The 57671-nt window shown below is 62.6% G+C and carries 39 protein-coding genes and 1 pseudogene (1 of these 40 running past the window's edge); 16 read left to right on the top strand and 24 right to left on the bottom strand.

The window, feature by feature from the left end:
• The first annotated feature begins 568 nt into the window (after nucleotides 1–568).
• The 7 genes from IVA95_RS27425 (at nucleotide 569) to IVA95_RS27395 (ending at nucleotide 9574) form a co-directional block, all read left to right on the top strand.
• Nucleotides 569–658 (top strand): K(+)-transporting ATPase subunit F, encoded by a 90-nt coding sequence (locus IVA95_RS27425; protein ID WP_247513340.1) that lies wholly within the window; start codon nucleotides 569–571, stop codon nucleotides 656–658.
• A gap of 115 nt (nucleotides 659–773) precedes the next feature.
• On the top strand, nucleotides 774–2477 hold the full coding sequence (gene kdpA, locus IVA95_RS27420) for a potassium-transporting ATPase subunit KdpA (RefSeq protein ID WP_247513339.1): 1704 nt from the start codon (nucleotides 774–776) through the stop codon (nucleotides 2475–2477).
• A 23-nt stretch (nucleotides 2478–2500) separates the two neighbouring features.
• Nucleotides 2501–4618 (top strand): potassium-transporting ATPase subunit KdpB, encoded by a 2118-nt coding sequence (gene kdpB, locus IVA95_RS27415; protein ID WP_247513338.1) that lies wholly within the window; start codon nucleotides 2501–2503, stop codon nucleotides 4616–4618.
• A gap of 147 nt (nucleotides 4619–4765) precedes the next feature.
• Nucleotides 4766–5368, top strand: coding sequence for a K(+)-transporting ATPase subunit C (locus IVA95_RS27410; protein WP_247513337.1), 603 nt, complete (start codon nucleotides 4766–4768; stop codon nucleotides 5366–5368).
• A gap of 41 nt (nucleotides 5369–5409) precedes the next feature.
• The gene (locus IVA95_RS27405) at nucleotides 5410–8127 is read left to right on the top strand and encodes a sensor histidine kinase KdpD (RefSeq protein ID WP_247513336.1); all 2718 of its coding nucleotides are present in this window, start codon (nucleotides 5410–5412) and stop codon (nucleotides 8125–8127) included.
• Complete coding sequence (locus IVA95_RS27400; protein WP_247513335.1) at nucleotides 8124–8813, top strand: response regulator transcription factor; 690 nt, start codon at nucleotides 8124–8126, stop codon at nucleotides 8811–8813. The genes IVA95_RS27405 and IVA95_RS27400 overlap by 4 nt, the downstream gene beginning before the upstream one ends.
• Before the next feature lie 155 nt (nucleotides 8814–8968).
• The gene (locus IVA95_RS27395; protein WP_247513334.1) at nucleotides 8969–9574 is read left to right on the top strand and encodes a pyridoxamine 5'-phosphate oxidase family protein; all 606 of its coding nucleotides are present in this window, start codon (nucleotides 8969–8971) and stop codon (nucleotides 9572–9574) included.
• A 45-nt stretch (nucleotides 9575–9619) separates the two neighbouring features.
• Here IVA95_RS27395 and IVA95_RS27390 read toward each other — a convergent pair whose 3' ends face one another.
• Nucleotides 9620–10759 carry a PLP-dependent aminotransferase family protein gene (locus tag IVA95_RS27390; protein WP_346658069.1) on the bottom strand — a complete coding sequence of 380 codons (1140 nt, stop codon included), beginning with the start codon at nucleotides 10757–10759 and terminating at the stop codon, nucleotides 9620–9622.
• Between the two features lie 111 nt (nucleotides 10760–10870).
• A pseudogene (locus IVA95_RS39100) lies at nucleotides 10871–11149 on the bottom strand (winged helix-turn-helix domain-containing protein); the annotation flags it as partial.
• A 55-nt stretch (nucleotides 11150–11204) separates the two neighbouring features.
• Here IVA95_RS39100 and IVA95_RS27385 point away from each other — a divergent pair.
• Together IVA95_RS27385 and IVA95_RS27380 are read left to right on the top strand one after the other, a co-directional pair.
• Entirely contained in the window at nucleotides 11205–11831 is a 627-nt protein-coding gene (locus IVA95_RS27385) for an FMN-binding negative transcriptional regulator (RefSeq protein WP_247513332.1), read from the top strand.
• Between the two features lie 22 nt (nucleotides 11832–11853).
• Nucleotides 11854–12480, top strand: coding sequence for a LysE family translocator (locus tag IVA95_RS27380; RefSeq protein ID WP_247513331.1), 627 nt, complete (start codon nucleotides 11854–11856; stop codon nucleotides 12478–12480).
• 137 nt (nucleotides 12481–12617) lie between these two features.
• Here the strand turns inward: IVA95_RS27380 and IVA95_RS27375 are convergent, their stop codons facing one another.
• Together IVA95_RS27375 and IVA95_RS27370 are read right to left on the bottom strand one after the other, a co-directional pair.
• The gene (locus IVA95_RS27375; protein ID WP_247513330.1) at nucleotides 12618–14225 is read right to left on the bottom strand and encodes an AMP-binding protein; all 1608 of its coding nucleotides are present in this window, start codon (nucleotides 14223–14225) and stop codon (nucleotides 12618–12620) included.
• A gap of 125 nt (nucleotides 14226–14350) precedes the next feature.
• Nucleotides 14351–15232: a Ku protein gene (locus IVA95_RS27370; RefSeq protein WP_247513329.1), complete on the bottom strand. Its 882-nt coding sequence runs from the start codon at nucleotides 15230–15232 to the stop codon at nucleotides 14351–14353.
• 98 nt (nucleotides 15233–15330) lie between these two features.
• Here IVA95_RS27370 and ligD point away from each other — a divergent pair, with 98 nt between their 5' ends.
• Nucleotides 15331–17997, top strand: coding sequence for a DNA ligase D (gene ligD / locus IVA95_RS27365; protein WP_247513328.1), 2667 nt, complete (start codon nucleotides 15331–15333; stop codon nucleotides 17995–17997).
• Nucleotides 17998–18228: 231 nt separating this feature from the next.
• Here ligD and IVA95_RS27360 read toward each other — a convergent pair whose 3' ends face one another.
• A complete protein-coding gene (locus IVA95_RS27360; protein WP_065727178.1) occupies nucleotides 18229–18393 on the bottom strand; it encodes a DUF3309 family protein in 165 nt (54 codons plus the stop codon).
• A gap of 165 nt (nucleotides 18394–18558) precedes the next feature.
• Here IVA95_RS27360 and IVA95_RS27355 point away from each other — a divergent pair, with 165 nt between their 5' ends.
• Complete coding sequence (locus IVA95_RS27355; RefSeq protein ID WP_057856700.1) at nucleotides 18559–18870, top strand: polyhydroxyalkanoic acid system family protein; 312 nt, start codon at nucleotides 18559–18561, stop codon at nucleotides 18868–18870.
• A 4-nt stretch (nucleotides 18871–18874) separates the two neighbouring features.
• Here the strand turns inward: IVA95_RS27355 and treY are convergent, their stop codons facing one another.
• Genes treY through treS form a run of 5 tightly spaced genes read right to left on the bottom strand, consistent with a single transcriptional unit; the run spans nucleotide 18875 to nucleotide 30954 of the window.
• On the bottom strand, nucleotides 18875–21664 hold the full coding sequence (treY, locus tag IVA95_RS27350; RefSeq protein ID WP_247513327.1) for a malto-oligosyltrehalose synthase: 2790 nt from the start codon (nucleotides 21662–21664) through the stop codon (nucleotides 18875–18877).
• A 4-nt stretch (nucleotides 21665–21668) separates the two neighbouring features.
• Entirely contained in the window at nucleotides 21669–23420 is a 1752-nt protein-coding gene (gene treZ / locus IVA95_RS27345) for a malto-oligosyltrehalose trehalohydrolase (protein WP_247513326.1), read from the bottom strand.
• Entirely contained in the window at nucleotides 23417–25492 is a 2076-nt protein-coding gene (gene glgX / locus IVA95_RS27340; RefSeq protein WP_247513325.1) for a glycogen debranching protein GlgX, read from the bottom strand. The genes treZ and glgX overlap by 4 nt, the downstream gene beginning before the upstream one ends.
• A gap of 3 nt (nucleotides 25493–25495) precedes the next feature.
• Nucleotides 25496–27643, bottom strand: coding sequence for a 1,4-alpha-glucan branching protein GlgB (glgB, locus tag IVA95_RS27335; RefSeq protein WP_247513324.1), 2148 nt, complete (start codon nucleotides 27641–27643; stop codon nucleotides 25496–25498).
• Complete coding sequence (treS, locus tag IVA95_RS27330; protein WP_247513661.1) at nucleotides 27640–30954, bottom strand: maltose alpha-D-glucosyltransferase; 3315 nt, start codon at nucleotides 30952–30954, stop codon at nucleotides 27640–27642. The genes glgB and treS overlap by 4 nt, the downstream gene beginning before the upstream one ends.
• 275 nt (nucleotides 30955–31229) lie before the next feature.
• Between treS and malQ the strand changes: the two genes are divergently transcribed.
• Together malQ and IVA95_RS27320 are read left to right on the top strand one after the other, a co-directional pair.
• Complete coding sequence (malQ, locus tag IVA95_RS27325; protein WP_247513323.1) at nucleotides 31230–33176, top strand: 4-alpha-glucanotransferase; 1947 nt, start codon at nucleotides 31230–31232, stop codon at nucleotides 33174–33176.
• 72 nt (nucleotides 33177–33248) lie between these two features.
• Complete coding sequence (locus IVA95_RS27320; RefSeq protein ID WP_247513322.1) at nucleotides 33249–35048, top strand: glycoside hydrolase family 15 protein; 1800 nt, start codon at nucleotides 33249–33251, stop codon at nucleotides 35046–35048.
• A 120-nt stretch (nucleotides 35049–35168) separates the two neighbouring features.
• Here IVA95_RS27320 and IVA95_RS27315 read toward each other — a convergent pair whose 3' ends face one another.
• The 7 genes from IVA95_RS27315 to IVA95_RS27285 all read right to left on the bottom strand — a co-directional run bounded on the left by IVA95_RS27315 (nucleotide 35169) and on the right by IVA95_RS27285 (nucleotide 43472).
• Entirely contained in the window at nucleotides 35169–35972 is an 804-nt protein-coding gene (locus IVA95_RS27315; protein ID WP_247513321.1) for an HAD family hydrolase, read from the bottom strand.
• Nucleotides 35969–36457 (bottom strand): gluconokinase, encoded by a 489-nt coding sequence (locus IVA95_RS27310; RefSeq protein ID WP_247513660.1) that lies wholly within the window; start codon nucleotides 36455–36457, stop codon nucleotides 35969–35971. Before IVA95_RS27310 ends, IVA95_RS27315 begins: the two co-directional genes overlap by 4 nt.
• 22 nt (nucleotides 36458–36479) lie before the next feature.
• A complete protein-coding gene (pgl, locus tag IVA95_RS27305) occupies nucleotides 36480–37235 on the bottom strand; it encodes a 6-phosphogluconolactonase (RefSeq protein WP_247513320.1) in 756 nt (251 codons plus the stop codon).
• A gap of 3 nt (nucleotides 37236–37238) precedes the next feature.
• Entirely contained in the window at nucleotides 37239–38750 is a 1512-nt protein-coding gene (gene zwf, locus IVA95_RS27300) for a glucose-6-phosphate dehydrogenase (RefSeq protein ID WP_247513319.1), read from the bottom strand.
• A 6-nt stretch (nucleotides 38751–38756) separates the two neighbouring features.
• A complete protein-coding gene (gnd, locus tag IVA95_RS27295) occupies nucleotides 38757–39752 on the bottom strand; it encodes a phosphogluconate dehydrogenase (NAD(+)-dependent, decarboxylating) (protein WP_247513318.1) in 996 nt (331 codons plus the stop codon).
• A gap of 12 nt (nucleotides 39753–39764) precedes the next feature.
• Nucleotides 39765–42611 carry a bifunctional transaldolase/phosoglucose isomerase gene (locus tag IVA95_RS27290; RefSeq protein ID WP_247513317.1) on the bottom strand — a complete coding sequence of 949 codons (2847 nt, stop codon included), beginning with the start codon at nucleotides 42609–42611 and terminating at the stop codon, nucleotides 39765–39767.
• A gap of 405 nt (nucleotides 42612–43016) precedes the next feature.
• Nucleotides 43017–43472: a hypothetical protein gene (locus IVA95_RS27285; RefSeq protein WP_247513316.1), complete on the bottom strand. Its 456-nt coding sequence runs from the start codon at nucleotides 43470–43472 to the stop codon at nucleotides 43017–43019.
• 520 nt (nucleotides 43473–43992) lie between these two features.
• Between IVA95_RS27285 and IVA95_RS27280 the strand changes: the two genes are divergently transcribed.
• The 3 genes from IVA95_RS27280 to IVA95_RS27270 are packed head-to-tail and all read left to right on the top strand — an operon-like array spanning nucleotide 43993 to nucleotide 48771.
• Nucleotides 43993–45936: a PrkA family serine protein kinase gene (locus tag IVA95_RS27280; protein WP_247513315.1), complete on the top strand. Its 1944-nt coding sequence runs from the start codon at nucleotides 43993–43995 to the stop codon at nucleotides 45934–45936.
• Nucleotides 45937–45949: 13 nt separating this feature from the next.
• Nucleotides 45950–47227: a YeaH/YhbH family protein gene (locus tag IVA95_RS27275; protein ID WP_247513314.1), complete on the top strand. Its 1278-nt coding sequence runs from the start codon at nucleotides 45950–45952 to the stop codon at nucleotides 47225–47227.
• Nucleotides 47224–48771: a SpoVR family protein gene (locus IVA95_RS27270; protein WP_247513313.1), complete on the top strand. Its 1548-nt coding sequence runs from the start codon at nucleotides 47224–47226 to the stop codon at nucleotides 48769–48771. The genes IVA95_RS27275 and IVA95_RS27270 overlap by 4 nt, the downstream gene beginning before the upstream one ends.
• A gap of 148 nt (nucleotides 48772–48919) precedes the next feature.
• Here IVA95_RS27270 and IVA95_RS27265 read toward each other — a convergent pair whose 3' ends face one another.
• From IVA95_RS27265 to pqqE, 7 genes are all read right to left on the bottom strand, one after another.
• Nucleotides 48920–49975, bottom strand: coding sequence for a 2-oxoacid:ferredoxin oxidoreductase subunit beta (locus IVA95_RS27265; protein ID WP_247513312.1), 1056 nt, complete (start codon nucleotides 49973–49975; stop codon nucleotides 48920–48922).
• Nucleotides 49972–51822, bottom strand: a complete 1851-nt coding sequence (locus IVA95_RS27260) for a 2-oxoacid:acceptor oxidoreductase subunit alpha (protein WP_247513311.1) — start codon at nucleotides 51820–51822, stop codon at nucleotides 49972–49974. Before IVA95_RS27260 ends, IVA95_RS27265 begins: the two co-directional genes overlap by 4 nt.
• The gene (locus IVA95_RS27255) at nucleotides 51792–53591 is read right to left on the bottom strand and encodes an FAD-dependent oxidoreductase (protein WP_247513310.1); all 1800 of its coding nucleotides are present in this window, start codon (nucleotides 53589–53591) and stop codon (nucleotides 51792–51794) included. The genes IVA95_RS27260 and IVA95_RS27255 overlap by 31 nt, the downstream gene beginning before the upstream one ends.
• A gap of 251 nt (nucleotides 53592–53842) precedes the next feature.
• Nucleotides 53843–55042, bottom strand: a complete 1200-nt coding sequence (chrA, locus tag IVA95_RS27250) for a chromate efflux transporter (protein ID WP_247513309.1) — start codon at nucleotides 55040–55042, stop codon at nucleotides 53843–53845.
• A gap of 472 nt (nucleotides 55043–55514) precedes the next feature.
• Nucleotides 55515–56180, bottom strand: coding sequence for a DUF4286 family protein (locus IVA95_RS27245; protein ID WP_247513308.1), 666 nt, complete (start codon nucleotides 56178–56180; stop codon nucleotides 55515–55517).
• A 1-nt stretch (nucleotide 56181) separates the two neighbouring features.
• A complete protein-coding gene (gene pip, locus IVA95_RS27240) occupies nucleotides 56182–57177 on the bottom strand; it encodes a prolyl aminopeptidase (protein ID WP_247513307.1) in 996 nt (331 codons plus the stop codon).
• Nucleotides 57167–57671: the 3' portion of a pyrroloquinoline quinone biosynthesis protein PqqE gene (pqqE, locus tag IVA95_RS27235; protein ID WP_247513306.1), read on the bottom strand. Its footprint extends 704 nt past the window's final position; only the last 505 of its 1209 coding nucleotides appear in the window; the start codon falls outside the window, past its right edge; its stop codon occupies nucleotides 57167–57169. The genes pip and pqqE overlap by 11 nt, the downstream gene beginning before the upstream one ends.

Here is a 57671-nt window from a genome sequence, read left to right as displayed (position 1 = left end):
GGCGTCATCTCGTTCATTCGCACGGCCGCGACTGCAACCGGACTCCCAAAGTGGCGAAAACGCCATTCGAAACGAGTGGGGGCGAGGGGTGGAAATATAGGGATTTCATAAGAGTGCGGGCTCTTCCCCTCTCCCCTTGTGGGAGAGGGTGGATCGGATGAGCGGAAGCTCATTCGATACGGGTGAGGGGTTTCTATCCGCGGAGATAGACCCCTCATCCGGCGTGGACTTCGTCCACGCCACCTTCTCCCACAAGGGAAGAAGGGAGGCCGCGAGTGCGACGGATCTTTATGAGATTCCTATAACGTCGCTATCCTTCCCGTCTCGAAAACCTATGCGGCCGATGGCACCTCAGGCCCGGAAGAACGCATAGCCGAATCTTCGGCTGCGCGGTTCACGTCGCAGAGGAACATCCATGCTGGACATCGTGATGCTGGCGCTCGCTCTCGGCCTCTTCGTGGCGGGCATTGGCTATGCCTATGTCTGCGAGCGGCTCTAAAATGTTGACGCGCTTTCTTCACGCGAACCGGAATCCACTTCGCTCGAAAACGCTATGGAGGAGAGCGCCATGATCTTCGATTACTCGCTCGCCGGGCTCATCTCGCTTGGCCTGCTGTTCTACCTGACCTACGCGCTGCTGCGTCCCGAGCGGTTCTGAGCCCGCCATGACTATGCTCGCCGCCATCGTGCTGGCGTTCCTTGCGACCGCGGCGCTGCTCGTCGTGCTGCTGCGCGTGCTGCTGCCTGCAAGGTAATACGAAGGACACTCACCCATGACACTTATCGGCTGGTTTCAGATTTTGCTGTACTGCGCGATCGTGGTCGCGCTTGTAAAGCCGCTCGGCTGGTACATGACGCGCGTCTTCAACGGCGAGCGCACGTTCATGTCGCCGGTTCTGCGCCCGGTCGAAACCGGGCTGTACTGGATCGGCGGCGTCGATGAAAAGCGCGAGCAGCATTGGCTGACCTACACGGTCGCGATGCTGCTGTTCCATATCGGCGGCTTCCTCGTCATCTACGGCCTGATGCGGCTGCAGGCGCTGCTGCCGTTCAACCCGGCGGGGCAATCGGCCGTCGCCCAGGATTTATCCTTCAATACCGCGATCTCCTTCATCACCAACACCAACTGGCAGAACTACGGCGGCGAAAGCACGCTGTCGTACCTGACGCAGATGCTGGGCCTGACGCATCAGAACTTCCTGTCCGCCGCGACCGGTATCGCGCTTGCAGTTGCTCTGATCCGCGGCTTCTCCCGTTCCTCGATGCGCACGATCGGCAATTTCTGGGTCGACGTCACGCGTTGCACGCTTTACGTGCTGCTGCCGATCTGCATCCTCTATACGCTGTTCCTGGTGTGGCAGGGTATACCGCAGACGCTCGGCGCCTATGTCGAGGCGACCACGTTGGAAGGTGGCAGGCAGACCATCGCGGTCGGCCCTGTCGCTTCGCAGGTCGCCATCAAAATGCTCGGCACCAATGGCGGCGGCTTCTTCAATGCCAATGCCTCCGATCCCTTTGAAAATCCCACCGCGCTGTCGAACTTCGTGCAGATGATCTCTATCTTTGCGCTCGGTGCGGCGCTGACCAACGTGTTCGGCCGCATGGTCGGCAACCAGCGGCAAGGCTGGGCGATTTTGGCCGTTATGGGCGTGCTGTTTCTCTCGGGCGTCGCCGTCACCTATTGGGCTGAAGCCAACGGCACCTCGACGCTCCATGCGCTCGGGCTTTCCGGCGGCAACATGGAAGGCAAGGAAGTCCGCTTCGGCATCGTTGCCTCCTCACTCTTTGCGGTCATCACCACGGCGGCTTCGTGCGGCGCGGTCAACGCCATGCATGACTCGTTCACCGCGCTGGGCGGCATGATTCCGCTGATCAACATGCAGCTTGGCGAAATCATCGTCGGCGGCGTTGGCGCCGGGCTTTACGGCATGCTGCTGTTCGTCGTGCTGGCGATCTTTGTCGCCGGGCTGATGGTCGGCCGCACGCCGGAATATGTCGGCAAGAAGATCGAGGCCCGCGAGGTCAAGATGGCGATGCTCGCGATCCTGGTGCTGCCCTTGATGTATCTCGGCTGGACCGCGGTCGCCGTGGTGCTACCGTCGGCGGTGGCGTCGATGGCCAATGCCGGTCCGCACGGCTTTACCGAAGTGCTCTATGCCTTCACCTCGGCGACCGGCAACAACGGCTCGGCCTTCGGCGGCCTCACCGGCAATACCTTCTTCTACAATCTGACGCTCGCCAGTTCGATGTTCGTCGGCCGCTTCTTCATGATCGTGCCGGCAATGGCGCTGGCGGGATCGCTTGCGGCCAAGAAATCGATCCCGCCCTCGGCCGGCACGCTGCCGACCACCGGCGGCCTGTTCGTCGGCCTCGTCGTTGGCGTCATCCTGATCATCGGCGGCCTGACGTTCTTCCCGGCGCTGGCGCTCGGGCCGATCGTCGAGCACCTCGCGGGCAACGCCAACACCTTGTTCTGATCGAAGCATCTGGAGTTACGTTGATGGAAGCCATGAAACTGCAGAAAAGGACGACGGCTTCGGCGATGCTCGACCCGAAGATCGTTTGGCCCGCGATCCAGGCCGCCTTCGCAAAGCTGGATCCGCGGTTGATGATCAAGAACCCCGTGATGTTCGTGGTGGAGGTCGTGGCCGCGCTCACCACCGCTATCTTCCTGCGCCATCTGATGGCGGGTAGCGAGGGCCTCGCCTTTACCTTCCAGATCATTCTGTGGCTGTGGTTCACGGTGCTATTCGCCAATTTTGCCGAAGCGGTCGCGGAAGGCCGTGGCAAGGCGCAGGCCGAGTCGCTGAAGAAAACCCGCACCGAGAGCCAGGCAAAACTGCTGGAGGGATCCGACAGGTCCTATCGCCTGGTGCCCGGTACCAGCCTCAAGGTCGGCGATATCGTCCTGGTCGAGGCCGGTGACAACATTCCCAGCGATGGCGAGGTGATCGAAGGCGTCGCATCCGTGAACGAGGCGGCGATCACGGGTGAGTCCGCGCCAGTAATCCGCGAATCCGGCGGTGACCGCTCGGCGGTAACCGGCGGCACGCAAGTGCTGTCGGACTGGATCCGCGTTCGGATCACGGCGGCGCAAGGCTCGACCTTCATCGACCGCATGATCAAGCTGGTGGAAGGAGCGGAGCGGCAGAAGACACCGAACGAGATCGCGCTCAATATTCTGCTCGCAGGCCTGACCACCATCTTCGTGTTCGCCACCGTGACGATCCCGAGCTATGCGGCCTATGCCGGCGGCTCGATTTCGGTGGTGGTGCTGGTGGCGCTGTTCGTCACGCTGATTCCGACCACCATCGGCGCGCTGCTGTCGGCGATCGGTATCGCCGGCATGGACCGGCTGGTGCGCTTCAACGTGCTCGCGATGTCCGGCCGAGCGGTGGAGGCCGCTGGCGACGTCGACACGCTGCTGCTGGACAAGACCGGCACCATCACGCTCGGCAACCGGCAGGCGACGGCGTTTCGCCCCTTGCGCGGTGTCACCGAACATGAGTTGGCCGATGCGGCGCAGCTCGCGTCGCTCGCTGACGAGACGCCGGAAGGCCGCTCGATCGTCGTGCTGGCGAAAGAGAAATACGGCATCCGCGGCCGCGACATGAAGGAGCTCAATGCGACCTTCATTGCCTTCACCGCGCAGACACGCATGAGCGGCATCGATGCCGGCTCTTCCTCGGTGCGCAAGGGCGCCGTGGACGCGATCCTGAACTACGTCGATGGCGGCGGCGCGGTCCGCGCGGTCGCCTCTGGCAATGCGACGCGCGCGCTGCAATCGGGCGCCACATCGGACGCGGCCCGTGAAATTCAGGCAATTTCGGATGAGATCGCCAAGGCCGGCGGCACGCCGCTGGCGGTCGCCAAAGACGGCAAACTGCTCGGCGTCGTGCACCTGAAGGATATCGTCAAGGGTGGCATCCGCGAGCGCTTTGCGGAACTGCGCCGCATGGGCATTCGCACCGTGATGATCACCGGCGACAATCCGATGACCGCAGCCGCCATCGCGGCCGAGGCCGGCGTCGACGACTTTCTGGCGCAGGCGACGCCCGAGGACAAGCTGAAGCTGATCCGCGACGAGCAGGCCAAGGGCAAGCTGGTCGCGATGTGCGGCGACGGCACCAACGACGCGCCGGCGCTGGCGCAGGCCGACGTCGGCGTCGCCATGAATACCGGCACGCAGGCCGCCCGGGAGGCCGGCAACATGGTCGATCTCGATTCCAACCCGACCAAACTGATCGAAGTGGTCGAGATCGGCAAGCAGTTGCTGATGACGCGCGGTGCGCTGACCACGTTCTCGATCGCCAACGACGTCGCGAAATACTTCGCCATCATCCCCGCGATGTTCCTGGCGTTCTACCCGCAGCTCGAAGTCCTCAACGTCATGCACCTCGCAAGCCCGCAGAGCGCCATCCTGTCGGCGATTATCTTCAATGCGCTCATCATCGTCGCGCTGATTCCGCTGGCGCTGAAAGGCGTCGCCTATCGCGCGGTCGGGGCGGGTGCGCTTCTGCGCCGTAACCTGCTGATCTACGGCTTGGGCGGCATCATCGTTCCCTTTATCGGCATCAAGGCCATCGACCTGGCGGTTGTGGCCTTGGGACTGGCTTGAACCCAACAGTCATTGCGAGCCAACGGGTCGCGCGAATGCGCGCCCGATGACAGGCTCCGCGAAGCAATCCATCTCACCACACGAAGAAAAGCTGGATTGCTTCGTCGCTTCACTCCTCGCAATGACGGAGAACCAAGGAGACACACCATGCTCAGAGAACTCCGCCCCGCCATCCTCATCCTGCTCCTGCTCACCGCGATCACCGGCCTTGCCTATCCGCTGGCGATGACCGCAATCGCCGGCGTGATCTTCCCGAAACAGGCGCAAGGCAGCCTGATCGAGAAGGACGGTAAGATCATCGGGTCCGCTTTGATCGGGCAAGAGTTCAAAGACGATAAATATTTCCACGGCCGCCCGTCCGCGACCTCGGCGCCGGACCCTGCGGATTCCACCAAGACTGTGTCTTCGCCCTATAACGCCGCCAATTCCGGCGGCTCCAATCTCGGGCCGACCAGCAAGGCGCTGGCCGACCGGAGCAAGGAAGACGTCGAAAAGCTGAGGAAGGAAAATCCTTCCGCGCCCGTGCCGGTCGATCTCGTCACCACCTCCGGCAGCGGTCTCGATCCGAATATCTCGCCTGAGGGCGCGCTATTTCAGGTCCCGCGGATCGCAAAAGCCCGCAACCTGCCGGAGGCGCGCGTCCGTCAACTGGTCACGGAGCACATCCAAGGCCGCATGGCTGGATTGCTCGGCGAGCCCCGCGTTAACGTATTGGCGCTGAATCTGGCACTGGACGAGGCCTCCAAATGAGAGCCGCTAGGCTCGTCGAAGGGTGAGGATTATATTGCCGCATGGTCCAAGCCCGCCGCGATCCCGAACAACGTCCCTCGCCGGAAGCCCTGCTGGAGGCAGCGCGGCGCGAGGAGAGCCGCGCTGGCAAGCTCAAGATCTTTGTCGGCGCCGCGCCCGGCGTCGGCAAGACCTATGAGATGCTGCAGAGCGCCCACGCCAAGAAGAAGGCGGGCGCCGACGTCGTGATTGGCATCGTCGAAACCCACGGCCGGGCTGAAACCGAAGTGCTTCTGAACGGCCTCGAGGTGCTGCCGCGCCGACGGCTTGCCTACAAGGAGCAGACGCTCGAGGAGATGGACCTGGATGCGCTGATCGCGCGACGGCCGCAGATCGCGCTCGTCGATGAGCTCGCTCACACCAACGCGCCAGGCAGCCGGCATCCCAAACGCTATCTCGATGTCGAGGAGCTGCTGTCGCACGGCATCGACGTTTATACCGCCGTCAATATCCAGCACATCGAAAGCCTCAACGACGTGGTCGCGCAGATCACGCATGTGCGGGTCCGCGAGACCGTGCCGGACAGGATGTTCGACCGCGCCGACGCCATCGAGTTGATCGACCTGACGCCCGACGACCTGATCCAGCGGCTCAAGGAAGGCAAGGTCTACGTCCCCAAGCAGGCCGAGCGCGCGCTGGAGCATTATTTCTCGCCGGGCAATCTCACGGCGCTGCGCGAACTAGCGCTGCGGCGTACCGCGGAGCGCGTCGACGAGCAGTTGCTCACTCACATGCAGGCCAATGCGATCGCCGGGCCCTGGGCGGCGGGCGAGCGCATCCTGGTTTGCGTCAGTGAAGATCCGCGGGCGGCAGGGCTGGTGCGATATACCAAGCGGCTGGCGGACCGGCTGCACGCGCAATGGACCGCTGTTAGCATCGAGACGCGCCGTAGCCTGCAACTGACCGATGAGCAGCGCGACCGACTGGCCGACACTATGCGGCTGGCGGAAGCGCTGGGCGGCGAGGCGCTCACCATTCCCGGCGTCGGCCGCCGCATCGCCGACGATCTGATCCATTTCGCGCATGCCAACAACGTCACCCAGATCATCATCGGCAAGTCGACCCGCTCGTGGTGGTTCGAACTGACGCGCGGTTCTGTCGTGCACGATCTGGTGCGCCGCGCCGGCCATATCAGCGTCCATGTCATCGCAGGCGACGAACAGGGCGTGGCGAAGGCGGCGGTGCAGACCGCGGCGCGGCAGGAGCCATTCAATCCGCGGCCCTATCTGATGGCGCTGCTGTTCGTCGCGCTCGGTCTCGGCGCCGCTGTACTGATCCGACCCATGTTCGGCGGCATCGAGAATGTCGATCTGGTGTTCCTCACCGCCGTCGTGAGTGTGGCCGTTCGCTACGGGCTGTTTCCCTCGCTTCTGGCGAGCGTCGCGGCGTCGCTGTGCTACAATTTCTTTTTCCTGCCGCCGGTCCACACCTTCACCATCACCGATCCGACCAATGTCGCGGCGTTCTTCTTCTTCATGCTGATTGCGCTCCTGGTCTCCAATGTCGCAGCGCGGGTGCGCGTACAGGCCGATACGGCGATCGGCCGGGTTCGCACCACCGAATCACTCTACGCTTTCAGCCGCAAGCTGGCGGGTACGGCGACGCTCGACGACGTGCTGTGGGCGACCGCGTACCAGACCGCGTTGTTGCTCAAAGTGCGGGTGGTGCTGCTGTTGCCGGAAAAGGGCGTGTTGACGGTCAAGTCGGGCTATCCGCCGGAAGATCAACTCGACCAGGCCGATCTCGCCGCCGCCAACTGGGCCTGGAGCAACGATCGCCCGGCCGGACGCGGCTCGGATACCCTGCCGGGCGCCAAACGACTGTTCCTGCCGATGCGAACCGGGCGCGGCGCGATCGGCGTCATCGGCATCGACGACGACCGCACCGGTCCCTTGCTGACGCCGGATCAGCGCCGCCTGCTGGATGCGCTGGTCGATCAGGGCGCGCTGGCGATCGAGCGTGTGCTGCTGGTGGAGGACATGGACCGGGTCAAGCGCACGGTGGAATCCGACCGGCTGCGCGGCGCGCTCTTGACCTCGATCTCGCATGATCTCAAGACGCCGCTGGCTTCCGTGCTCGGCGCCGCCTCTACCATGCGCGACCTCGACTCCAGCCTGACGGACGCGCAAAAGCGCGACCTGCTGGCCACCGTAATCGACGAATCCGAGCGCCTCAATCGCTTCATCGCCAACCTACTCGACATGACCAAGCTCGAATCCGGCGCCATCGTGCCGAATGCGGCGCGGCACGATGTCGGCGAGATCGTCGGCAGCGCGCTGCGGCGGGCCGGCAAAATCCTGGAGCGGCACAAGGTGTCGCTAGAACTGGCCGCCGACTTGCCGATGCTGGAGCTTGACGCCGTGCTTTTCGAACAGGTGCTGTTCAATCTGCTCGACAATGCCGCCAAATACTCGCCTGCGGGTACCACGATATCGGTCAGGAGCATGCGGGATCGGAATTCCGTCTCGCTGCAGATCCTGGACGAGGGCAACGGCATCCCGCCGGCGGAGCTGGAAAGCGTGTTCGACAAATTCTATCGCGCCCAAAAGGGCGACCACGTTCGTCCCGGCACCGGGCTGGGGCTCGCCATCTCGCGCGGTTTCGTCGAGGCGATGCATGGCACGATATCGGCCGCCAATCGCAGCGATCGCTCTGGAGCCATCATCACTATTCGTCTGCCCGTCCCGGCCTCCGATAGCGCGCTGGATACCGCCGCATGAACGCCGCCCAGATCAAGGTTTTGGTGATCGACGACGAGCCGCCGATACGCAAATTGTTGCGGATGGGGTTGAGCACGCAGGGTTACGACATCCTCGAAGCGTCCAGCGGCAAGATCGCGCTGGAGAAGCTCGCGGAAGGCCCGGCGCTGATCATCCTCGATCTTGGCCTGCCCGATATCCAGGGCCATGATCTCCTGCGCATGATCCGCGGCCGCAACGAGAGCGTGCCGATCGTGGTGCTGTCGAGCCGCGGCGACGAGGCCGGCAAGGTGCAGGCGCTCGACCTCGGCGCCGACGATTATCTGACCAAGCCGTTCGGCATGGACGAGTTGCTGGCGCGGATGCGCGCAGCGCTCCGGCACCAATTGCAGGTGCAGGGCGAGCGGCCGGTATTCCGCGCGGGCGATCTCTCGGTCGATCTGGTGCGCCGCATCGTCAAGGTCGGTGAGCGCGAAGTAAAACTCTCGCCGAAGGAGTATGAATTGCTGCGCGTTCTGGTGCAGCATGCCGGCAAGGTGCTGACCCATCGCTTTCTGTTGAAGGAACTGTGGGACGAGCTGACCGATGCGCAATACCTGCGTGTCTATGTCCGCCAGCTCCGCCAGAAGATCGAAGCCGATCCCGAGCGTCCGCAGTTCGTGCTGACCGAGACCGGGATTGGGTATCGGTTGCGCGCACCGGATTGATCAAACCTCCGATGGCGGAGATCCCCGCACTCGATCGGTCGCGCGGGTCGGCTTGCCGCACGCGGCATCACCAAGAAGTGGTATGCTTCCCTGCAGAAACCTGCCCCGGGTTGGTCCTTCCACCCAGGTGGTTCAGAGCAGGAGGGCGTACGGTCATGGTCGAGAGCGTCATGTATCACGAAGGTAACAGGCAATTGCAGGACCGGTTCGACAGCCGCCGGATTTCGGACCGGCTGGAAGAGAAGCTGATGCGCAAGGAATTCACGGCCGACGACAAGCAGTTCATCGAAGGTCTGCCCTATTTCTTTCTGGCGACGGCCGATGCCGAAGGCCGGCCCGACTGCTCGTTCAAGGGCGGCGCGCCGGGTTTTGTGCGCATCACCGGGCCGTCTGAGCTCGCATTTCCCGACTATGACGGCAACGGCATGTTCAAGAGTCTCGGCAACATCATCGTCAATGCCGATGTGGGCCTGCTGTTCATCGCCATGCACGGCAAGCCGCGCCGTCTACGTGTCAACGGCGGCGCCAGCGTGAGCGACAGCGACCCGCTGCTGTCGGACACCGTTGGCGCGCAGCTCATCGTTCGCGTGACCGCGCGCGCGATCTTCCCGAACTGTCCACGTTATATTCCGACGATGAGTTCGATCGAACCGTCGATCTATGTGCCTCAAGCCGGACAGGACGCGCCGGAGCCGGCGTGGAAAGGCTTTGCAGACTTCAAGGACTGCATCCATCCGCGGCAACCGACATTCAAGGGTTAAGCGGGCAACCGTCCGGTCGCGCGAACAGGCCTGGGCCGTGTACTCTTATACCGTCCTCAGGGCATTGGCCAAGCGGGCAACGCCCTGCCAGATCTCCCGTTCCTCAAGTGCAGCGTACCCGAAAACGAAGCCGGCTCGCCGTTTCGCGGCAACTCCTCGCCCACTTTCGTATAGATCGGAAACAGGATAGATACCGACGCCTATCTGCCTAGCGTTTCGCGCCATTTGGTCTTCCTGCGCTGCATCGAAGTTGTTGAACCACGCGACCACATGGAGCCCGGCCTCCGATCCCTGCACCTCGACCGCGTCGCCAAAATGATCAGCGAGTGCGTCGAGTAATGCCGCCCGGCGCTCCGCGTTCTTTCGCCGGAGTTTTCTTACGTGCCGCTCGTAGGCGCCCGATCGTATAAAGTCGGCCAGCGCGCCTTGCTCCAGCGTCGGCGAGTGCCGGTCGGTAAGGCGCTTGGCGGTGCGGAAGGCGTCCACGAGCTCTGGTGGTACCACGAGGTATCCCAGACGCAGCAAGGGTGAGAGCGTCTTTGAGATCGTTCCGAGATAGATGACGTGAGCCGCGTCATCGAAAGCGTGCAACGGTTGGATGGGCCGAATGTCGTATCGGTACTCGCCATCGTAGTCGTCCTCGATGATGTAAGCGCCCGCTTTGTCGGTCCAACGCAACAACTGAGCACGGCGCGATGCTGAGAGAACGTGACCCAACGGAAATTGATGCGACGGCGTCACGTAGCAGAGCCGGGCCTTTTTGATGTCCTTGAGGGCTTCCGTCTGCAAACCTTCTTCGTCGACCGGGACGAATTGAGGCGTCGCGCCGACACTCTCAAAAACGTGCCGGGCGGCCCAATAGAATGGGGTCTCGATCACGAACCGGTCGCCGGTATCGAGCAATATCCGCGAGCACAGATCGAGACCCTGCTGTGACCCATTGACGATGACGATCTGGTCAACGCTGCAGCGCAGGCTCCGGGCACGCCATAAGTACGCTTGCAGCGCGGTTCGCAGCTCCATTGACCCCTGCGGCTCCTGATAACGTAGACGGCGCGAACCAGACGTCGTCAGGGCCTTCGTCAAAGCACGCCGCCATGCCAGGCTCGGGAAGTCGGCAGTTGCAATATCGCCGTAACGAAAGTCGACCTGCAGGGGCTCGGCCGCGACCGGCGGTCCGGACAATTCGAAGAGCCGTCGTCCGAAAGCCGATAGTCGAGCAGTTCTTGGCGCCTGCTTGCTGCTTGCCCGTGAAGAGCGGCCCGATCGTAGCGCAGGCGCGACGGATGCCCGGCGTCCCTGCCGCGTCTCGATGAAGCCTTCGGCTAGAAGCTGCTCATAGGCTGCCGTGATCGTCGTTCGGGAGGCGCCAAATTCGCCGGCGAGCGTCCGCGTCGAAGGTAGCCGGTCGCTCGGCCTGTAAACGCCATCCTCGATCTGCGCCTTCAATGCCTCGTAGATTTGCCAGGCCCCACGTGGCTTGGGGCGCCTCTTTACCGATTTAGACTGGCCCACCAAAGTTGCTCCAAACTGGCTCTTCAGGTGAACCAGTGTGCCGTGTAGACCATCAGGCATCAAGGGCCGACCGACGTCATTTGGTGTCGCATCGAGATGCCGAGGAGCTTCGCCAATGTATATTCCGCCAGCCTTCCGCATTGACGATATGGCGGATATTCACCGGACCATGCGTGAGGCACGCTCGGCGACGCTTGTCACCGCGACCGAAGAGGGGCTTATCGGAACGCTGCTTCCCATACTTCTCGACGAGAGCGAGGGCCGGAACGGCACGCTTTACGCGCATGTCGCGCGGGCCAATCCACAGTGGAAACTGGTGCCGTTCAGCGAGGCGATGGCCATCTTTGCTGCGCCTGAGGCCTATGTCACCCCGTCCTGGTACGCGACCAAGCAGGAGACGCACAGGGTCGTGCCGACGTGGAACTACGTTGCCGTACATGCCTATGGACCTGTTGAGTTTTTCGACGATGCGGACCGACTGCTCGACGTGATAACGCGGCTGACGGATCTGCACGAGGAATCACGCCGGGATCGCTGGGCAGTGGCAGACGCCCCAGCTGAGTTCATCAAAGCGCAACTCAAGGGGATTGTGGGACTGCGCATGCCGATCACGAGGCTCGATGGCAAGCGGAAGATGAGCCAGAACCGAAATCCAGCAGATCGCGCTGGCGTCATCGACGGTTTGTCCAAGAGCGATAGCCCTGAGGACCGTGTCGTGGCGTCTTTGATACCCAAAGGCTGACAAGCTTGGACGCTGGCGCTCGATGACCGACTTCCAGACTTTTCTGCTGTTCTTGGTAGCGGCGCTCCTGGTCGCGATCACCCCAGGACCCGGGATGCTCTACGTTGCTGCACGAACGCTTGCAGGCGGTCGTTCGGAAGGCCTGGCATCGAGCTTTGGCACGGGTGTCGGCGGCTTTGTGCATGTTATCGCTGGGGCCGTCGGCATCTCGGCGCTCGTCATGGCAAGCGCCGAGGCGTTCAATGTGCTCAAGATCGCCGGTGCGTTCTACCTGATCTGGCTCGGCTTCAAGACATGGCGGGAAGCGGGCATTGTCGACCCGATCGGGGTGGAGACGACTGGGATCGGGCGGGCATTTCGGGAGGGCATCCTTGTCGAGGCGCTGAACCCGAAGACGGCTGCATTTTTTCTCGCCTTCATCCCGCAATTCGTTGACCCAAGCGCCAATGTTGCGCGGCAGTTCACCATCCTTGGGATCATTTCGGTTGTGCTCAACACTGGGGTCGATGTGGTCGTGACCTATTGGGCCGCGAGTGCGAGAGCCGGCCTGGCGAAGCGACCGTCTCTCATAGTCAAGATGCGACAGACCTCGGGTGCAGTCATGTGCGGGCTAGGGGCTTCACTGCTCCTTGCGCGGCGCGCTGGCTGATTACCGGAGACGGCTACTTCAGCGGTACCATGGCGCGATCTGCCACGCGGCTTCGGACCCCATACCGCCTGCTCAACCGCTTCGTTCGCTGGTGTCGGGCGGGCGTCGGGACCCAGATGCGTTAGTGAATCCACGGCCTAGATCGCCGTCATCTCGCCTTTGGTCCAAGCTTCCCGCAGCTTAAACTTCTGAATCTTGCCCGATCCGGTCAGCGGGAAGGCGTCGACGACGTACCAGTGCTTTGGCGTTTTGTGCGGGGCGAGCGAGGCGCGCATGTAGCCGATCAGTTCTTCCTTGTCGATGATGGCGCCGGGCGCTGGCCGGATAAAGGCCGCGACCTCTTCGCCCCATTTTTCGTGCGGCAGGCCGATCACGGCGACCTCGCCGACCTTGGGATGCCTAAACAGCAGTTCTTCCAGCTCGCGCGGATAGATGTTTTCGCCGCCGCGGATGATCATGTCCTTGAGGCGGCCTTCGACTGTACAGTAGCCGCGGGAGTCCATCGCGCAGAGATCGCCGGTGTGCAGCCAGCCGTCGGCGTCGATCGCGGCGGCGGTTGCATCGGGCATTTCGAAATAGCCGATCATCACGTGATAACCGCGGGTGCAGAACTCGCCAATCGTGCCGATCGGCACCGTCTCGCCGGTGTTGGGGTCGATAATCTTGGTTTCCATATTGGGTAGCGGCAGGCCGATTGTATTGGCCTTGTCCTCGACGCTGTCGGTGGTGCGGGTCTGCGCCGCGACCGGCGAGCATTCGGTCTGACCGAATACAATCGTAAAGGGCGCGCCGAGCTTTTCCTCCAGCAGCCGCACCAGCGAGGCCGGCACTGTCGAGCCGCCGGAGCAGATCGCCTTGACGGAGGAGAGATCGGTCGCCGCGAATGTCGGATGCTCCAGCAGCGCAACCAGCATGGTAGGCACGCCGAGCATCGCGTTGCCGCGATAGGTCCCGAGCATTTCCAGCACGAGCCCAGGTTCGAAGGCCTCGACCAGCACCTGGGTTGCGGCTTTCGATACCGCGCCGATCACGCAGCAGACGCAGCCGCCGGTATGAAACAGCGGCATCGTGGTGACAAAGACGTCGCCGTCGTCAACGCCCATCCGGTCTGCGGTATCGGCACCATTGTTCAGCAGCCCGCGATGACGGAGCAGGGCGCCTTTCGGAAAGCCCGTCGTGCCCGACGTATACTGGATCATGACGGGATCGTCGGGGCTGACGGCCGGCAGCTTGATGCCTTCATCGTCGCCCGCGGCGATAAAGGAATCCCAGTCGTCGAAGCAGATGATCTCGCGCAGTTCGGGGCAGTTCGGCGCCACCGCCTGCACGGTGTCGAGCATCGGATTGCCGCGGAAACCGCTGACCACGAACACCCCGGCTGAGCGCGACTGTTTCAGCACATATTCGAGCTCCCGGGCGCGAAAGGCCGGGTTCACGGTGACGAGGATCATGCCCGCCATGCCGGCGCCAAATTCGAGCATCATCCATTCCGGGATATTTTGTGCCCAGGCCGCAATGCGCTCGCCGGGCTTGAAGCGGGACAGCAGCGCGCGGGCGGTGCGCTGGGTTTCGCGATAGAACTGCGCGTAGGTCCATTGCCGCCGCTGCGCCGGGTCAGGCACGCCCGCGATCAGGGCGAGGCGATCGGGCGCGGTTTCAGCCGCCTTGCGCAAGAGATCGCCGAATGTCATCTCCCGTACCGCAGGCGTGGTCGGTCCTGCGACGTGCGACTTCGTCAATGCCATCAAATCCTCCCGGTCCGGCGCCGCTATTGTCGTGGCGTCAGTTCCCAAGGGGAAAATGCCTTCCGGCTTCGGGTAATGCAAGCGGGAGGGTAGGGCCCGGTGGGCCATGGACGGATATAGTTGCGCTAGCTCGCCTTGCGGTGTCTCGCCGCCGAGCGGTGCGCTTTCTTTGCCGTCCGCGCCGGCGCCCGCCGCGAGGCCGGGGCATGCGCGCGCCGTTTCGTCGCCGCCTTGCCCTTCAGGCTCGCCTTCAGCGCGTCCATCAGATTGATGACGTTGTCCGGCTTCTCCTCGGGCTCGACGACCTTGACCGGCTTGCCGGAAGCCTTGCGCCGCACCAGCGCCTTCAGCGCGTCCTCATATTCGTCCTTGAATTGCGAGGGGTCGAAGTGGGCGGCCTTGGTCTGCAGGATATGGCCCGCAAGTTCGACCATGTCCTTGGTGATCTTCGGGGTCTTGATATCATCGAAGAAGTCGCCCTCGTCGCGCAGCTCGTAAGGATAGCGCAGCGTGGTACCGAGCAGGCCCTTGCCGAGCGGCTCGATCGCCATGACGTGCTCGCGGTTGGTCAGCACAATGCGCGCCAGCGCCACCCGGTCCTCGTCCTTCATGGCGTCGCGGATCACCGCAAAGGCGTCGATTGCCGCTTTGCCGTCGGGGGCGATGTAATAGGGATGGTTGTAATAGCGCTTGTCGATTTCGTCCCGCGGCACAAAGCTGTCGATCTCAATGGTGTGATTGCTCTCGATCTGGACGGCTTCGAGTTCCTCCTTTTCGATCTCGACATACTGACCCTTCTTCAGCTCATAGCCTCGGCCTTTCTGATCGCTCTCGACGACCTCGCCGGTCTCGGCATCGATCATCTGCTGCTTCAGCCGGTTGCCGGTCTCCTTGTTGATCATGTGAAAGCGCGTTTTCTCGACCGATGTCGAGGCCGGATACAGCACGACCGGACATGACACCAAAGAGAGCTTCAGCGAGCCTTTCCAGTAGGCGCGGGGGGCCATTGCAATCTCCGGACGCGGTTGGGTTTGGGAACTTCAACGGCTAGTATGGGTTTTCGTTCCGGGTGTTGCCGCGGGGCGGTTTTGATTGAGGTGTGGCCGTGGCGTTGAAGAAACTCAGCACGTACCGCAAGAAGCGCGATTTCGGCAAAACGGCGGAGCCCTCGGGCGACGTCGAGGTCGCGCCCGCCCGCGAGCGGCGGTTCGTGATTCAGAAGCACGATGCAAGCCGGCTGCATTACGATCTCAGGCTGGAATTCGACGGCGTGTTCAAATCCTGGGCCGTCACCAAGGGGCCGTCACTCGACCCCCATGACAAGCGGCTGGCGGTCGAGGTCGAGGACCACCCGCTCGACTACGGCGATTTCGAAGGCACTATTCCGGAAGACCAATACGGCGGCGGCACGGTGATGCTGTGGGACCGGGGCTATTGGGAGTCTGATGATCCCGATCGCGGCTTCAAGAAGGGCGACCTGAAATTCACCCTGCACGGCGACAAGCTGCATGGAAGCTGGGTGCTGGTGCGAATGCGGGGCGACCGCTACGGCGGCAAGCGTACCAACTGGCTCCTGATCAAGCACCGTGACGAATTCGCCAAGGAAGGCGAGGATAACGACATTCTCGACAAGGACCGTTCGGTCGCCTCCGGGCGCACGATGGAGCAGATCGCGCAAGGCAAGGGCAAGGCGCCAAAGCCGTTCATGCTGGCCACGAAGACAAAGGCCGACGCGGTCTGGCAATCCAACCGCGGCGATGCCGCTGAAGCGCGGACCTTGCGGAAGACCGCCGCCTTGCGGGCCGCGCCGGAGATCAAGACGCGCACCCCGATCCCGACGGTCAAGCCGAAGAAAGTCGCGGCGATGCCCGATTTCGTTGCGCCGCAGCTTTGCACGGTGGTCGAGAGGCCGCCCGGCGGCGAGGGCTGGTGTCACGAGATCAAGTTCGACGGCTACCGCGTGCAATTGCGGGTCGAAGGCGGCGATGCCGTGCTCTATACCCGAAAAGGCCTCGACTGGACCGACAAATTCCGGGCGATCGCCGAGGAAGCGACATCGCTTCCCGGCGTGCTGATCGATGGCGAGATCGTAGCCCTCGATCATAATGGCGCGCCCAACTTCTCCACCCTGCAGGCGGCGCTGTCGGACGGCGACAGCGAGAGCCTGATCTTCTATGCGTTCGACCTGCTGTTCGCCAATGGTGAAGATTTTCGCAAGCTCCCGCTCGGCGAACGCAAGGCGCGGCTGAAGAAATTGCTGGAAGCGCAGAAGGGCAAGGAGAAGCAGATCCGTTATGTCGAGCATTTCGAAAGCGGCGGCGATGCCGTGCTGCAATCGGCCTGCAAGCTCGAACTGGAAGGGATCGTCTCCAAGAAACTCGACGCGCCCTATCGTTCCGGCCGCACCGAAAGCTGGACCAAGGCCAAATGCCGCGCCGGCCATGAAGTGGTGCTGGGCGGCTGGAAGACCACCAACGGCAAATTCCGTTCGCTGATGGCCGGCGTCTACCGCGGCGATCATCTGGCGTTTGTTGGCATGGTCGGCACCGGCTTCGGACAAGACACGGTCCGCCGCATCATGCCGGCCCTGAAGGCCGCCGCCTCCGACAAGAACCCGTTCGGCGGCAAGAACGCGCCGAAGAAAACCCGCGACGTGCACTGGCTGAAACCCGAACTGGTCGCCGAGATCGAATTCGCAGGGTTCACCGCGGACGGAAATATCCGGCAGGCCGCGTTCAAGGGCCTGCGGCAGGACAAGCCGGCCGAGGAGGTGGAGGCGGAAACACCGTCCAAGGCAGGCGTCGCACAGCCGAAGCCCGGCAAGGGCAAGGGTGCGACGGTGCGGGCAACGCCCGCAACAACGAACAAGACCGGCGAGGTCATGGGCGTGGTGATCTCAAAGCCGGACAAAGAGCTGTGGCCCGACGCCGGCGACGGCGAGGGCGTTACAAAGCTCGACCTCGCGCAATATTTCGAGGCGGTTGGCGAATGGATGATCGGCCACCTCAAGGGCCGTCCATGCTCGATCGTTCGCGCGCCCGACGGCATCCATGGCGAGAAATTCTTTCAACGCCACGCTATGCAGGGCGCGTCCAACCTGTTCGAGCTGGCCAAGGTTTCGGGCGACCGCAAGCCCTATCTACAGATAGACCGGATTGAGGGATTGGCTGCGGTGGCGCAGATCGGCGGCCTCGAATTGCATCCCTGGAATTGTGCGCCGGACGCTTACGACACGCCGGGACGTCTGGTGTTCGATCTCGATCCCGCGCCCAATGTTGAATTCGCCGACGTCATCGAGGCGGCAAAAGACATGCGCCAGCGATTGACCGCTGTTGGTCTCGAAAGCTTCTGCAAGACCACCGGCGGTAAGGGGCTGCACGTGGTGACGCCGCTGCTTTATGGCGCAAGGGAGAAGGTTTCGTGGAAAGAGGCGAAGGCGTTCGCGCAAGGTATCTGCCAGTGGATGGCGAACGATGATCCCGAGCGCTACCTGCTCAACATGTCGAAGAAGCTGCGCAAGGGAAAGATCTTCCTTGATTATCTTCGCAACGATCGGATGTCGACGGCGGTCGCTGCCTTGTCGCCCCGTGCGCGAGAGGGTGCTACCGTGTCGATGCCGTTGACCTGGACGCAGGTGCGCGGCGATCTCGATCCGAAGAAGTACACGATCCGCACCGTGCCGCCGCTGCTGGCGAAGACGAAGGCGTGGGACGGCTACGATGACGCGGCAGCGTCGATCAAGCCGGCGATCAAGAAGCTGGCGGGGATGTAGTCACGCTGTCCTGACTAGACCAAAACTGTCATGCCCCGCAAAGGCGGGGCATCCAGTACGCCGCAGCTTCTCGATTGACCGCGAACGTCTCTGGAATACTGGATCCGCGATGACGCCTTTTGTGGTTTTCGTAGGGTGGGCAGAGCGAAGCGTGCCCACCATCCGTATAACGAGAAAGGTGGGCACGGCGCTTTCGCGCCCTTTGCCCACCTACCAATTATGCGCCGTTGCCTAGATCTTCCCGAGCAGCAGCAGGATCAACAGGATCACGATTACGAGGCCTAGTCCGCCACCGCCGTAGTATCCGGTGCCATAGAACGGGCCGCCACCGATGCCGCTAAAGCCGCCAAGCAGGGCGATGATGAGAATGATCAAGATGATGGTGCCGATGGACATGAACCTCTCCTCAGCCCGAACGGGGCATTCTGCACGTCTGCCCTTCACTGGGAACAACAACCGTGAATCATCTAAGTTCCGTTCTGCGTTGCGATAATGCGTGCGGTCCTTACTTTCGAACCGCGGACAATTACATGCAGTTAGATCAAGGAGGATTTTTCAGCGATGACCAAACCGCTCGTGGTTTCCATCCCGCATAGTCTGGGCCGCGAGGAGGCGATGCGCCGCCTCAAGACAGGACTGTCGCGCGCCGCTTCCAGCGTGCCGATGCTGAGTGTCGACGAGGAGCGCTGGGAAGACAACCGCATGATCTTCCGCGTGCGCGCGCTTGGGCAAGGCGCAGCAGGCCATGTCGACGTTGCCGACGATCATGTGCAGGTGGAAGTGGTGCTGCCATGGCTGTTGCAGCGCTTTGCCGAAGCGGCCCAGGCTGCGATTCGCAGCCGCGGCCAGTTGCTGCTGACCAAGAAAAACTGACGCATCAGCCGCGACGGCGCCTTTGTGCCGGCTTTGCCGCGCCATTGAACCTGGCTTTCAGCACCGCGACCGGGAGATGCGTCAGCAGATCTGACAGACGCAATTGCGCGGCATCGGCGTCGGCAAAACCTTCCGCCGCATAATCGCCGACGTTCAGAGCGGCGTCGTAGTTCTCCGGACCAGGCCAGTGTCTGCCGCTGTCGGTAAACGGCGCGAACCATCGTGTGACCACGACAATCGCCGCGTCGCGACCCTGCCGCCGAGCGAACGCGATGAAGTGGTCGCGATGCGGCCCGCTTACTTCCAATGGCTCGTAATCACCGCTTGTGAACGTATCGGCGAGCTCGGTCCGAAGCTCAAGCAGATGCCGTGTCCAGGCCAGCTTCAGGTGACCGCTCGGCCATTTCTCGACCAGCCGATCCCAATTCGGATTCTCCACCGCGTCCAGCCGGCCACCGCGTTCGGCAAAGTCGACCGGCCGCCGGTTGTCGGGATCGACCAGCGAAAAATCCCAAAGTTCCGTGCCCTGATAGAAGTCCGGCACGCCCGGTATCGTCGTCTTCAGCGTGATATGGCTGAGCGAGTTCAGGGCGCCCAGCAACGAGAGCCGCTGCGCCAGCGTCTGCAGGGAATTCAGGAATTCGCCGGACACTGCCGGATCGAGAATCTTCGCGATGAAGCTCTTGACGCCCGCCTCATAGGTCGCGTGCGGATTGAGCCAACTCGTTTCCTGTTTGCCCTCGCGCGCAGCCTTCAGGGCATATTCCTGCATACGGTCCACAAACGATGCGTCGTCCGGCTGCCATGCCCCCACAAGCGCCTGATACAGCATGTATTCGAACGGTGCCGACGGCGCGCGAAGATCGCCATCGACGAGCAGATGCGGCGCGTTGAGCAGCTTCCATCGGGCTACCGTGCTGGTCCATTCGCCCGGAATTTCCGATAGCGCCAGAATTCGAGCGCGGGCATCCTCGCCGCGCTTGGTGTCATGCGTTGCAGTCGCCGTCATGCCATGCGGCCATTCCCCGGCGCGCGCCTCCATCATCCCGTGAAAGCCATCAACCGATAACGCCCTGGCCGCAGGATCGCCGCCGACCTCGTTCAGCGCAAGCAGGCGATGGTAGCGGTAGAACGTCGTGTCCTCCAGCGACTTTGCCATCATCGGTCCGGTGAACTGCTGCACCTTCAGTGCAAACCGGCGCACCCGCGGCGCACTGTGGTGCGTACGTCCGGGCTTGATCAGGTCCATCGTTAGCGTGTCGCGCAGGAAATCGAAGATGCCGTCATCGGCGGCAAACCAGTCGGCGCGCGCCCGTTCGATCGTTCCTGATATCAACTGGCGATCATGCGCAGACGGGCCCGACGCTGTCAGGTAGGTGCGGTACACCGGAAAGTGCAGCACGTAGAGTTCGAGCGCCTGCCGCAGGCTGTCGGCGGAATAGTCGCGGGTTGAATAATGCCCGCTGGCAATCCGCGCCAGGAGGCGCGTCAAGACCGTGAATTCGCTGGTCAGCAGCGTTTCCAACACGCGACGTTTTGCATCTCGCAGGATCGGTTCGAGTTTCGGCGACTGATTGCTGATTTGCCGCCAAATCTCGTCGAGCGGCTCCAGGCCGCTTCCCTCGATCAGCACATGGGTGATCGCGTTCAGCCACTCATAGCCGGTGGTGCCGTGAACGCCGGCGAACGGCGGCAGCTTTTCGTACTCGCCAAGAATTTTCTCGACCACCACGTAGAAGGGCCTGCTCCGCCCGCCAAAGCCATCGCGGATCAGCCGGCGCAGGCGCTGGAAATACTGGACGGGATCGCGCAGGCCGTCGATGTGGTCGAGCCGCAGGCCCTGCAGCTTTTCCTCCGCGATCAACCGTTTGACCAGACGGTGGACCGCTTCGAATGTGGCGGCGTCCTCGACGCGCAGGCCTGCCAGCGTATTGATGTCGAAGAAGCGCCGGTAGTTGATGTCGCTGGACGCAAGCCGCCAGTGCCCGAGCTTGTAGTGCTGGCGTTCGAGCAGATGATGCAGCGCCTGCGTTGCAGCGGCGCGATCCGCCCCGGCGCGATAGGCCGCGAGGCCGCGCGCGATGATCTCGGCGGCTCCCGCGATGCCTTTCAGCTCGGTCTTGAAGGCGGGCGCTTCCTTGCGGTTGGGACGTCGCGGCCCCTGATAGCGGGAGGCCAGCGCAAGCATGCCCTTGCCGGGCGTGCTGTCCTCCGCGCCCGCTTCCTTGACGATCATCCGCAGCATTTCGCCATAACGTTCCGGCGCGATCGGCAGCCGATGCTCAAAGTACCAGGCCGAAAAGCTGCCTTCGCCGGCGTCATAGCGCAATTCGATCTCGCCGCTTTCCAGCGCCTGACCGTAGGACGAGCCGATGATCGGCAGCAGCACCCCGCCGCGGGCGCGATACGGCAATTGTTCCCAGTCGATGTCGAACGAAGCCGCGTGCGGCGAGGCGGGACCCCATTCCAGCACGTCAAGCCACCATGGATTATCGTCGCAATGGACGCCGACATGGTTGGGCACAAAATCCAGGATCAGCCCGAGATCGTGTTGCTGCAAGGCTGCGCTGAGCCGCTCGAAGCCGGCTTCGCCGCCGAGCTCCGGATTGAACTGGGCGTGGTCGGTGACGTCGTAGCCGTGTGCGCTGCCCTTGCGGGCGCGCATGAAGGGCGATGCATAGAGATGGGTGATGCCGAGCGCCTTCAGGTAGGGCACCACGGCAGCGGCGGCGTCGAAATCGAAATCCGCCGACAATTGCAGGCGGTAGGTCGCGATCGGGATCGCCGGGGGCATTTTCCTATCCGATGCGCCAGTGCACCGACCATGGCGGGACGCTATTGCCCAACTCGCTACCCCAGATCAGGGTTCCTGCAGCTACGCCGTGGCTGACAGCGGCTTCCGACAGGTTGGCGGTGAGGCGAAGCGCGGTGCCATCGCCCATGCGCCAATCGGCTGTCAGCAACCCGTTGCTTTCCCCGTCTGCTGTCCCAAAAGCTGCGCCGGCCAGCCGCGGCACAATCTCTTGCCGCCGGACCTGCAATAGTTTTCGTACCATCGTCAGGCGCTTCCGCCCCGCCGGAGCGTCGCGGCCATTCCAATCGAGTACGGCGGAATCGCGGGTCGAAGCGGCAAGCGCATCGGGGACTTCATCACCATATTCCGCATAGGCCCAGGCCAATTCGATGCGGCGGCCCTTCCGAACCGCGTCGGCGAGTTCGCCGCCGAAATCGCAGAAGAACGGGAACGGGACCGTCGAGCCCCATTCCTCGCCCATGAACAGCATGGGGATGTGAGGCGCGATCAGCAGAACCTGAAGCGCCGCCTCGATCATCCGCGCATCGGCATTCCCTTCGAGCCGGTCACCCAGCGCACGATTGCCGATCTGGTCGTGGTTCTGCAGGAAGTTGATGAAGGCGGTCGGCGCCAGATGACGGCTCGGCTCGCCACGCCTGATGCCACGAAATGCGGACATCTCGCCCTGGTAGACGAAACCTGATGACAGCGAGCGGGCGATATCCGATATCGGCGAGCGCTGATAGTCGCCATAATAGCCCTGCTTCTCGCCGGTCATCAGCACGCGCCAGGCGTGGTGATAATCGTCGTTCCATTGCGCGCGGTATTTGCCGTGTGGTGGGTCCTGGATGGGGTCCAGAATGCTGGCGCGGTTGTCGCCGTTCTCCAGCACGAGGTGAATGTGCCGGCCGGTTTCCGCGGCAAGCCGGCCGGCAGCGGCGCTGATGTCGTGCAGCAGCGACAGCCCACCCGGTTCAACGATCGAGTTGACTGCATCGAGCCGCAGTCCGTCGAAGCGATAGTCGCGCAGCCAGGAGAGCGCGTTCTCGATCGCAAAGGCGCGGACCTCTTTCACGCGATAGTCGATCGCGCTGCCCCATGGCGTCTGGGCTTTGGTGAAGAAGGAGGGTGCATAGCGGCCGATATAATTTCCCTCGGGGCCGAAATGGTTGTAGACCACGTCGAGTATCACCATCAGCCCGCGCAGATGCGCCTCGTCGATCAGCTCCTTGAGATCTTCGGGACGGCCATAGGCGCTGTCGGGTGCGTACCACAAGACGCCGTCATAGCCCCAGTTGCGGGAGCCGGCGAAATCCGCCAGCGGCATCAATTCCAATGCAGTAATGCCGGTCTCGACGAGATGGTCGAGCCGGTCGATCATCGCGCGATAGGTGCCGTCCCGAGTGAAGGTGCCGACATGGGCCTCGACGATGACCGCCTCCTGCCACGGCCGCCCGCGCCAGCTTGCGGCCCGCCACGGATAGGCGTCATGGTCGATCACTTCGCTCGGGCCGAAAACGTCCTCGGGCTGAAACAGGGAAGCTGGATCGGGGACATCGAGTTCGTCATCGACGCGGAATTTGTAGCGTGCGCCGGCCTTGACGCCGGCAATATCGGCCGTGAACCAGCCGTCCCCGCCGCGCCTCATCGCGTGAGGTTGCTCCAGCATCACCTCGACGCGTGTCGCCGCCGGCGCCCACAGCCGAAACCGCGTGCCGTAGTTTGTCAGATGCGGGCCGAATTGCCGGTCATTCATGCCGCGCCCGCAAAGGCAAGCACCGACCGCGGCGGCGCGCTGGTCTCTGCACCGGAAGCGAATTCAACGAAGTTCTGCACGGCTACGGTCGTGTTCAGCACCTGCTGCCAGTTCTTGTACTCGGGCATCTCGGGCATTTTGAAACCGATCTCTTCGGGCGCGGCATTCAGGACGATAAAGATCGGCGGTTGACCTGGTTCCAAAGGCCCAAGCACATAGGCGAGGAAACGTCCTTCCGGAAAATTCCAGTCGGCTTCCTGCATCTCCTCGGCCGCGGGCGTCAGCCACAGCACGCCAAACGAGCCATCCTTGCGTCGTCCCGAAAGCCAGCGCTGGGAGCGGAGTTGCGGGAAGCGCCGGCGTAGCGCGGTCATGTGGCCGACGAAATCGATTAGGTCCTCGCCAGGCTTGCCGAGATTTTCCCAGTTGACCCAGCCGATTTCATTGTCCTGGCAATAGGCGTTGTTGTTACCGTTCTGCGAATTGCCGACCTCATCGCCGGCCAGCATCAAGGGCGTCCCCTGCGCGAGGAACAGGCAGGCGAGCTGGTTCTTGCGGAGCTGCCGGCGCAGCGCCACGATCGCGGGGTCGGTGGTCGGGCCCTCATGGCCGCAATTGTTGCTGTGGTTGTCGTTGGAGCCGTCGCGATTGTCCTCGCCGTTCGCCTCGTTGTGCTTCTCGTTGTAGCTGAACAGGTCCGCCAGCGTGAAACCGTCATGGACGGTGATGTGGTTGATGCTGGCGCGCGTTGCGCGGTTGTCATGGTGGAACAGGTCGGATGAGGCGGTCATGCGGCGCGAGACCTCGCCGATCAGGCTGCCTTCGCCGCTCCAGTAACGCCGCAACGCGCTGCGATAACGGTCATTCCATTCCGACCATTGCGAGGGAAACGCGCCGACCTGATAGCCACCCAAGCCGAGGTCCCACGGCTCGGCGACGAGTTTTACAGTTGCCAGCACCGGGTCCTGCCGCACGGCCGTGAGGAACGCGGAATTCCGGTCAAAACCGTTTGGCCCGCGCGCCAGCGTGGTGGCGAGGTCGAAACGGAAGCCGTCGACGTGACAGACCTCGACCCAGTAGCGCAGCGAATCCATCACCATCTGCAGCACGCGCGGATGGGTGAGGTTGACCGAGCTGCCGCAGCCGGTGAAGTCGTCATAGTAGCGCGGATGCTCTTTGTTGAGCCAGTAATAGGACGCGTTATCGATGCCGCGGAAACACAGCGTCGGGCCGAGATGATTGCCTTCGGCGGTGTGGTTGTAGACCACGTCGAGCATCACCTCGATGCCGGCGTCGTGCAGCCGCGCCACCGTGGTGCGGAACGCGTCGAGCGCGTTGTCCTGCGCATAGCGCGGCTCCGGCGCGAAGAACGCCAGCGTGTTGTAACCCCAATAGTTCGCAAGCTTCCGTTCCACCAGCACCCGGTCGTCGATCAGGCCGTGGATCGGCAATAGTTCGATGGTGGTGACGCCGAGCCGCTTGAGATGGTCGATCATCGCCGGCGAGCACAGCCCGCCATAGGTGCCGCGCCAGCCCGGCGCCACGTCGTCGCGCCTCTGCGTCAGGCCCTTGACGTGGGCCTCGTAGATGATGGTGTCTTCCCAGGCGATGTTCGGCCGTATCTCGCGGCGGCCCCAGTTGAAGCTCTCGTCGACCACGACAGCCTTCGGCATGCCGCGCGCATTATCGCGGCGGTCGAACGAAAGATCCTCGCGCGCGCTTCCCGTCCGGTAGCCGAAATGAGCGTCGCTCCACACCAGCCGGCCGGCGAGCCGCTTGGCATAGGGATCGAGCAGCAGCTTGTTGGCGTTGAAGCGGTGTCCGCGCTCCGGCGCGTAGGGGCCGTGGACGCGGTAGCCGTAGAGCTGTCCGGGCGAGACGTCGTTGAGATAGCCGTGCCAAACGTCCTCATTGCGCTCGGGCAGCTCGATTCGCTCGAGTTCGCGGCGGCCCTGGCCGTCGAACAGGCAAAGCTCGACCTTCTCCGCATTGGCCGAGAACAGCGCAAAGTTGGTGCCCCTGCCGTCCCAGCTTGCTCCGAGGCGGGCGGGGCTTCCCGCGGACAGTCGCATACGTCAGCCTTCCGGTACGAGAAAGATCGCAGCCAGAGGCGGAATGGTGAGGCTGAGTTCGGGGATGTTGCCTTCCAGGGTATGGACTTCGCCGACGTTGCCGACATTGCTGCCGCCATAATGCGCAGAGTCGGAATTGAGCGCTTCCTTCCACGTCCCGGCGAACGGCACCCGGACGCGGTAATTGTGATAGACGTTCGGCGAGAAGTTCACGACCACGAGGCAGCGCGCGCGCGCATCGAAACCCTTGCGCAGCCAGGCAAAGACGTTGCCGCCGGAATCGTGGGTGATGACCCATTCAAATCCCGCCTGGTTGCAATCCATCTGGTGCAGCGCCGGCACGCTGCGATAGAGCCGGTTGAGGTCGCGGATCAGGTTCTGGATGCCGCTATGGCGGGGCTGCGCCAAGAGGTGCCAGTCGAGCGAATGATCGTGATTCCATTCGCGCTCCTGGCCGAACTCGCAGCCCATGAACAGGAGCTTCTTGCCGGGATGGCCGAACATGAAGCTGTAATAAGCACGCAGGTTCGCAAAGCGCTGCCACTCGTCGCCCGGCATGCGGCCGAGGATCGATCGCTTGCCGTGCACGACTTCGTCATGCGACAGCGGCAAAATGAAATTCTCCGAGAATGCGTAATGCAAGCCGAACAGCACGTCGCCGTGATGGTGCTTCCGGTATATCGGATCCTTGCCGATATATTTCAGCGTGTCGTGCATCCAGCCCATGTTCCATTTGAAGCCGAAGCCGAGCCCGCCATATTCGACCGGCCGCGAGACCTGCGGCCATGCGGTGGATTCCTCCGCAGCCGTGGTGGCTTCCGGAAAATGCCCGAACACTTCGATGTTGAAGCGGCGCAGGAACTCGATGGCTTCGAGGTTTTCCCTCCCGCCATGCCGGTTGGGGATCCACTCGCCGGCGGGCCGGCTGTAGTCGAGGTAGAGCATCGAGGCGACGGCATCGACGCGCAGGCCGTCGATGCCGTAGCGATCGAGCCAGAACAGCGCGTTGGAGACCAGGAAATTGACCACTTCGGTGCGGCCGTAATTGTAGATCAGCGTGCCCCAGTCGAGGTGGCGGCCCTGCATCGGGTGAGCGTGCTCGTAAAGCGCGGTGCCGTCGAAATAGCCGAGCCCATGCGGATCGTCGGGAAAATGTCCGGGCACCCAGTCGAGCCACACGCCGAGCCCTTCGCGATGACAGGCATCGACGAGGGCGGAAAAATCTTCCGGCGCGCCGAACCGGCTGGTCGGCGCGTACAGGCCGGTCGGCTGATAGCCCCAGGAGCCGTCGAACGGATGTTCGCTGACGGGCAGAAACTCGAGATGGGTGAAGCCCATATCCTTCGCATAGGCCGGAAGCTGTTCGGCGAGGTCGCGATAGCTCAGCCATTCATTGCCGTTCTTGCGCCGCCAGGAGCCGAGATGGACCTCGTAGATCGAGATCGGCGCCTCGATCGCGTTGATGCCGGCCGGCGCGGGCCGCGGCTTCGGAATTCGGCTTTCATCGACGACGATCGAAGCCGTCGAAGGCCGGACTTCCGCCGCAAAGGCGACCGGATCGGATTTCAGCGGCAGATGCCGTCCGTCGGAGCCCGTAATATCGAACTTGTATCGGTCGCCGGCGCGGGCATGGGGCACGAACAGTTCCCAATAGCCGACGCCGCGCACCCGCATCGGATGCCGCCGCGCATTCCAGAAATTGAAATCGCCGACCACGTTGACCGCCTTGGCGTTCGGCGCCAGCACCACGAACGCCACGCCGTCGACGCCGTCGAGTGTCATCGGATGCGCGCCGAGCTTGTCGTAGATCCGCCGGTGGGTGCCTTCTCCCAGGAGATAGAGGTCGAAGTCGCTGAGCACGGGCGGAAAGCGGTAGGGATCGTCGAGATCGACGACGTTCTCGCCGAAGCGGGCGCGGAGCTGGTAGCGCTTCGATCCGTTCGGCAGCGCGCCTTCAAACAGCCCGGCATCGTGAATGCGTTCAAGCGGCGCCGTCTCGCCTTGCTCGCAGATCGCCTCCACGTTGGACGCTTCGGGGATAAAAGCGCGCACTACGCTGTGTCCGCCTTCGCTGTGCAAGCCGAGATATCGAAACGGATCCGAATGCTTGCCTTCGATGATTGCGTAGGCCTCTGCGGATAGCTTGGTCATGAGGCCTCGAAGGACGGTTGTGACAACATTCTGATAATTCCGCTCAGTGGCACGCGCAGCCATTCCGGCCGGAATGACAGTTCGTGCTCGATCTCGTTCAAGGCCTTCTCGAGCAGGAAGAAGGTCAGCAAGCCGTCTGCCGTCGTCGGATCGGCCGGCCACAGCCGTTGGTCGGTCATCGCTTCGCGGTAGGCGGCGAGAAATGCGGCTGTCGTCCGGTCCCGCCATTCGCCAAGCGCCGCGCCGAGCTTGCCGTGGTCATCGTGGGCTACTTTGAGCGCGCGCTCAAGGGCTGCGGTTGCCGAATAGTCGATCGAGCGGATCAGGCTTGCGATGTCGCGTGCTGCAGGCATCTTGCGCCGGCGTTCAGCAATACTGCGCCGCGGCGCGCCTTCGAAGTCGACGATGAAGATGTCGTCCTTGACGATCAGCAACTGGCTGAGATCGAGGTCGCCATGGCCGCGAATGTTGGCGGCGTCGGCCTCACGCAGCAGCAGCGTTTCCAGCCAATCCGGCAGGACCGGCTGCAACGCCAGCACCTGGTCGGCCAACGCTCGGTCGGCTTCCTTCAGCGTATCTCGCCGCTGCCGAAGCGCATCGAAGACGCGCCCGGCGCTGAGCATCAGATCGTCGACCCAGCGCTGCACATCGTCGCGGCTGGTCGGCTCCGGCGCGAATTCGGCAAGCTCGCCGTTGCTGGCGAGCGCAACATGCAGCTCGGCCACGCGCCGTCCGGCCTGCGAGATGTAGCGCAGATAAGGGATCTCTTCCTCGCGCTCGCCGGGATGGATGCTCGCTGCGAGCAGCCTCTGCTCCTCGACGAAGCGATCGAGATAGGCCGCACTCACGGTCCAGAGGTCGCCCTGATTGGCGATGAAGGCGTGAACGACGCCGATCGCGCTCTTCTCGTTGCCCTCGACCAACTCGGCGCTGCCGAGCAGCGCCGGCGCATTGGGAAAGTTGGCGATGTCGGTCAGGAAGCGTCCCATCTCGATTTCGGGATTGGGACCGGCCTGAACCGTCCGGTAGATCTTGACGACATAGTCATTGTCCACCAGCGCGGTGCTGCGCGGCAGTTCGGATTCAATGGTGCGAATGTGCTCGGGCTGCCGGATCGGCTTGTCGCCGAAGCGGCTGGTCGGGCGGAATTCGAGCCGCAACCCCTGTTCGCTCTCGTCGACCGTCAGCGATTGCTGCAGATTGCGCAAAAATAGCGCGATGAAGATCTGCTCGGTGGCAACGTCGAGCAGGGTTCCTTCGCGCGCTCCTTGCCGAACGGCGGCCAGCGCCTTCGGGTTGTAGCGCTCGCGGTCGAAGCGCACCCATTCGATCTGCATCGGCAGCACGTAGCGCGTGGTGACGCCGCGCTGCGTCGCTTCGAAAAAAGCGAGCCACGGCCGGTTGTCGCCGATGTCGCAGAACGGAATCGCCGACGTCAGTTTCGGATGGATCGCCTTGGCCGAGCGTTCCGGATACCAGCGGCTGCGCGCCAGATGTCCCGGAAGCACGTCGCGCTCGAACACGCCGCGCTCGCGCGCCAGCGATACCCAGGTCGCGTTCAACGGCACCACCAGCGTTTCGAACTCGGGCACTGCCCGCTGCGGCACCGGCGCCGACTTGTCGCGCTCCTGCAGTTCGAACCAGTAGAAGCCGTAAGGCGACAGCGTGATCATATAAGGTAGCTCGCCGATCGCCGGGAAGCGTGTGCGGCCGAGCATTTCCAGTGGGATGCGGTCCTTGAAGGCGGAGAGATCCAGTTCGGTCGCCTGAGCCGATCGCGACAGGTTGGCGACGCACAGAATGACCTCGTCCCCGTACTGGCGCACGTAGCACAGCACCGAGCGGTTTTCCGGGCGGATGAATGTCATGCTGCCGCGGCCGAAGGCGAGCGTGGATTTGCGGACCGCAATCAGCCGCTTGGTGGCAGAGAGCAGCGAGGAGAGGCTGCGCGACTGCGCCTCGACGTTGACGGACTCGTAGCCATAGACCGGGTCCATGATGGTCGGCGCGTAGAGCCGCGCGGGGTCGGCACGGGAGAAGCCGCCATTGCGATCCGGCGTCCACTGCATCGGGGTGCGGACGCCGTTGCGGTCACCGAGATAGATGTTGTCGCCCATGCCGATCTCGTCGCCGTAGTAGATGATCGGCGTGCCCGGGAACGAGAACAACAGCGAATTCATCAGCTCGATCTTGCGCCGGTCATTATCCATAAGCGGCGCCAGCCGGCGCCGGATGCCGACATTGATGCGGGCGCGGGGATCGTTGGCGTAGGTCGACCACAGGTAGTCGCGCTCGACGTCGGTGACCATTTCCAGCGTCAGTTCATCATGGTTGCGCAGGAACAGCGCCCACTGGCAATTGCTTGGAATATCCGGCGTCTGGCGCAGGATGTCGGTGATCGGAAAACGGTCTTCCTGCGCGATTGCCATGTAGATGCGCGGCATTAGCGGAAAGTGATAGGCCATGTGGCATTCGTCGCCACGGCCGAAATATTCCTGTACGTCCTCCGGCCATTGATTGGCCTCGGCCAGCAGCACCTTGCCTTTTGCGTAGGCATCGAGCTCACTGCGCAGCCGCTTGATGATGGCATGCGTCTCCGGCAGGTTCTCGTTGTTGGTGCCGTCGCGCTCGCAGAGGTAGGGAATGGCGTCGAGCCGGAAACCGTCGACGCCGGTGTCGAGCCAGCGCTTCATCACCTGCACCAGCGCGCTCACCACGCGTGGATTGTCGAAATTGAGATCCGGTTGGTGCGAGAAGAAGCGGTGCCAATAGAACTGGCCGGCTTCCGGGTCCCAGGTCCAGTTCGACTTCTCGGTATCGGTGAAGATGATCCGGGTGCCCAGATATTTCTGGTCAGTATCACTCCAGACATACCAGTTGCGGGCGCTTGACTTCGGGTCCGAGCGGCGGGCGCGCTTGAACCAGTCGTGCTGGTCGGACGTGTGGTTGATGACGAGTTCGGTGATCACCCGCAGGCCGCGCTTCTTGGCTTCCTGGATAAAGCGCTTGAAATCCTTCATCGTCCCGAAATCGGGATTGATGTCGCCGTAATCGGCGATGTCGTAGCCGTCGTCGCGGCCGGGCGAGGGGTAGAACGGTAATAGCCACAGCGTGGTGACGCCGAGGTCCTGCAGGTAACCCAGTTTCTCGGTCAGCCCGGCAAAGTCGCCGATGCCGTCATTGTTGCTGTCGGCGAAGGCCTTGACGTGCAACTGATAAATGATCGCGTCCTTGTACCAGAGCTCGTCGGTGACGGCGTCGGCGACGGGCACCTCTTTTGCTTCGACCACAAGGCTGCTATCCGGATTCAGCGGATAGGCACTGTCGATAGTGAGGGAGACGCCGGCGTTGGAGCTCTCGGCGGTTTGCGCTTTTTTGTTCACGGTGATGCCATTGCCATGGAAATGACGTCCCCGTTTCGTTTGCAGAAAGGGGGACGTTCCGGACATAGATAGAAGCCGCTCGGCTCGCTTTGGTTCCAACGGAACCGTTGGCGGGCCTGAGCGTTACACACCGTCTATCTCCTTCCCCTAATTAGACAATTTCGCGACATCGGTTTGATGTTTGCGTGCAAAGTACGTGCCGAATGGATCTTTTCGCTCAAGCTAAAGCCCAGGGAATTCAGACCGAATTCCTGGATGGACAGGGTAATCGCCGTGTGACAGACGCGGCGGCGCTCAAAATTATCCTGGATGCCCTGCCGCCGCAGGCGGCGGGGCCGCTGGTCGGCCATCCGCTCGTGGTCCGGTCCGGACGGCCGTCGCGAACCGAACTCCCTACAGCCAGGCTCCCCGTGGAGTGGAAAATCGTTGCGGATTCAGGAGTTATCGCCAACGGCGAAAGCTCCGATCACGCCATCGATTGGCCAAGGGACCTGCCGCTCGGCATCTACCGGCTGCAGGTGAGCGATGCCGCGACTACCGAGGACGTGCCGCTGGTTTCGGCGCCGGAGCGGGCATTTGGCGGCGAGTTCGACCGCTGCTGGCTGCTCGCGGCCCAGCTTTACGGCATCCGCTCCGCGCGCAACTGGGGCATGGGCGACTTCACCGACCTCGCAAGCCTGATCGAACTCGCCGATCATCTCGGCGCCGACGGCGTCGGCCTCAATCCGCTGCACGCCCTGTTCGACGATCGCCCGGGCGATTGCAGCCCGTATTCGCCGAACAGCCGGTTGTTTCTCAACGCGCTTTACATCGACGTCGAAAAGCTTCCCGAATATCAGCTCGATTCCGAAACCCGCGAGGCGCTGGCGCCATTGCGGGCGGGCGACGTTGTCGATTATGTCGGTGTCGCCGGTTTGAAATGGCGCGCGCTTCGCTCCGCCTTTGCTGCCTTCAAGGCCAATGCCAACCCGGTCCGCCAACAGGACTTCGACAAATTCCGGACCGAGCGCGGCACGTTGCTGTCGCATTTTGCCTGCTTCGAGGTGCTCCGGCACAAATTCGGCAAGCCGTGGTGGGAATGGCCGGAGGAGTGGCGGCAGCCGGACGACGCCAGATGCGCCGCTCTCCGCCAGGGCGCGGACGCCGGTGAAATCGAATTCGTCGAATTTGTGCAATGGACCGCAGACCGGCAGCTCGGTGCGGCCAGCGATCTGGCGAAGAAGCTTGGCATGAAGGTCGGGCTCTATCTCGACGTCGCGGTCGGCGTGCAGGCAGACGGGTTCGACGCCTGGAATGAACAGGTCGCGATCTCCCGCCATCTCGGCGTGGGCGCGCCACCCGATCCGCTCAACACCGCCGGCCAGACCTGGGGTCTTGCCGGCTTCAATGCGGCAGGGCTCGAGCGGCAGTCCTTTGCGCCGTATCGCGACATGCTGCGCGCCTCGATGCGGCACGCCGGCGCGATCCGGCTCGATCATGTCCTGGGCCTGAAGCGGCTCTATCTGGTGCCGCAAGGCTTCACCGCACGCGACGGCGTCTATGTGCAGATGCCATTCGAGGCGCTGCTCGCGGTGACCGCGCTGGAAAGCCTCGCGCATCGCTGCGTCGTGATCGGCGAAGATCTCGGCACCGTGCCGGAAGGATTTCGCGACCAGATGGCCGATTGGGGCATCTGGTCGTATCTCGTGATGATGTTCGAGCGCGATGACCACGGATCATTCCGCAACATCGATCATTATCTGACCAACGCGCTCGTGACCTTCAACACCCATGATCTCTCGACCTATGCCGGCTGGCGCTCGTTCGGAGATCTCAAGCTGAAGCGCTCGCTCGGGATCGATCCGGGCGAGAGCGACGATGCGCGGTGGCACGCACTTGCCATGCTGGATGAAGTGTTGCGTCATTCCGCCATCGACCGCAATGATCTCTATTCGGTCGCGAATTTCCTGGCACGGACCAAATCGCGGCTGCTCGCGGTCTCGCTGGAGGATCTGCTCGGGATGGTCGATCAGCCCAATATCCCCGGCACTGTCAACGAGCATCCGAACTGGCGGCGGCGGCTTCCGGTGCCGATCGAGGAGATGACGTCCACGGTCGACGTCGCTGCACTCAAGGCGGCAACCCATGAGCGGTCGCGCGCCGCGATCTGACGAACTCGAGGAGGAAGGCAGAGCGGGATGACAGCTGCAAGAAACGCCATTCGGCCCTGCTGGTGAATCACCTTGTCGTGCCGGATCGAAGACTACGGGTTGATCGGCGATTGCGAGACCGCGGCACTGGTCGGCCGTGACGGATCGATCGATTGGCTGTGCTGGCCGGCCTTCGATTCCGACGCCTGCTTTGCAGCCCTTCTCGGCACCCACAAGCACGGCCGCTGGCTGATCGCACCGGTGGAGGAGGTCACCGGCACTTCGCGCCGCTATTGGGACAATACCCTGATCCTGGAGACGCGGTTCGAGACGGCTGACGGCGCGGTCGATCTGATCGATTTCATGCCGCCGCGCGGCAATGCCTCAGATGTGGTGCGGCTGGTGCGCGGCGTGCGCGGGCGGGTCAGGATGCACATGCAATTGGTGATCCGCTTCGGCTTCGGCGTCGACATTCCCTGGGTCAAGAAGACCGAGGACGGCTCGGCGCTGCTCGCGATCTGCGGGCAGGACATGACGGTCTTGCGTACCCCGGTGGAAACCCGTGGCGAGGACTTGACGACGGTGGCCGATTTTGAGGTCGGCGAGGGCGATACCATTCCCTTCGTGCTCACCTACGGTCCGTCGCATCTGCCAGTACCGAAGCCTATCGATCCCTCGTATGCGTTGAAGGATACCGAGGCGTTCTGGAGCGAATGGTGCAGCCGCTGCACCTATCAAAGCGAGTATCGCGATCTCGTGATGCGCTCGCTGATCACGCTGAAGGCGCAGACCTATGCCCCGACTGGCGGCATCGTTGCTGCGCCGACCACCTCGCTGCCTGAAAAGCTCGGCGGCGCCAGGAATTGGGATTATCGCTTCTGTTGGCTGCGCGATGCGACCTTTACGCTGCTGGCGCTGATGAACTCGGGCTATACCGAGGAAGCTTCCGCCTGGCACCATTGGCTGTTGCGGGCAGCGGCGGGTTCTCCCGCCAACATGCAGATCATGTACGGCATCATGGGCCAGCGGCGTCTCCTGGAATGGGAGGCCACGTGGCTGCCCGGCTATGAAGGCGCACGTCCTGTGCGGATCGGCAACGCCGCGCATGCGCAACTGCAGCTCGACGTCTACGGCGAACTGATCGACGCCTTTCACCAGTGGCGCGTGGCCAAGCTCGAAATGGATGAAACGAGTTGGGCGCTGGAATGCGCCGTGCTGCAGCACCTTGCCGGACGCTGGGACCAGCCGGATCACGGCATCTGGGAGCGCCGCGGCGCGGGCAGGCATTATGTCTCGTCGAAGGTGATGACCTGGGTCGCATTCGATCGCGGCATCAAGAGCGCGGAGATGTTCGGTTTCAAGGCGCCGCTTGTGAAGTGGCGGGTGCTGCGCGACGCTATTCACCGCGACGTCTGCGCCAGGGGATTCGATCCCGAACTAAACGCCTTCGTCGAGTCCTACGGCTCAAAGATGCTCGATGCATCTATCCTGTTGCTGCCGTCGGTTGGGTTCCTGCCGCCTGAAGATCCCCGTGTGCGCGGCACGCTGGAGGCGACCGAACGGTATCTGATGCGCGACGGCTTCGTGTTGCGGCACGATCCCCGTGAAGTGGAGAAGCAGCCGGCCGAAGGCGCGTTCCTCGCCTGCACGCTGTGGCTGGCGGATGCCTATGTTCTGGCGGGTGAGTTCGCCAAGGCGCAAGAACTTTTTGACCGTGTGGTCGCGATCGCCAACGACCTCGGCCTCCTGGCCGAGGAGTACGATACGGCGGCCCGTCGCCAGACCGGCAATTTCCCGCAGGCGCTGACGCATATCGCGTTGATCAACACCGCGCAGAACCTCAGCGTGGCGAAGAAGTCGACCGAGAAGCCCGCGATGCAGCGCTCGAAATAGCGGACGAGGTCGGTAGGGTGGGCAAACGCGCGCAGCGCCGTGCCCGCCATCTCACGTCTTGCCTCGAAAATGGCGGGCACGCGTCGCTTTGCCCACCTGCGATTCTGCGCTCGCCATGCCCTATCCGAGCCGTAGCACCGTCTCGATCGCCGCTGCAAAGCCGTCGCGCTCGTTGCTGTCGGTGACATGCGTCGCGTGCTTCTTGATGCCTTCGGCCGCATTGCCCATCGCAAACGAAACGCCGCTTCGGGCAAACATCGGAAGATCATTCTCCATGTCGCCGATGGTAGCGACCGCTGCCGCCGGAATGCCGAGCCGCCTGATCATGGCGTCCACGAAGGTGCCCTTGTCATGACCGGGCGGCGTGACGTCGAGATAATAGGTCTGCGAACGGACCGCGGTCGCCTCGCGGCCGACGGCCTCCCGCATCGCTGCCTCGCAGCGCTGCAACAGCTCGGCATCCGAACTGGCGCCGACGATCTTGCAGGCGTCCGCGAGATGCGGCGTGAAATCGGCGACGATGGTCGGGTCCGCCTTGATGGCCCGCTTCTCGTGCGGGACGTACTCGCCGTCGGGATTGCGCGCATACCAGCGCTGATTGGTGAACAGCCAGATATCGACGCCGAAGGCATTGAGCACGTCCAGGCTGCGCTGCGCCACGGCCGAGCCGATCAGATGCTGCTCAATCGGCTTGAGCCCGGCATCTACGATCGAGCTGCCGTTGAAGGCGCCGACGGGAAGCACGATCGAAAGCTGTTCGATCAGAAAACCCATGCCGATGGTCGGCCGGCTGGAGACGATGGTGAAGCCGATGCCGGCCGCATGCAGCTTGCGCACGGCCGCCTTGGCGCCATCAGTCAGGACCTTGTTGTGCGTCAACAGGGTGCCGTCGACGTCGGAAACAACGAGCGCGATACGTGTCATTGGGGGACCAGGTTCAATTGACCGACGATGTCATCCACGATGTTCTCGACCGGGGCATCGATCGATACAATGATCGGCCGCTCGCCCGCGCCCGGCGGCTCCAGCGTCCTGAACTGGCTGGCGAGCAGGCCCGGCGGCATGAAATGGCCCTTGCGGGCGGCAAGTCGCTCGGCGATCAGATCCAGCGTTCCGTCGAGAAAGACGATACGAACATCGTCGCGGCCGTGCACGAGAATCTCACGATAGGCGCGCTTGAGCGCCGAGCAGGCGATCACGGCGTGCTCGCCGGATGCCGCGCGGCGGTCGATCTCGTCGGCGATCGCCCGCAGCCACGGCCAGCGGTCCTCGTCGGTCAGAGGATGGCCGGCGCTCATCTTCGCTACATTGTCTGGCGGGTGAAACCGGTCGCCGTCCTCGTAGCGCCAGCCGAGGCGTTTGGCGAGATGATCGGCGATGGTGCTCTTGCCCGAACCGGAAACGCCCATCACCACCAGCGCGCTAGGAGTCCTATCGCCCACCAAAATCCTCCGGAAGCGCATCCCGGTCCACCAGCCAGACCGTCTCCCCGGTGGATCGCGCGCGGTTGGCAGGCCAGTTCTCGCGTGCAAAGAGGCGCGTCAAGGTCGCACGTTTCTCGGCGCCCGCAATCTCGAACAGCATTTCGCGGCAGGAGGCAAGGGTGGGCAGCGTAAGGGTGACCCGCGGGACGAATGGCTCGACATTCGCGCGTGGCACGCCGACCACCCAGCGCGCGGTCTCATCGAGCGCGGGATCGCCGGGAAACAGCGATGCGGTGTGGCCATCGGGACCTACACCCATCAACACGAGATCGAACAAGGGGCGGGCTTGATCGAGCGTGTCTGCCCCATAGAACGATTGCAGTTCCCGTTCGTAAAGCGCGGCGCAGCGGTCCGGATCGGTCGGGTCGGCCGTCGCGGTCGGAATCGGATGGATGTTTGCCGCCGGCGCGCATCGGTCCAGGAAAGCCGCCCGCGCCATGCCCATATTGTTGAGCGGGTCGTCCGCCGGCACGAAGCGCTCGTCACCAATGAACCAGTGCACGCGCTGCCACGGAATCTGGCTGCGATAGGCATCCGTTGCGAGCAGTTGATAAAGCTGTCTGGGGCTCGATCCGCCGGTCAGGCAAATCGCCACGCGGCCGCCATTGGCCTCGATCCTGGCCAGCACGCGTTCAGCCGCGGCCTCGGCCAGTGCGGCCGGATCGGCGACCGCGATCACGCGGCGATTGTCGTTCGCTGTCATCGCTCACCCGAGCTTTCGCCAAGTTCGGCCGTCGCGGGTCAACAGTTCGTTCGCTTCCTGCGGGCCTTCGCTGCCAGCCTTGTAGGTCATCAACCCCTTGGCCCCTGCCTTCTTCCAGACATCGAGGAACGGCTGCACCGCCTTCCAGCCGGCCTCAACGCTGTCGGCGCGCTGGAACAGGATGTTGTCGCCGATCATGCAGTCATGGATTAGCGTCTCGTAGCCGGTCGAAGGCTCCGCCTTGAAATAGTCCTTGTAGCGAAACTTCATCTCGACGCCGTCGATCAGGATCGAGGGGCCGGGCACCTTGGTGTTGAACTGCAGCGCGATGCCTTCGTTCGGCGCGACGCCGATCACGAGGTAGTTTTGCGCCAGCCGTTCCACCGGCGTGCAGTTGAACATCGCGAACGGCGCCTGCTTGAACTTGATCGCAACTTCAGTGCGCTTGATGCCGAGCGCCTTCCCGGTGCGCAGGTAGAAGGGAACGCCGGCCCAGCGCCAGTTGTCAATGATCAGCTTCAGCGCGACATAGGTCTCGGTCGTGCTGCCGGGCCCGACGTCCTCGATTTTGCGGTAGTCGACAATCTCGTTGTCGCCGATCCGGCCGGCCAGATATTGCCCGCGCACCGAATTCCGCAACGCCTCGGCCTCGCTCTGGACCTGGATCGCGGCCAGCACGTCCGCCTTTTCAGTGCGCACCGAATGCGCGTCGAACCGGATCGGCGGCTCCATTGCCACCAGTGACAGCAGTTGAAACAGATGGTTCGGCACCATGTCGCGCAGCGCGCCGGTCTGGTCGTAAAAACTGCCGCGGTGGCCGACGCCGAGCTGTTCATTGACCGTGATCTGGACATGGTCGATATGGTTGCGATTCCAGATCGGCTCGAACATGCCGTTGGCGAAGCGCAGCACCAAAATGTTCTGCACCGTTTCCTTGCCGAGATAGTGATCGATCCGGTAGATCTCGTGCTCATCAAGGAGCTTGAGCAATTCACTGTTCAGTGCCTTCGCGGAAGCGAGGTCGGTGCCGAACGGTTTTTCCACCACCAGCCGCCGCCACGCGCCGTTCTCGGCCAGCATGCCGGTGCGGCCTAGCTCGCGGCTGATCGGCAGGAATGCGTTCGGCGGTGTTGCCAGGTAGAACAGGCGGTTGCCGCCAGTGTTTCGCGCGGCCTCCAGCTCGCCGAGCTGCTTGCTCATCGCGTCGAATGAAGCCGGATCCTTGGGATCGGCTTCGATGCAGGTCAGGCAGTCCAAAAGACGACGCGAAATCGCTTCGTCCACCGGCCGGGTCGCGAACTGGCGCAGGCCCTTCATCAGGCTCTCGCGCAGCTTGTCGCTCGTCATGCCTTTGCGCGCGACTCCGACCAGACAGAACCGGTCCGGCAGGAGATCGCTGGCGGCGAGATTATAGAGGGCAGGGACGACCAGCCGGTGCGTGAGGTCGCCGGTGACGCCGAAAATGACGAAGGAGCAGGGATCGGGCTTCTTCTGTGTTGTTTGACCGACCGCCATGACCGCTCACGTCTTTGAAGTGAGGTTCTTCGGCGGCTCCTTGTGGCCGCCGAAACCGGCCCGCATCGCGGAAAGAATCTTTTCCGCAAAGGTGTGGTCCTTGCGCGAACGGAACCGAGCAAAGAGCGCCGCCGTCAGCACTTCCGCCGGTACGGCTTCGTCGATCGCGGCGTTGACGGTCCAGCGGCCTTCGCCGGAATCTTCGACAAATCCGGAGTAGGTGTCGAGCGTCTGGTTTTCCGCAAGCGCCGAAGCGGTGAGATCGAGCAGCCAGGAGGGGATCACGCTGCCGCGCCGCCACACTTCAGCGATGTCGGCAATGTTGAACTCGAAACGATACTCCGGCGGCAGCGCGTCGATGTTGGCGTTCTTCAGGATATCAAATCCTTCGGCATAGGCCTGCATCAGGCCGTATTCGATGCCGTTATGGATCATCTTGACGAAATGTCCGGCGCCGGACGGCCCGGCATGGATATAGCCCTGCTCGACACGCGGGTCGCGGCCCTCGCGTCCCGGTGTGCGCGGAATGTCGCCCACGCCCGGCGCCAGCGTCTTGAAGATCGGATCGAGCCGGTCGACCACCGCCTTGTCACCGCCGATCATCATGCAATAGCCGCGCTCGATGCCCCAGACGCCGCCGCTGGTGCCGACGTCGAGGTAGTGCAGGCCTTTTGCCTTCAGCGCCGCGCCGCGGCGGACGTCGTCCTGCCAGAACGTGTTGCCGCCGTCGATGATGGCGTCGCCGGGCTGCATCAGCTTTGCCAATGCCTCGATGGTCGTCTCGGTGATCTTGCCTGCCGGGAGCATTACCCAGGCGGTGCGCGGCTTCTCCAGTTTCGCGACGAAATCTTCCAGCGTGTCAGCGCCGGTTGCGCCTTCCGCCGCGAGTGCAGCGACCGCCTTGGTGTCCTTGTCGTAGACGACGGCGGTGTGGCCGTTCTTCATCAGCCGGCGGACAATGTTGCCGCCCATCCGGCCGAGGCCGATCATGCCGAGTTGCATGTTCTGACTTCCCTAGCTAAGCGCTTCTGCGATCGCGGCATCGAGCGCAGACAGGCCCGATCCGAGATCGCCCTTGAGATGGACGCGCAGCGCACGCCTGCCGCGTTCGGTGAGCACGTCGAAATCGCCGCGCGCCTGCGCTGCCTTGATGATGCCGAAACTTGCCTTCTGTCCGGGCACTGGCAAATCCTCGGCATCGTCGGCCGTGATCTGCAGGAACACGCCGCTGTCGGGACCGCCCTTGTAGGCCTGGCCGGTCGAGTGCAGGAAGCGCGGGCCGAATTCGGCGCAGGTCGCCAGATGATGCTTGTCGCGCACCGCAAGCCGCATCTTTTGCAGCGAGCCGATCGTGCCGGGATTGCGCGCGATATAGGCGAGCAGGGCTACATAGTCGCCGCTGTCGGAGCGCGAAAGATGCGCTTTGACCCAGGAGCCAAGCGTGCCGTTGGCGCCGGCCTTGCGCAGCTCGGCCGCATTGTGCTCGTCGGTGTAAAGATCAGCCTCGTCGGTCGAAATCACCGGCTCCTCCGCCGGCAGCGATCCGGTCTTCTCGAACGCACGCGTCAACTCGCGCGTCTTGATCTTGGCCGCTTCTACGTCGGGCTGGTTGAATGGATTGATGCCGAGGATCGCACCCGCGACAGCGGTCGCCATCTCAAATCGGAAAAACTCCTGCCCGATATGGTCGATCGACTTCATGATGATGCGAACGACGGGATGTCCGGCCGCCTCGAGCGCCTTGAGCCGATCATCATGGGAGGCGTCATCCTCGCCCTCGGTCCGGATATCGATGAAGAAGCGGTCGTCGCCGTATAGCGCGGGGTCGCCGAGCGGCTCGCCGTCGATCGGGATCAGGCCCTTGCCGTCCTTGCCGGTAGACTCGGCGATCAGTTGCTCGGCCCAGGCGCCGAAATCCGCGACCTTCTCCGACGAGGTAATCGTCACCTTGTCGCGGCCTTCGAGGCCGGCAAGGCCTATCGCCAGTCCCAGCTGCACGCCCGGATTTTCGTGCGGCGGCACGTCGGCGCCGCAGGAGCGCACCATCGCGAGCGCGTGCGTGATCAGGTTGCGAACGTCGATGCCGGCGGCAGCCGCCGGCACCAGTCCGAACGGCGACAGCACCGAATAGCGCCCGCCGATCGTGGGATCGCCATGGAAGATGCGGGCAAAGCCTTGGCTGATCGCGACTTTCTCCAGGGACGAGCCGGGATCGGTGACCGCAATGAAGCGATGGCCGGCCTTGTCCTTGCCGATGGTCTTGGCGACGCGATCGAAGAAGTAATCCTTCATCACGTTCGGCTCGGTAGTGCCGCCGGACTTGCTGGAGACGATGAACAGCGTGTGGGCGAGATCGACGGTCTCCTCCATCGCCTGCACCTGCGCGGGATCGGTGGAATCGAGCACATGCAGCTTCGGGAAACCGGATTTCTTGGCAAACGTCTCAGCCAGCACCTCCGGTCCGAGGCTCGATCCGCCCATGCCGAGCACGACCGCGTCGCTGAAATTTTGCCCCTTCACGCGGCGGGCAAAATCCTCGTAGTCGGCGACATTGGCGGCAGCCGCGCTGTTCAGCCAGCCCAGCCATTTGTTCTCGTCGTCACCGGTCCAGACCGACTTGTCCTTTTGCCAAAGCCTTCGTATCTTGGCTGATGCGCGCCACTCCTCGGTGCTCATCACGACGGCCTTGCCGATGCCATCGCCCAACGCGAATTGCTGCCGGTCGATGCCGCCGCTGAGCGAGGTCGCACGCTTGTATGCGACCGCGCCATAGAGCTTGTCAGCAGAATCCGCGAACAGCTTGACGCCGTCCTTGACCAGCTCGGCCGTGATGGCGTCGAGCGAGATGCCGGATTTCTCGAGCTCTTCCAGCACGCGGCGCGCGTCGTCGATATTCTCCTCGAGGCTGTCTCTCAGCTTGCCATGATCGCGGAATGCATCGAGCGTTGCTGGCGGCACGGTGTTGACGGTATTGGGACCGATCAGCTCCTCGACATACAGCACGTCGCTATAGTCCTTGTTCTTGGTGCCGGTGGAGGCCCACAACAGCCGCTGCGGCTTGGCGCCCTCGGCGGCAAGCTTCTCCCAGCGGGGCCCCGCGAACAGCCGCTTGTAGTCCTGATAGGCGAGCTTGGCGTTGGCGATGGCGACCTTACCCTTCAATGCGCTCAGCCGCTCCTTCTCGCCGGGGTCATTGGCCCTCGCGATCTTCTCGTCGAGCTGCTTGTCGACCGCGGTATCGATGCGGCTGACGAAGAAAGACGCGACGCTGGCGACGTGAGAGGGATCGCCGCCCTTGGCGACGTATTTTTCCAGGCCCGCGATGTACGCCTCCGCCACCTCGCGATAGACGTCTTGCGAGAACAATAGCGTGATGTTGATGCTGATGCCTTCGCCGATCAGATGTTCGATCGCGGGCAGGCCTTCCGGCGTGGCCGGCACCTTCACCATCAAGTTCTGACGCTTGACGTCCTTCCAGAGCCGCTGGGCTTCCGCAATGGTCCCCTTGGTATCCGTTGCCAGATAGGGCGAGACCTCAAGGCTGACGAAGCCGTCGTTTCCGTTCAAATGGTCGTACACCGGGCGCAGCACGTCGGCGGCGTTCTGGATATCCTCGATGGCGAGCGCCTCGAACAGGTCGGCGACGGGGCGGTCGCCCGCCCTCAGGGCGTGGCTGATGGCACCGTCATATTCGTCCGAACTGCCGATCGCCTTTTCGAAGATCGAGGGATTCGACGTCACACCTTTGACACCGTCGCTGTCGATCAGCGCCTTGAGGTCGCCGTTGGCGACGAAGCCGCGGGCGAGGAAGTCGAGCCAGATTGCCTGGCCATGATTTTCGAGTGCTTTGACGGGATTCATGGTGCCTGTTCTGTTCGATCAGTCGATTTTTGGGCTTCCGGCAGCTTTCGGGGACAGGGCCAGAAAGTCAACATTTGGTTGGGCATGCAGCCGGATGGAATGGAGCGGTCCGGGACGATAACGCCAGTGGCTTCGGTTCGATCCCGGAAAAGTCCGTTCTTGCCCGCTGCGATCCTGGCGGATCGGTCAAACCAGCGTTCGGAATGGCGACACCAACGGGCGCATGCACGAAGTCGTGAAGAAGCCCGTCATGAGCCTTCGTTTCTCGCCTCCGGTCTGTCTTGCGATTTTGTGCGGCCTGGATCAGAAGACAAGACGTATTCAGCGCGATGGAGCGGCGAAAGTGCGGCGACCAAATTGTCAAATGAGGGAATTGTTCACGTCAATCAGCAACGCCTCACGGCCTCAGGTAAAGATAACCCTGCGATTGCAGTTCGGCGATCCGCACCACGCCGCCGCGGTCATCGCCACTTCAATACCGCCGCCTTCGCAATCGACGCCGCAGCCGAGACGAATTTCACCGCCGGTGTTTTCGGCGACAATGTGATTGCAATAGCCGCTGGACTCGAAATTGCCGGCTCGGTGGCGATATTTGAAACCGAGATGGAAGGAATAATTCACGGTCTTATCTTCCGGCGCGTCTTCGACCGTCACCAACAGCTCCATCGCGCTGACTTTCTGCTTCGGATGCTGCGCCAGATGGTTGGCGTCATAACGACGCACGAAGCAGGCATAAGCCCTTTTTGGCTGAGCTGGCCGCCGAACATTCGGGCATCGAATGCGCTGGCTTTGGCCTTGTCGGACACCATCCTGGGCGTGGCAGGCCTCGGCTCCGACGAGGGAGGCAACGGCGGCGGCCATCCAGAGATGTTTCATGGCAGACTCGGATTTAACGCACGGCGTATTACTTTAGTTGCAGGTGTCGCCGGGTGCATTCAAACGCGGAGCTTCGCGACTGGCCTGACGGATATTTGGCCATTTTGCGTCAGCGCGGCCCGCCCAGAGGCCTGAATGTGCGATAAATTCGGCGTTTATCCCCCGTTCAGAGCCCGGGATTGCGACGTTTGCCGCCTTCGCCTTGCCAGACCGGACGCAGATTCGAGCCCCGCACCTGCTCACAATCCCCAAAAAACCCCTTACATACTGCTCAGTACTTCCCGGGTGAAAAATGTTGCTGCACGGTTACAACGCGAGTGAAATGGCACCGTATCAATACGAGGTGGATGCCCTTAGCACGACTATTGCATTGCATTGTCAAGTCGCTCGCGTGTCCAATCAGTGCAGGTGCTGATGGTGATTCGCGAACGGAAGCTGTGACGCTCCGATACTGGAACCCTAGTGGTGCGTCCGGCATTTACAGGTGACCATGGAGAGACGGATCATGTACAACGATTCTCTGTTCAATGCTTTCGCCCGGTCCTTCGAAGCTAGAAGCCAGACCGACATATCGATGGCGGAATATCTCGAGTCGTGTCGAAACGATCCGATGCTATATGCCAACGCGACCGAACGACTACTAGCTGCGATCGGCGAGCCTCAGATGATCGACACGGCCAAGGACTCTCGCCTTGGCCGTATCTTTTTGAACCGCACGATGCGGGTCTATCCGGCCTTCGCCGGCTTCTACGGCATGGAAGACACGATCGAGCGCATCGTCGGGTTCTTCCGCCACGCAGCTCAAGGCCTCGAAGAGCGCAAGCAGATACTCTATCTGCTGGGTCCAGTCGGTGGCGGAAAGTCGTCGCTCGCCGAGCGCCTCAAGTCGTTGATGGAAGTCCATCCGATCTACGTGTTGAAGGCCGGCGACGAACTGAGCCCCGTGTTCGAAAGCCCGCTCAGCCTGTTCGATCCGGATTCGCTGGGGCCGATGCTCGAGGAGAAGTACGGCATTCCGCGCCGTCGCCTCACCGGATTGATGAGTCCGTGGTGCTATAAGCGCCTCGAAGCGTTCGGTGGCGACATCTCGCAATTCCGCGTCGCCAGGATCCAGCCGTCGCGGCTGCGGCAGATCGCGATCGCAAAGACCGAGCCTGGAGATGAAAACAACCAGGACATCTCGTCTTTGGTCGGCAAGGTCGACATCCGCAAGCTGGAGACCTTTGCCCAGAACGATCCCGACGCCTACAGCTATTCGGGCGGCCTCAACCGCGCCAATCAGGGTATTCTCGAATTCGTCGAGATGTTCAAGGCGCCGATCAAGATGCTGCATCCGCTGCTGACGGCGACGCAGGAGGGCAACTATATCGGGACCGAGAATATCGGTGCGATCCCCTTCACCGGCGTCATTCTCGCCCACTCCAACGAGGCCGAATGGCAAAGCTTCAAAGCCAACAAGAACAATGAGGCCTTCATCGACCGCATCTGCGTCATCAAGGTGCCGTACGTCCTGCGGGTTACCGAAGAACAGAAGATCTACGAGAAGCTGATCCAGAGCTCCGAACTAGCTACCGCACCGTGCGCTCCGGCCACATTGGAAACGATGGCGCGCTTCTCGGTGATGTCGCGGTTGCGCAAGCACGAGAATTCGACTGTGTTCGCCAAGATGCGGATCTACGATGGTGAAAGCCTGAAGGAGTCGGATCCGAAGGCGCGCAGCGTTCAGGAGTACAGGGACGCTGCCGGCGTCGATGAAGGCATGGACGGCGTTTCGACCCGCTTCGCCTTCAAGGTTCTCGCCGCGACCTTCAACCATGACACCAATGAGGTCGGTGCCGACGCGGTCCACCTGATGTACACGCTGGAGCAGGCGATCCGGCGCGAGCAGCTTCCCGATGAAGTCGAGAAGCGTTACCTCGAATTCATCAAGGCGGAGCTGGCGCCGCGCTACGCCGAATTCATCGGGCATGAAATCCAGAAGGCCTATCTGGAATCCTATGCGGATTACGGTCAGAATCTGTTCGACCGCTATGTCGACTATGCCGATGCCTGGATCGAGGATCAGGACTTCAAGGACCCGGACACCGGACAACTGCTCGATCGCGACCTGCTCAATCAGGAGCTGACCAAGATCGAAAAGCCGGCCGGCATTGCCAATCCCAAGGACTTCCGCAACGAGGTCGTCAAGTTCTCGCTGCGGTCGCGCGCCCAGAACGGCGGCAAGAACCCGGCGTGGACCAGCTACGAGAAGATCCGGGAAGTGATAGAGAAGCGGATATTCTCCCAGGTTGAGGACCTGCTTCCCGTCATTTCGTTCGGCTCGAAGAAGGACGGTGACACCGAGAAGAAACATACCGAGTTTGTCGCGCGCATGGTCGAGCGCGGCTATACCGAGCGGCAGGTCCGCAGGCTGGTCGAGTGGTACATGCGCGTAAAACAGGCTGGCTGAGGCGGATGAAAAAGTGGCTATTCACATCGTCGACCGGCGCCTGAATCCAGGCAGCAAGAGTCTTGAGAATCGCCAGCGCTTTCTGCGCAGGGCCAAGGCGCTGGTCCAGGGAGCTGTGAAGAAATCGTCGCAGAGCCGGGACATCAAGGATGTCCTGGAAGGCGGCGAGGTCAGCGTCCCGATCGACGGCATGGATGAGCCGCGCTTTCGCCGCGAAGGCGGCACGCGCGACATGGTGCTGCCTGGAAACAAGAAGTTCGTCGAAGGTGATATCCTTCCGCGACCGAACCAGAGCGGCGGCAAGGGAAGAGGGGCGGGCGAGGGCGACAGCGAAGATACGTTCCGCTTCGTTCTCAGCCGCGACGAGTTTGTTGACCTGTTCCTGGACGACCTGGAGCTGCCCGATCTTGCCAAGCGAAAGCTGGCTGAGGTGGAGAGCGAAGGCATTCGCCGAGCCGGTTACACAACATCCGGATCGCCTGCCAACATCTCGGTGAGCCGAACGGTAAGTCGCGCTCTGGCGCGGCGCGTTGCGCTACGGCGACCGAGGCCGGAGGTGCTGGAGGCCCTCGAAGCGGAGCTTTTGGATTGCAGTGAGGAGCGTCGCGCCGAACTCATGGCCGAGATCGAGACCCTGAAGTCAAAGATGCGCCGCATCCCGTTCATCGATCCGATCGACATCCGGTACCGGCGTTTCGAGACGGTACCGAAGCCCGTGGCGCAGGCCGTGATGTTCTGCCTGATGGACGTCTCCGGTTCGATGACCGAGCATATGAAGGATCTCGCCAAGCGCTTCTATATGCTGCTCTACGTCTTCCTGAAGCGGCGGTATCGCCACGTCGAGATCGTTTTCATCCGGCATACCGACCGGGCCGAAGAGGTCGACGAGCAGACGTTCTTTTACGGGCCGGCTTCCGGCGGCACGCTGGTCTCAAGCGCGTTGCAGGCGATGCATGAAATTGTGCGGTCGCGGTTCCGGCCGGCGGACTGGAACATCTACGCTGCACAGGCTTCCGACGGGGACAATTCCTACGCGGACGGGGAAGTCGCGAGCCGGCTCCTCACCGACAACATCCTGCCGGTCACCCAGTTTTTTGCCTACCTGGAAGTCGGCCAGGAAAACGGCCTATCCTACGAAATGCCCAATTCGGCGCTCTGGACCCTCTACGAGGGCCTGCGCGCCAGCGGCGCGCCGCTGTCGATGCGCAAGGTCAACGAGCGCAGCGAGATTTTCCCGGTGTTTCACGATCTCTTCCAGCGTCGTGGCCCGCAGGAAAGGACCGCATCATGACCGCGACTGACCAGTTGCTGTTCGAGGGTGCCGACTGGAATTTCCGGACGCTGCAGCGGATTTGCGATGCCTGCGAGCAGGTTGCGGTGCAAGAATTGGGGCTCGACGTCTATCCCAACCAGATCGAGGTCATCACCGCCGAGCAGATGCTGGACGCCTATTCATCCGTCGGCATGCCGCTGTTCTACAAGCATTGGTCGTTCGGCAAGCATTTTGCCTTTCAGGAGGCGTCCTACCGCAAGGGGCTAATGGGTCTGGCCTACGAGATCGTCATCAACTCCTCGCCGTGCATATCCTACCTGATGGAGGAAAACACCGCGACGATGCAGACGCTCGTCATCGCGCATGCCGCTTTCGGCCACAATCATTTCTTCAAGAACAACTATCTATTCAAGCAATGGACCGACGCCGACGGCATCCTCGATTATCTCGAGTTCGCCAAGCGCTATGTGGCGCATTGCGAGGAGCGCCATGGCCGGCTGGCGGTCGAGCATACGCTCGACGCCGCGCACGCCCTGATGTCGCACGGCATCGACCGCTATCCCGGCAAGAAGAGCCTCGATCTACGCGCGGAGGAAAAGCGGGCGGGCAGGCGCCGTGCCCATGAGGAGAGCGCCTTCAACGATCTGTGGCGTACCGTTCCGACCGGCCCGGCCAAGAGCAACGCGATACTGGACGTCGAGCGTCGTCGGCAGATGCTCGGTCTACCGCAGGAAAACCTGCTGTATTTTCTCGAGAAGACGGCGCCGCGGTTGAAGCCCTGGCAACGCGAGATACTGCGGATCGTGCGGCACATCGCGCAATATTTCTATCCGCAGAGCCAGACCAAGGTGATGAACGAGGGCACGGCGACCTACGTTCACTATCGCATCATCAGCCGGTTGCACGAGCAGGGGCGGCTGACGGACGGCAACTTCCTCGAATTCCTGCAGTCGCACACCAACGTCGTGTTCCAGCCCGAGTTCGACGATCCGCGCTATTCCGGCTTCAACCCGTATGCGCTGGGATTTGCGATGATGCAGGACATCGAGCGCATTGTCACCAATCCGGAAGACGAGGACCGCGAGTGGTTCCCGGATATCGCCGGGAAGGGCGATGCGATGGGCATACTGCGCGATGTCTGGGCCAATTATCGCGATGAAAGCTTCATCAGCCAGTTCATGAGCCCGCGGCTGATGCGGCACTTCCGCATGTTCCATCTGCATGACGATCCACAAGAGCGCTCCGGCATCCTGGTCGATGCCATCCACGATGAGCGCGGCTATCGCCGGCTCCGGCGCGAACTGGCGCGGCAGTACGATGTCGGTTTCATCGACCCCAACATCGAAGTCGTCGACGTCGACCTTGCAGGCGATCGCCGCCTGATGCTGCGCCATACCGTGGTAAAGGGCGCCCAGCTTAGCGAGGCCGACACCAAGCGCGTGCTGCAGCACCTTGCCGATCTCTGGACCTACGACGTGTCCCTCGTCGAGGTCGATACGTCGTCCGACAAGGTCTTGAAGGAGTACGTTGCGCACCCGCGGAACATCGCTGCGGTAGCCTAGCCGGGTTTACCGCGTCATGAACCCTCATGGTGAGGAACGCGTAGCGCGTCTCGAACCATGAGGCCCCACCTGTGGCCTACATCCTTCGAGACGCCCGCTCCGCGGGCTCCTCAGGACGAGGGGTTTGAGCAGCTTTAGCGCAGCTTAACTACCGCAGGCTGGCGTTGATTTTTTCCAGCGCCGCCGAGCCGGGGCACAGGTCCTTCGCCTCCAGCGTATTGAGCGGCGTCTCGACGGTGTCGAGATGGGCGTGGAGGTCTTCCGCGTCCGGATCGACATAGAGCAGCCCAGTGACGACCTGGCCTTTGGCGGCGTGTTTCTGCAGGAACGTCATCGCCGCCAGACGATCGTTGGCGTCGTAGTCGGCGTCGATCTTGCGCAGCGCCAGCCGCGTGCCGTCATGCTGTTCGACCACCTGCACCGTGCCCGGCGCATATTCGATGGTGATCGGGTCGCGGCCGGTGAGGACGTCGAGGCGGTTGACCGCATCGTTGTGCTCGCGGACATAGTCAAAGCTCTTGGTCGAGCCGGCGTGATTGTTGAAGGCGATGCAGGGGCTGATCACGTCGATGAACGCCGCGCCCTTGTGCCGGATCGCAGCCGCAATCAGCGGCACGAGTTGGCTCTTGTCGCCGGAGAAGCTGCGCGCCACGAAGCTAGCACCCAATTGTAGCGCGATCGCCACCAGGTCGATGGCGTTGTCGGTGTTTATCACGCCCTTTTTCGACTTCGAGCCTCGATCGGCGGTCGCCGAAAATTGCCCCTTGGTCAGGCCGTACACGCCGTTGTTCTCGACGATATAGGTCATGTTGACCCCGCGCCGGATCGAATGCGCGAACTGGCCGAAGCCGATCGAGGCGCTATCGCCGTCGCCGGAAACGCCGAGGTAGATCAGATCACGGTTAGCGAGGTTGGCACCGGTCAGTACCGACGGCATGCGGCCGTGCACCGAGTTGAAGCCGTGCGAATTGCCGAGGAAATAGTCCGGCGTCTTTGACGAGCAACCGATGCCGGAGATTTTTGCCACCCGGTGCGGCTCGATCGAGAGCTCATAGCAGGCCTCGATGATCGAGGCGGTGATCGAATCGTGGCCGCAGCCGGCGCACAGGGTCGAAACTTTCCCCTCGTAATCCCGGTGGGTGTAGCCGAGTTCGTTCTTCGGCAGGCCCGGATGCTGGAATTTCGGTTTTGCAATGTAGGTCATGACACGGCCTTGCGGAGAGGGGTCACTTTGAGGTGATCCTGGTGGTCGCCGATCGCGTTGGCGATGAAGCGCGCGGTGATCGGCGTGCCATCATAATGCAGGATCGGCACCAGTCGGACCGGATCGATGCCGTTCTCGTTGACGATCAACTGCCGAAGCTGGGCGTCGCGATTCTGCTCGACCACGTAAACGAAATCATGGTCGGCGATGAAGCTCGCCACGCTGGAGTGGAACGGGAACGCGCGGATGCGCAGGCGGTCGAGCTGATGCCCGCGCGATTCCAATATCCCGATCGCCTCGTCCATCGCCGGCGAGGTCGAGCCGAAATAGATTACGCCGTATTTGGTTGGCTTGGCAGCGTTGGCCTGCAACGGCCGCGGCACCATGTCCTGGGCAGTCTCGAACTTCCGCACCAGCCGCTGCATATTGTCGGCGTAGATGGCGCCTTCCTCTGAATAGCGCGCGTAGCGGTCGCGCGAGGTGCCGCGGGTGAAGAAGGAGCCCTTGGTGGGGTGCGTGCCGGGATAGGTACGATAGGGAATGCCGTCGCCGTCGACGTCGAGATAGCGGCCGAAGTCGCGACCGGGCTCATTGAGCATTTCGGCGGTCATCACCTTGCCGCGGTCGTATTGCCGGGCGTCGTCCCACTTCAGCGGGCGGCAGAGTCGGTGGTTCATGCCGATGTCGAGGTCGAGCATCAGGAAGATCATGGTCTGCAGCCGGTCGGCGAGATCGAACGACTGCGCCGCGAATTCGAACGCTTCGGCCGGATCTTCCGGGAATAGCAGGACGTGCTTGGTGTCGCCGTGCGAGGCATAGGCGCAGGCGATGATGTCGCATTGTTGCGTTCGCGTCGGCATGCCCGTCGAGGGGCCGGCGCGCTGGATGTTCATGATCACGGCCGGAATTTCCGCGAAGTAGGACAGGCCGATGAATTCGGTCATCAAGGAAATGCCGGGGCCGGAGGTTGCTGTAAAGGCCCGCGCGCCGTTCCAGGCGGCGCCGATCACGATGCCGATGGATGCGAGCTCATCCTCGCCTTGCACGATCGCGTATTTCGCCTTGCCCGTCTCAGGGTCGTGCCGCAGCTTCTTGCAGTGGCTCGTGAAGGCTTCCGCCACCGACGACGATGGCGTGATCGGATACCAGGCGCAGACGGTGGCGCCGCCATAGACAGCGCCGAGCGCGGCCGCGCTGTTGCCTTCGATGAAGATGCGCTCGCCGACCTTGTCTGATTTCTTCACCCGCAGACCGATCGGGCATTTCAGGTTCTGCAGCGCCCAGTCGCGGCCGAGATGCAGCGCGTGGACGTTCGAGGAAAGCAGCTTTTCCTTGCCCTTGTACTGCTCGCCGATGAGCTGCTCGACCAGCTTCGGATCCATGTCGAGCAGGGCGCAGAGCGCGCCGAGATAGATGATGTTCTTGAAGAGCTGGCGCTGGCGCGGATCGGTATACGTCGAATTGGTGATCGCAGTCAGCGGCACGCCGATCACGGTGATGTCGGTGCGGAATTTCGACGACGGCATCGGCTTGGTCGAATCGTAGAACAGATAGCCGCCGGGCTCGATCGAGGCGACGTCCTTGTCCCAGGTCTGCGGGTTCATCGCTACCATCAAATCGACGCCGCCGCGGGCGCCGAGATGGCCGGCCTCCGTCACGCGCACCTCATACCAGGTCGGAAGTCCCTGGATGTTTGAAGGGAAGATGTTGCGCGGGCTAACCGGCACGCCGTGGCGCAGGATCGAACGCGCGAACAGTTCGTTGGCGCTCGCCGAACCCGAGCCGTTGACGTTGGCGAAGCGGACGACGAAGTCGTTTACGCTGCTGATCGGGCTTTGGACTGACATGTGGATCCCGCGTAAGTCATATCGATAAGATATTTCTGCATGTCCCAGGCGCCGGTGGGGCAGCGTTCGGCGCACAGCCCGCAATGCAGGCAGACGTCCTCGTCCTTCACCATGACGCGGCCGGTCTTTAGCCCTTCGGCGACATAGAGCGCCTGGTCGTGATGCGGCGACGGCGCTTTCAGCCGCTGCCGCAGGTCGTCCTCCTCGCCGTTCTCTGTAAACGTGATGCAATCCATCGGGCAGATGTCGACGCAGGCGTCGCATTCGATGCAGGCGGGCGCCGAGAATATCGTCTGCACGTCGCAGTTCAGGCAGCGCTGCGCCTCGCCGAGCGCTAGCTTGACGTCATAGCCGAGCTCGACCTCCGCCTTGATGTCCTTTAGCGCGATCACCTTGTCGCGATGCGGCACCTTGAAGCGCTTGTCGCCGGAGATGTCGTTGTCGTAGCTCCACTCGTGAATGCCCATCTTCTGTGAGGAGATTTGCACTTCGGGAAGCGGGCGCTCATTGATGTCTTCGCCCGAGATCATCTTGTGGATCGACAGCGCGGCGTCGTGGCCGTGCGCCACCGCCCAGATGATGTTCTTCGGGCCGAAGGCAGCATCGCCGCCAAAGAACACTTTCGGATTGGTCGATACGAACGTCTTGGGATCGACCTGCGGCATGTTCCATTTATCGAACTCGATGCCGCAGTCGCGCTCGATCCAGGGGAACGCGTTCTCCTGGCCGACGGCGACCAGCACGTCGTCGCAAGGGATGGTCTGGTCCGGCTCGCCCGAGGGCACCAGGTTACGACGGCCCTTGGCGTCGTATTCGGCCCTCACCTTCTGGAAGGTAACGCCGATCAGCTTGCCGCTTACATGCTTGAATGACACCGGCACCATGTAATTGAGGATCGGAATATCCTCGTGAAGGGCGTCTTCCTTCTCCCATGGGCTTGCCTTCATCTCCTCGAAGCCGGAGCGCACGATCACTTTGACGTCCTCGCCGCCGAGCCGGCGCGCGGTGCGGCAACAATCCATCGCGGTGTTGCCGCCGCCAAGCACGATCACGCGGCGACCGATCTTTTCGACATGGCCGAACGAGACCGATGCCAGCCATTCGATGCCGATATGGATGTTACCGGCGGCTTCCTTGCGGCCGGGGATGTCGAGCTCGCGGCCGCGCGGCGCGCCGGAGCCGATAAAGATCGCGTCGTAGTTCTCGCTTAGCAGCTTCTTCAGGCTGTCTATGCGGTGGCCGCCCTTGAACTCGACGCCGAGGTTGAGGATGTAATCGGTCTCCTCGTCGATCACCGAATCCGGCAGGCGGAACTTTGGAATCTGGCTCCGCATCATGCCGCCCGCCTTGGGATCGGCATCGAACACGGTGCAGTGATAGCCGAGCGGCGCGAGGTCTCGCGCCACCGCCAGCGAAGCAGGACCGCCGCCGACCAGCGCGATGCGCCTGCCGTTCTTTGCGAGCGGCTTCGGCATGCGGTGTTTGACGTCATCCTTGAAGTCGGCGGCAACACGCTTCAGGCGGCAGATCGCAACCGGGTTTTCCTCGACGCGGCCGCGCCGGCAGGCGGGCTCGCATGGACGATCGCAGGTGCGTCCCAGAATTCCGGGAAACACATTCGATTTCCAGTTGATCATGTAGGCGTCGCTATAACGCCCCTCGGCAATCAAACGGATGTACTCGGGAACCGGGGTGTGTGCGGGGCAGGCCCATTGGCAATCGACGACTTTGTGAAAGTAGTCTGGCGCCGAGATATCAGTCGGTTTCATTCCTACCTTGTCCGCGCCAGCAACCGCAACGCGGCCTTATTTTGCCTGCGAACGCTTACGGAGCGTTCTTGTGGTTTTTGAATTGGATCATAGGCTTATCTTATTAGAGCCATTCCAGAGCTGGCACAAAGGCAATTTTGCGCGATCTCCAGCTTTCAATTGCATGGAGACGTGGATTTGGCGTCGCAGCGTTGATGTGGCACTGCAGCATGTGCAGTGCAGCTTTGCTTTAATGCTAAAACGGGCAGACGTCAGGTCAGCCGCAGCGCAGCTCCGGCTGTCGCAAGAATGACCACGACAATCCATGGCGGCAGCTTCCAGACCGTCAGCAGCAGGAAGCCCGCCAACGCGACGGCGAAGTCACGTGGTGTGAGCACAGCGCTGGTCCAGACCGGATTGTAGAGCGCGGCGCCAAGGATGCCGACGACCGCGGCATTGGTGCCGCGCATCGCGGCCTGGGCTTTGGGGCGCAGCCGCAGAGCGTCCCAGAACGGCAGCATGCCGTAGACCAGCAGCAGTCCCGGCAGGGACAAGGCGATGAGCGCAATCGAAGCGCCGGCGAGCCCGTTGGGGGCGGGTTCTGCGACGGCGCCGAGATAGGCCGCGAATGTGAACAGCGGTCCGGGCACCGCTTGCGCCATGCCGTAACCGGCGAGGAAATCCGCGTTGCTGACCCAGCCCGGCGTTACGACTTCCGCCTGCAATAGCGGCAGCACGACATGGCCGCCGCCGAATACCAGGGCGCCGGAACGATAGAAGGCGTCGAACAGGGCAAGCCCTTGCGAGCCGGTTTTTGCCGTCACCAAGGGCGTGACCAGGAACAGAATTGCGAACAGCACGAGTGCGGCCATGCCGTGTCGAGGTGACACGGAAAAGCCGAGCTGGCCCGTTGCCGTGGGCCCATCTGCGCGACACAGCCAGAGCCCGGCTAGCGCCCCGAGCGCGATCGCGCCGATCTGCCCAAACGATCCGCCGATGAACACCACGATTGCAACAGCGGCGAGCGCGATGGCAGCCCGTTCGCGGTCCGGCGTCAGGCTGTTTGCCATGCCCCAGATCGCCTGCGCGACCACGGCGACCGCGACCAGCTTCAGGCCGTGGAGAAGGCCCTCCGCGAACGGGCCCGTGAGGGCTGTCGCACTGACTGCGAAGGCAAACATGATGAGCGCGGATGGCATCGTGAAAGCGAACCACGCTGCCAGTCCGCCGAGTAGGCCGTTGCCGCGAAGGATGCCAAGCGTAAAGCCGACCTGGCTGGAGGCCGGGCCCGGCAAGAACTGGCAGAGCGCAACGATATCGGCGTAGCTGCTTTCACTCAGCCATTTCCGCCGCTCGACGAATTCCGCCCTGAAGTAGCCGAGATGCGCGATTGGCCCGCCGAATGATGTCAGCCCCAGTGTGAGGAAGGCGGCGAAAATCTCGGCCATACTGCCCGCTGACTTTTCCGCCATGCATCTCAACTCCAGTTACGGCTGAAAATACCGGGAACCGGTAACGTCACCAAGCGCATCCTCAGCCGATTGGTCGCCCAGCACCCAGAAAGCGCTTTGAGGCGATCATCACACATCTGAGAAAGAACATCAGCAAGGTAATTGAAAGCGATGCTAGAGGCTTCGGCGGAAGTTCTCATCCGCCTTATCAAGGCCTTCGACCATTACGAGAAGAAGAAATCGAAGCCACGTCGCGCAAGCACTGGCCGTGGGGCCCGCTTCGAACCGAGCAGATCTCGCCAGAAGGCAAAATTCCCGGCCACCGCTTTACACGACATTGTGTTAACAGCGTCTTCATTGGTGGTCGCTTACCGGCGGCCTATTCAGCGCATGCTATTTGGAACGGCCGGCGCAGCGCTGTTCCTGGCTGGCCGCGCCAGCCGGGTCGGATGGCGCCCAAGCTCTCCGCGCCCATCGGTAGCAGCGAATGCGTTTAGCCGATATCGCTCTTCGCCAGATCCCACATCAGTCGGTAGATTCCGCTTGAGATCACAAGCGGCTTCAATGCGATATTGCCGCTGAAGCGCAGCATTGCCTCAGGCACCGCATCCACATCCGTCGCATCGATCAATACGAACCAATCGCCGGCGCCAGGATTTGGTGCGGAGGGATCGTCAGTGATCGGCTTCGACAGCGCCGGGTCGCTCTCGATCAAGTGCAGGGAGATGATGCCGTCGAGCTGGGTGGGATCGAGTTGCTCGGCAAGCGCAGCACGCAGTTTGTCCTCGCCGCCGGCCTGGGGACGCAGCCGGACAATGCCGAGCGCCGCGCCGCGGCCGGTGCCGCGGCTGACCGTGATGCGTGCCACCGCCCGGATCATGTTCTGGAAACGGGCGATGTTGGCCTTTGACCACGCCGTCTGGTTCGCCAGCGCGGTGCGATAGGCCGGGCTGTCCAGCACCTCCAAGCTTTCAGTGGAATAGAGGCTGAGATATTTCGGGTTGCCATCATGCGCGACATAGCGGCGGGCCTCTAGGAAGCCATCGATCGCCACGCGCTCTTCGAGATGTTCGCGATCGTACCAGCGGTTGAACTCGGCTTCGTGCTCGGCATCGATATTCATCGACGTCAGCAGCATGCCTTTTCCGGCGATCGGCATTTTATTGTTCCTGTTTGCCAGTTCTCGACGCCATGTCCGCGATTGCCTTCATCACGGCGTCGCGGACGCCAGGATCGTACAGCGTGTGGCCGGCGCCCTCGACAAAGCGGATCTCGGCTTCCTGCCATACGGCAGCAAGCGCATGCGAGGTCGCAGGCGGGCACAGCAGGTCATAGCGGCCCTGCACGATGATGCCGGGGATGCCTTTGAGCTTGTCCGCTTCGCGCAGCAACTGACTCGGCTGCATGAAGCAGTCATTGGCGAAGTAGTGCGCTTCCACAAACGGCGTGGCCGGCATGTTACGCGACGAATTCAGCGCCGGCAGATCGAGCCGTGTACGGTTAGGCGTGTGTTCGGAAAGAATGCGTTCGGTTTCGCCCCATGCCCGTGCTGCGGGAATATGTACGTCGGGGTTGGATTCGAGGATGCGGCGGAAATAGGCCTGCAGCGGTTGCGCGCGCTCGCCTTCGGGCAGCACGCTCATGAAGTCGTCGTAAAGCCCGGGATAGAACCGAGGCAGCACTTTTAGAAAACCGTTCTCGATTTCCTCGATCGTGCCCAGGAAAGTAGCGCGAAGCACGATGCCGCTGATGCGGTCGGGATGGGCCTGCGCATAGGCCAGCGCCAGAGTCGCGCCCCAGGAGCCGCCGACGATCATCCAGCGCTCAAAGCCAAATTTCTCGCGGATCATTTCCATGTCCGCGATCAGATGCGCCAAGGTGTTGGCTTCGCGACCACCCTTGGGGCGGCTGCGGCCGGCGCCACGCTGGTCGAACAGCACCGCATGAAAACGTTCGGGATCGAACAGCCGGCGGTGGTCGGGCTGGCAGCCGCTGCCGGGCCCGCCATGCAGATAGACCGCTGGAGTGCCATCAGGCCGGCCGATGCTCTCGACATAGATGTCGTGGCCGTCGCCGACCGCGAGCTGCTCCGATGTCAGCGGCGCAAAGGGGTCGGCGCGTTTGATGGATTTGCCGGCGTCGGCATCAGGCGCCATGTTCGCCTTCCGTCTCCAGCGTGCCGCCGGCGAAATTGCGGTAGAGGAAACGGTCCTGATGCGCGGCAGCCTCGCGTTGGGCGTCCTTGAAGATCTGCTCGTGCATCGGCGACAGCGTGCAGGCCGGATCGGTATTGCCGGCGTCGCCCGTCAGCGCAAAAGCCTGGCAGCGGCAGCCGCCGAAATCGATTTCGCGGAACTCGCAGCTCTTGCACGGCTCGGGCATCCAGCCGGTGCCGCGATAGCGGTTGAAGGCTTCCGAGTTCTGCCAGATCCAGGCGATCGAATGGTTTGAGCGGACGGATTCGAATTCGAGCCCGGTGATGCTTTCCGCGGCGTGGCAGGGCAGCACCTTGCCCGCGGGCGAGATGTTGAAAAACTGCCGGCCCCAGCCGCCCATGCACTTCTTCGGCCGCAGTGCATAATAATCCGGCACCACATAGTCGATGGCGAGGATGCCCTTCAGGCGCGTCGCGGCTTCCTCGACGATGCGG

Origin of the sequence: Bradyrhizobium sp. 157 (assembly GCF_023073815.1) — a bacterium.
GTDB lineage: Bacteria > Pseudomonadota > Alphaproteobacteria > Rhizobiales > Xanthobacteraceae > Bradyrhizobium.
The sequence above is the reverse complement of the archived record's forward strand: the minus strand, read 5'-3'. Positions and strand labels throughout refer to the sequence as shown.

Coding starts and splice junctions, on each gene's coding strand:
- IVA95_RS27315 (WP_247513321.1), bottom strand. CDS start 35,972: ATGACACGTATCGCGCTCGTTGTTTCCGACGTCGACGGCACCCTGTTG.
- IVA95_RS27270 (WP_247513313.1), top strand. CDS start 47,224: ATGACCGCGACTGACCAGTTGCTGTTCGAGGGTGCCGACTGGAATTTC.
- IVA95_RS27375 (WP_247513330.1), bottom strand. CDS start 14,225: ATGGCATTGACGAAGTCGCACGTCGCAGGACCGACCACGCCTGCGGTA.
- treY (WP_247513327.1), bottom strand. CDS start 21,664: ATGCCCCCGGCGATCCCGATCGCGACCTACCGCCTGCAATTGTCGGCG.
- IVA95_RS27405 (WP_247513336.1), top strand. CDS start 5,410: ATGGTCCAAGCCCGCCGCGATCCCGAACAACGTCCCTCGCCGGAAGCC.
- kdpA (WP_247513339.1), top strand. CDS start 774: ATGACACTTATCGGCTGGTTTCAGATTTTGCTGTACTGCGCGATCGTG.
- IVA95_RS27310 (WP_247513660.1), bottom strand. CDS start 36,457: ATGGGCGTTTCCGGTTCGGGCAAGAGCACCATCGCCGATCATCTCGCC.
- glgB (WP_247513324.1), bottom strand. CDS start 27,643: ATGACCAAGCTATCCGCAGAGGCCTACGCAATCATCGAAGGCAAGCAT.
- zwf (WP_247513319.1), bottom strand. CDS start 38,750: ATGGCGGTCGGTCAAACAACACAGAAGAAGCCCGATCCCTGCTCCTTC.
- pgl (WP_247513320.1), bottom strand. CDS start 37,235: ATGACAGCGAACGACAATCGCCGCGTGATCGCGGTCGCCGATCCGGCC.
- IVA95_RS27290 (WP_247513317.1), bottom strand. CDS start 42,611: ATGAATCCCGTCAAAGCACTCGAAAATCATGGCCAGGCAATCTGGCTC.
- IVA95_RS27255 (WP_247513310.1), bottom strand. CDS start 53,591: ATGAAACCGACTGATATCTCGGCGCCAGACTACTTTCACAAAGTCGTC.
- IVA95_RS27260 (WP_247513311.1), bottom strand. CDS start 51,822: ATGTCAGTCCAAAGCCCGATCAGCAGCGTAAACGACTTCGTCGTCCGC.
- IVA95_RS27280 (WP_247513315.1), top strand. CDS start 43,993: ATGTACAACGATTCTCTGTTCAATGCTTTCGCCCGGTCCTTCGAAGCT.
- chrA (WP_247513309.1), bottom strand. CDS start 55,042: ATGGCGGAAAAGTCAGCGGGCAGTATGGCCGAGATTTTCGCCGCCTTC.
- IVA95_RS27380 (WP_247513331.1), top strand. CDS start 11,854: ATGACCGACTTCCAGACTTTTCTGCTGTTCTTGGTAGCGGCGCTCCTG.
- IVA95_RS27410 (WP_247513337.1), top strand. CDS start 4,766: ATGCTCAGAGAACTCCGCCCCGCCATCCTCATCCTGCTCCTGCTCACC.
- treZ (WP_247513326.1), bottom strand. CDS start 23,420: ATGAATGACCGGCAATTCGGCCCGCATCTGACAAACTACGGCACGCGG.
- kdpB (WP_247513338.1), top strand. CDS start 2,501: ATGGAAGCCATGAAACTGCAGAAAAGGACGACGGCTTCGGCGATGCTC.
- IVA95_RS27395 (WP_247513334.1), top strand. CDS start 8,969: ATGGTCGAGAGCGTCATGTATCACGAAGGTAACAGGCAATTGCAGGAC.
- IVA95_RS27400 (WP_247513335.1), top strand. CDS start 8,124: ATGAACGCCGCCCAGATCAAGGTTTTGGTGATCGACGACGAGCCGCCG.
- IVA95_RS27370 (WP_247513329.1), bottom strand. CDS start 15,232: ATGGCCCCCCGCGCCTACTGGAAAGGCTCGCTGAAGCTCTCTTTGGTG.
- IVA95_RS27360 (WP_065727178.1), bottom strand. CDS start 18,393: ATGTCCATCGGCACCATCATCTTGATCATTCTCATCATCGCCCTGCTT.
- IVA95_RS27245 (WP_247513308.1), bottom strand. CDS start 56,180: ATGCCGATCGCCGGAAAAGGCATGCTGCTGACGTCGATGAATATCGAT.
- malQ (WP_247513323.1), top strand. CDS start 31,230: ATGGATCTTTTCGCTCAAGCTAAAGCCCAGGGAATTCAGACCGAATTC.
- glgX (WP_247513325.1), bottom strand. CDS start 25,492: ATGCGACTGTCCGCGGGAAGCCCCGCCCGCCTCGGAGCAAGCTGGGAC.
- IVA95_RS27265 (WP_247513312.1), bottom strand. CDS start 49,975: ATGACCTACATTGCAAAACCGAAATTCCAGCATCCGGGCCTGCCGAAG.
- pip (WP_247513307.1), bottom strand. CDS start 57,177: ATGGCGCCTGATGCCGACGCCGGCAAATCCATCAAACGCGCCGACCCC.
- IVA95_RS27355 (WP_057856700.1), top strand. CDS start 18,559: ATGACCAAACCGCTCGTGGTTTCCATCCCGCATAGTCTGGGCCGCGAG.
- gnd (WP_247513318.1), bottom strand. CDS start 39,752: ATGCAACTCGGCATGATCGGCCTCGGCCGGATGGGCGGCAACATTGTC.
- IVA95_RS27425 (WP_247513340.1), top strand. CDS start 569: ATGATCTTCGATTACTCGCTCGCCGGGCTCATCTCGCTTGGCCTGCTG.
- IVA95_RS27285 (WP_247513316.1), bottom strand. CDS start 43,472: ATGGCCGCCGCCGTTGCCTCCCTCGTCGGAGCCGAGGCCTGCCACGCC.
- IVA95_RS27385 (WP_247513332.1), top strand. CDS start 11,205: ATGTATATTCCGCCAGCCTTCCGCATTGACGATATGGCGGATATTCAC.